Genomic DNA, 57,671 nt, shown 5'->3' on the forward strand with positions numbered 1-57,671 from the left:
TTTTAATTTCTGCATCTTCTAATGTACGTGTTGGATGTTGCCATAAAAGTGCAAACGCTAAAGAACGTTTACCTTCTTCTACACCTTGTCCAGTGTACACATCAAATAGCCAAGTAGAATCTAGCAGCTCCCCACCCGTCTTCTTGATAAGCTGCTCAATTTCTCTAACACTAATATTATCATTAATTAAAAGCGCAATATCACGTCTAACCGATGGAAAACGTGATAATTCTGTAAAATTAGATACATAATTTTGCAAAAGTGTCAGCTGATCGACTTCTACAACCCAAGTTGTGCCCAAATCCAAGTCATTTTCCAGTGATGGATGTAAACGACCTAAATAACCAACTGACTTTCCTTTGATTAAAATTTCAGCAGATTGCCCTGGGTGTAACCAAGAACGCTCAGAACGTACATACTCAACCTTAACACGACCTGCTGCTAAAATCTCTTCAACTTCACCTTTTAAATCAAAGAAATCCATAGCTTGTGGCTTACCATGCCAAGATTCAGCAGTCTTAGGACCAACAGCAATCATTGCCAAAGTAGGAATTTGTTTCAAATCTTTTATAGATTCTGCATTTTGATAATCAAAACGTAAACCTAATTCAAAGAAACGTACACGACCTTGTTGACGATTAATATTATATTGAACGCATGGGATCAAGCTTGACAATAATGTAGAACGCATTACAGCCAAATCACTTGAAATTGGATTTGCTAAAGCTAATGGTTGTACATTTGCATTCAACTGTTTCTCTAGTTTAGCATCAGCAAAACTAAAGCTAATTGCTTCTTGGTAACCTAAAGTCACTAATGTTTGACGTAGTTCTGCAAGCTCAAACTGGTCTTGATATTTTGCTAATTGCACATCAATAACAGGCAGACTCATTTGAATATTATCATAGCCATGAATACGAGCAACTTCTTCAATAAGATCTTGATAAATTGCCATATCATAACGATGTGATGGTGGTACTACACTCCACTCACCTTCTGCTTGAACCGTTACATCACAACCTAAACGTGTTAATGCATCTGTAATAAATGCAGACTCCACTTTATAGCCAAGTAACTGATCTACCTGTGCTTGTTTTAGTGCAATCGCTTCACGTTTTGGTAAAAACTCAGTTTTTTCCGCAACAGTGATTGGACCAAACTCACCACCAGCAAGTTCGCTAATTAATTGTGATGCACGATTCATTGCAACTAATGGTAATTCAAAATCTACACCACGTTCATAACGTTGTGATGCATCTGTATGTAAACCAAAACGACGAGCACGTCCAGCAATATGCAATGGAGCAAAGAATGCAGATTCTAAGAAGATTTCAGTTGTTTCATCTGTTACAGATGAAGATAATCCACCCATAATACCTGCAATTGCCAATGCTTTTTCATCATCAGCAATGACCATTACATCTTCTGAAAGTTCAACTTCTTGTTCATTTAACAATGTTAATTTTTCAGCCGCTGTCGCTTGACGTACATGAACAGCACCTTGAACTTTTCCACCATCAAAAGCATGAAGTGGTTGACCAAGTTCAATAAGAACATAATTCGTAATATCAACTAAAATGCTATGCTGACGAATACCTGAACGAGCTAAAGCGCGCTCCATCCACTCAGGTGTAGGTGCTTTAGTATTTACATTCTTAATTACACGACCTAAGTAACGTGGGCAACCTTCTGTATCTACAATTACTTTTTTCTCATCAGCAATTGTTGCAGCAACTTCTTTAATTTCAGGTGCTGTTACAGGAAGTTGATTGATCACACCAATTTCACGTGCTACACCACGAATACTGAAACAATCACCACGGTTTGGTGTAATACTAATATCAATAACGTGATCATCAAGTTCTAAATATTCACGAATATTTACACCAATAGGAGCATCAGCAGGAAGTTCTAAAAGACCATCAATTTTATCTTCTAAATCAATTTCTGATGCACCACAAAGCATACCTTGTGATTCAACACCACGAAGCTTGCCTTTCTTTATTTTAAAATCGCCTGGTAATACAGCACCAATTGTTGCAACTGGGGCTTTCATACCTACACGCACATTCGGTGCACCACAAACAATCTGTAATGGTTCACCTGAACCAATGTTGATTGTTGTTACACGTAAACGGTCTGCATCTGGATGTTGCTCAACAGTCAACACTTCACCAATAACAACACCTGTAAATGGCTTTGCAGCAGGTTCCATGTCATCGACTTCTAAACCAAGCATCGTCAGTTGGTCTGACAATGTATCGCTATCAATGGCTGGGTTGACCCAAGTGCGCAACCAATTTTCGCTAATTTTCATTTATATAAAACCTGTAATTCAAATCTCTAGAATCCTCTCAGACTCTACTTTTTGGAGTCCATCTTTTTAAGATGATGAGAAGCACTGCTTCATAAGAGAGGATTAAATAAAAAGTTTTAAGCAAACTGGCGTAAGAAACGCACGTCATTTTGATAGAACATACGTAAATCATTAATGCCATAACGAAGCATTGCAAAACGCTCTACACCTAAACCAAATGCAAAGCCTTTATATTTTTCAGGATCAATACCAGCAGCTTGCAATACATTTGGGTGCACCATACCGCAACCTAATACTTCTAACCATTTACCACGCTCATCCATGATGTCCACTTCTGCGCTTGGTTCTGTAAATGGAAAATAAGAAGGACGGAAACGTACTTTTAAATCTTTTTCAAAAAATTCATTTAATAGATTTACAAGTAAGCCTTTCAACTCAGCAAAACTTGTATTCTCTGCTACATACAAACCTTCAATTTGATGGAACATAGGAGAATGCGTTTGATCTGAGTCACAACGATATACACGACCAGGACACACAATACGAATTGGCGGCTGATTTGTTTCCATCGTACGAATTTGCACACCAGACGTATGCGTACGAAGTAAATGATTTGCATCAAAATAGAACGTGTCATGCATTGCGCGTGCAGGATGATGACCCGGAATATTTAAAGCTTCAAAGTTATGATAATCATCTTCAACTTCAGGACCAGTAGCAACCGTAAAACCAGCTTTAGTAAAAAATTGGCAAATACGTTCTTGAACTTGAGTAACAGGATGAATACTTCCGATCGTTTGTCCACGACCAGGCAAAGTAATATCAATCGTTTCACTTGCAAGCTTTTGTTCTAATGCAGCTTTTTGTAATTCTGATTGGCGTTCAGTCAATGCAGTATTGATGGCTTCACGTACAGCATGGATAGCAGCACCTTGAATTTTACGTTCTTCAGGGTCCATTTTACCAAGTGCCTTCGATTGTTCAGCTAGCTGGCTTTTTTTCCCCGTAAATTGCACACGAACTTGATCGAGTGCGGCAAGGTCTTGAGCTGCTGCAATTGCAGCAAGCGCTTCAGTGGTCAGGGCTTCCAGTGACATAGTAACTCTCAAAGCGACAAAGTTAGAAATATAATTAAAACCAGTTATTCTAACAGTTTTTAGGCAAAATTTTGAAGTTTAGCTGTACGGAAAATTAGATTAGTATATTAAAAGTAAAAAAGTATAAGATACCGTTAAATTTAAAGAGATCATAAATCATGGCGCTTGATCAAATTTGGAAGCAGCAACTCACTCTCATTACTTATGGCAATGAATATCTGAACCATGAAATCGGTTTCCAAAGTTGGGTTAATCATTCCATTTTTAATCAGCATCATTTTCAATTTCGCGATTTAAATTCACAACATTTACTTGCGCAACATTTTCAAATTTGGCTAGAAGGCTTAAAAAAACAAGGTTGTTATCGCATTAGCTTGCATAGTTCAAGCATTATTACAGATGAACAAAATCCAAATGCAAATGTAGAATTACTTCCCTTTCCACACTTTATTGTGAGCCATCATCCTAAAGCTAAATTTGCATGGATTTTAGGTAAAGAACTCGCTGAATGGTATGATGCTGAAAATGATTATAAAGCACCAACTGATCAACAAATTCATTTACGCCAAGAAACATTTTGGCGCTACGAATTAAATACAAAATTATTTAAAAAAGTTGAAGCAGATTTATTACAACAACCTCAATGGGATGATATTTACGAATATACAGAAAGTGAATTATTTAAAAATTCTAATGCCCAAGGTTTTATTGAACCTATAACTGAAGGTATTTCTTATTTTGGTGTAGATTTCAATAATGATTCAGAAAACCCAAATAGACTTCCTATTTTCCCTAAAGATTATGCTGCTGAATATGCACATCAAACCCTAATTCGCTTAGATGCTCTTTCAACTTATATTCAAAATAAAATTCAACAGCCTTATCATGAAGATGGAACAGTATTAAAACCTGAAGAGCAATTAATGCTTCGCCATTTTTCACAAAAACTAGATGACCTATCTGCTAAATTTATTGTAAAAGTTGCGAACCACTATCAAACAGCAAAACTAACACCTACTACACCCGCAAATCCATTTGATAGTGAAATATCCGAATCAAAAGTTACAAGTAAAAAGAAATTTCAAGATCCTCAAATTTCAAATAAATCTGGGGTAATCACTTTAATTATTGTGACTATTATTATTTGTTTAGTTGCTTATTATTTTGGCTTATAAAATTTAAGTCTTTTTGAATATCACGTTAAATTATAGTCATTGAGTATCAGTGCTCAGTGACTTTTTATATATATATTTTAAATTTTCCATTCATAAATTAAATCTTTTAATCCTTCTCCCATATCTTCAGCAGAAACTTCGCCAATACATTTTGCTCCCAATTTTTCATAAAAAAATCGAGATAAATTTTTATTTAACACTTCCAAAGTAATTGACTGATAACCTTTTTGTTTCAAATACTTAAAACCCTGCTGAATAAACAGCTGTCCCACTCCCTTTCCTTGATAGGCTTTTAATATATAAATAGCCTTAAGTTCTCCATTTTGACAATTAGGTTTCATATAAAAGTCTGCAAACCCAATAATTTCATTATCTTTCTCATAAACCAATATCAATTGATTAGGATCATCTAATATGATTTTCCATAATTGCTCTTTTTCATCAACAGATAAAGAATCTAAAATAGTTTGATTAATTATTCTCGTATAGGTTTCATGCCAGCTTTTTACATGAAGTTTAGCAATTAATCTAGCATCTAATGTTGTAGCAATACGCAACATTTCTTAGCCCTATATACATCCTTGTATATAAAGCTAACACTCAAAGATTTATTCGTATATTTCTTTTATGTTTAAACTGATTTTCTGCTCGCCATCATGTTGATTAATATAATGATTAACAGATACAACCGAACCCATAATTTCTGCATCTGGTCCATAAAGTACTTTAACTGTTTCACCAACACGAGGAATAATCTGTAAATTAACTTCTATTGAACCCTGACTCAAACCATTAATCTCTACAAGCATTTGATTTTTCCTATTTTATTTAACTACCATTTGACTTTAATCGTTCTTCATTTTCTTTTCATGTACATATATGTAATTATGTTTAGAACATAAAATGATATTACATTTAAATCAAATAAATAACACGATTAAATAGTTTAAATTTCCAATAAAATACGATATCCCAAACACGAAAGAAAAGCCTCACAAAAATGTTTCCAAACATATTTTAGGACATAAAAAAAGACCGCTAAAAAGCGGTCTTTTCAAATCATCAAAGATGATTATGCAGCCAATGCGCCTTTAGCTTTTTCAGCTAAAGCAGCAAATGCAACTGCGTCATGCATAGCGATGTCTGCAAGTACACGACGGTCGATAATCACTTGAGCTTTTTTCAAGCCAGCGATCATACGGCTGTACGATAAACCATTTAAACGAGCACCAGCATTGATACGTGCAATCCACAAAGCGCGGAATTGACGTTTCTTTTGACGACGGTCACGGTAAGCGTATTGACCAGCTTTGATTACCGCTTGGAACGCTACGCGGTAAACGCGTGAACGAGCACCATAGTAACCTTTAGCGCGAGCAAGAATTTTTTTGTGACGGCGATGAGCCTGTACACCACGTTTTACACGAGCCATTTATAATCTCCTTAGATGTACGGGCACATACGGCGAACTGAAGCAACGTCACTTACGTGAACCATTACACAGCCGCGTAATTGACGAATACGCTTAGCAGATTTTTTGGTCAAAATGTGGCGTTTGAACGCTTGTTTACGCTTAAAACCGTTAGCAGTCGCTTTAAAGCGTTTAGCTGCACCACGGCGAGTTTTCATCTTAGGCATAACAACCTCTTTTGAACACCTGTTCGGAACGTTCGCACCATTGCAAAACGACCTGCAGGTAAGGGAGCGAGTATTCTAAAGCATCTCTGTACAAAACGAAAGCAGTTCTTCTCATTTATTCTTTGCAAACATATGAGTTTTTTTGATAATAAAAGTCGATCAAATGATCACTTCATATTTATATTTCGTCTTATAATTCTTTATCTTTTCAAAAACATCATAAAATGAAATCAGCACAGGACGCTTTTGCAGCACTTAGATATAGAGACTTTTCAATTATTACAATCAATCAATTTTGCTTAACTTTAGCAATTTTAATTCAAGAAATTATTGTGGCTTACTCTCTTTATCAAATTACTAAAGATCCTCTCACCTTAGGTTTTATTGGACTAGCTGAAGCTATTCCTTTTATTACGTTATCTTTATGGGGTGGATACTTCGCAGATCGTTTTAATAAACAAACTATTATGAAGATTTGCTTATTTTTCGCCCTCCCCATGCCACTTATTTTATGGTGGTTATTTCATGCTTATGGACAACATCATATTAATGTTTCCTCACTATCTTGGGGAATCTATGCTGTTATCTTTGGTTTAGGAACCATCCGAGGCTTTTATAATCCATCAGCAACATCCTTAAAACCTTTTTTGATTCCGCGTGAACTGTATGCCAATGGTGCAACATGGACAACGATTGGCTGGCAAAGTGGCGTCATTATTGGCCCTATGCTAGGCGGTTTTATGTTGGCTTTTTTAGGGAAAGAAACCAGTTTATTCGCTGTCGCTATTTTACTTGCGATTTGTTTTATTTTAATTAATTTATTACAAAAACGAAGCTTTCCTAAAATTGAAACAACAAATGTCATTCAAAGCTTAGGTGATGGTTTTAGATTTATTTGGGACACTAAAATTGTACTGTGGGCAATTTCTTTAGACTTAGTCTCTGTATTATTTGGTGGTGTAATTGCCCTACTTCCTATTTTTGCAGAAGATATCTTAAAAGTTGGACCTGAAGGTTTAGGTTATTTACGTGCTGCTCCTTCAATTGGTGCCCTCATTACAATGATTGCTCTAACCAAGTTTCCACCCACCCAACATGCATGGAGAAATATGTTACTCGCTGTAGCTGGTTTTGGAGTCTTTACCATTATCTTTGCATTTTCAAATTACTTATGGCTTTCACTGCTTGCTCTTGCTATGACAGGTGCATGTGACAGCATTTCAGTGGTTATACGTCAGACTATTTTACAAATTTATCCTCCTGAAAATATGCGTGGACGTGTTGCAGCAGTGAATGGAATGTTTGTTTCTAGTAGTAATGAACTTGGTGCATTTGAATCTGGTGTTGCTGCAAAATATATGGGCACTATTTTTGCTACCCTTTTTGGTGGTGGTATGACATTAATCGTTGTCACCTTGAGTTGGATAAAAACGAAAGATTTGTTTGCTGTTGATATTACTAAAGAACATCATCAATAATTTTTTCTAGAAAATTAAATTTGGGCTTGCCAGCATGAATAATTCAATAAATACTAAAGCAGCCTGAATTTTATTTCGACAACGCTCGATTAAGACCAATTATTATGAAAAAAATCATTTGTTTATCTATTTTGCTAAGTATGGGGTTTACAGCCGCACATAGTGAAACAAAAAAGATTCATCAACTACCTGTTTTAGAGACGAGTGCTTTAGTGCCACATTTAACAACTCGCATCTCATGGAGTCAATTTCCTCAACCCAAATATAATATTGAAGATTTAAAGTCACGTGATCGTTCAGCTGTTATTCGAGTAGAAGCAGATGAAACTGGCACAGTGACTAAAACATCTGTACAAGAAAGTACTGGCTTAACCCATTTAGATAACATTTTATTAAGTGCTATACGCAATGCAAAAGTTAAGCCTTATATTCAAGATGAAATACCTGTCGCAGTTATTGGTTATCAAACATTTAATTTACGACTCAGCCATAATGATCAAGAATCATGTGATTTTACTTTTCAGTCTGAAAATTGGATAAAACAAAATTCAGATAAAAAAACTGCTTTCAAATATAAAATTCAACCACACATTGAAATAAGTACAGATGACTTAAAAGGACATGATCGTACTATTAACTTTAGTCTCAAAGTTGATAAACACGGAAATGTAAATAAAGTCGATATTCGAAAAGGTTCTGGTTCATATGACTTAGATCAAAACCTTGTTCAAGCAGTCATGCATACACCATTAGAAATTAAGCGTACGGCGAGTACGCTATGGATGTATAAAAAATCAAAATTTAAAGACAGCATTCAGTTCAAATTGGATAAGTGCCAATAATAAGTATCCGTCACATCAACAGTGAAAAAATATTTTCACTGTTGATGTTTTTATTCTGCATCAAATATATATTTATCTTATTTGAGTAGCCAACAACCCTACTCCCAAAGCACATAAAACACTTCCAATTATTGTTTTAAATTGGCTTAAAGATGAAATGCAAGCAAGTCAAAATCAATTTGCCGCTAAAAATGCGAGATAAATAAAAATATATCGCCCTATTTTAGCAAGGCTCACAATGAATAAAAAACGCATAAAATTTTCTTTTAATAATCCAGCAATTAATGTAATTGGATCACCAATAATAGGAACCCAACTTAATAACAAAGACCAAAAACCATACTTTTGATAAATTTTCTGTGCTTTTAACATTTTATCTTCAGAGATAGGAAACCATTTTTTATTTGTATAATGTTCTATTTTTAAACCTAGCCACCAATTCACACAAGAACCCAATATACTTCCAATACTTGCAATAACAATCAATATAAAAGGCGTGTAATTCCCATCCCATAAAAGACCAAACAAAATGGCTTCAGATTGTAATGGCAGTAATGTTGCTGCCCCAAAAGCAGCAACAAACAATAAGAAAAGTGCCATAAAATGGAGTTATAAACCTAATTTCTTTTTTGTCTTTAAGTATTCAAAGTTTGCCCAAAATACAGTCAAAATAATAATAACAATACGAAACCATTTAAACTTTTGTGTAATTGGATAAATTGCTTCTTTTAAAATAGTTTGGTCTTTTGTTGCTAAGCTTTCTGCTAAGTTTTGAATATATACCGCTTCACCAATAAACGAGATAAGACACACTGCAATCCCAATAATAATGCTCCAATAGATTCTAGGATTCGATTCAATAATACGGGTCGAATTTAAAAAGAAATCTTTCATAGCACCTACTCAAAAAAAACCACCAAATTTGTGGTGGCTTATCTTAGCATAAAGTTATTTTTAAACCTGAATTGCTAATGCTTTTTGTACCGCAGGTCGCTCTTCTATTCGTTCCATGTATGCTTTTACATTTGGATAATCTTCTAAATTAATTTGTTGCCATTCATATCTTTTAACCCAAGGGAAAATTGCCATATCAGCAATAGAGTATTCTCCAGCAACATAATCCTGACCAATTAATTGTTGATCTAAAACTTTATATAATCTTTTCGTTTCATTTACATAGCGGTCAGTTGCATAAGCAATTCGCTCAGGGGCAAAACGACTAAAATGATGATTCTGTCCTAACATTGGACCAAATCCACCCATTTGCCACATGAGCCACTGCTCCACTTCGACACGTGATTGTTCATCTTTAGGATAGAATAACTCGGTCTTTCTACCTAAATACTGTAAAATAGCACCTGATTCGAAAATAGAAATAGACTGATGATTCGGCCCATCCTGATCTACAATTGCTGGAATTTTATTATTTGGAGAAATTCTTAAAAAATCAGGTTGAAACTGATCATTTTCAAGAATATTAATAGGAAAAACCTGATAATCCAATTCCATTTCTTCTAATGCAATTGTTATTTTAAGACCATTTGGGGTACCCCAATAATATAAATCTATCATTCTTGTTCTATACTCCTACATCATTTCACTTGTATTTATCTGTCCACCATAATTGATTTTATATTAAACAACAAGACCATAGAAATAAAAGATTATTCACGGAATTTTACATTTGTTAAAAAAATCCTCGAAATGTTTCCAATAAAATACATATTACTTTTACGTAAAAAAATTCATCATCTTACAAGCTATATATCTTTAACATAATAGATAAATCCTTCTTATTTTTACAACTTTACTGATATTTAGAATGTTCTAAGTAAAAAAATTTTCAATATCTAAATGCATTATTTCTATTATCAGAAATGATTTTACGTTTAGGCTTATTTTTTAATTTTGAATACTCTATTTACGTATAAAAAAAGCACTGCAAATGCAGTGCTTTTTTAAGTGAGGTTATCTTACTTTTTCTTTTTAGGTCCAAGTAACATACCCATTTGACGACCTTCCATTTTCGGTGATTGTTCAACAATACCTACTTCAGCTACGTCAGCTTCAATTTTTTGTAATTGTGCAAGACCCAATTGTTGGTGAGCCATTTCACGACCACGGAAACGAAGTGTAATTTTAACCTTGTTGCCGTCTTCAAGAAACTTGATGATGGCACGCAATTTAACGTTATAGTCACCAACATCCGTTGCAGGACGGAGTTTGATTTCTTTCACCTGCACTTGATGTTGCTTTTTCTTCGCTTCTTTTTGCTTTTGCTTAAGATCAAACAAATGCTTATTGAAGTCCATAATTTTACAAACAGGTGGCTCAGCATTCGCTACAATCTCTACAAGATCTAGCTCAACGCTTTCTGCTGCACGCAAGGCATCTACCAAGCTCACAATCCCTTTTTGCTCACCATTCTCGTCTACAAGACGAACTTCTTTCGCACGAATTTCATCATTCAAGGCAGGACGGTTTGATTTGTTACCGCCCTGTTGATTACGGTCAGGCTGTTTAATCGCTGTTACTCCACAATGTACCGGCCGCGTTCGGCTACGGCTGTTTTCACTAAATCAACGAACGCATCAATTGACATAGTACCCAAATTTTTTCCTGAGCGAGTTCGTACATTTACAGTACCTTCCTCTACCTCACGGTCCCCAAGTACCAACAAGTAAGGAATACGCTCTAGTGTACGTTCACGAATCTTAAAGCCGATTTTCTCATTTCTCAAGTCAGAAATGGCACGAATACCGTTTTCTTTTAGTTTCGCAACGACTGATTCACATGCTTCAGCTTGTGAATCAGTAATATTCATAACACATGCTTGAATTGGTGCCAACCATGGTGGCATAAATCCAGCATAATGTTCAATAAGTATACCAATAAAACGTTCAAAACTGCCAAGAATTGCACGATGTAACATTACTGGCTGATCACGATCGTTATCTTCAGTGACATACGATGCATCTAAACGTTCAGGTAAATTGAAGTCACACTGAATAGTACCACATTGCCAGATACGACCTAAGCAATCTTTTAAAGAGAATTCAATTTTAGGACCATAGAATGCACCTTCACCAGGCTGTTCTTGCCATTCTAAACCTGCTTGATCTAAAGCATCTGCTAAAGATTTTTCAGCGACATCCCAAAGTTCATCTGCACCCACACGCTTTTCTGGACGCGTAGATAACTTCATTTGAACTTCTTCAAAGCCAAAATCTTTATACACATCTAGAGTTAACTTAATAAAATCAGCAACTTCTTTGCCAATTTGTTCAGTTGTACAGAAAATATGTGCATCATCTTGTGTGAAGCCACGAACACGCATAATACCGTGTAAAGAACCTGATGGCTCATTACGGTGACAAGAACCAAATTCAGCTAAACGAATTGGTAAATCACGGTAAGATTTTAAGCCTTGATTAAATACTTGTACGTGACATGGGCAGTTCATTGGTTTTACAGCATAGTTACGGCTTTCAGAATGTGTCGTAAACATGTTTTCAGCATAGTTTGCTGCATGACCAGATTTTTCCCAAAGTGAAAAGTCTACAATTTGTGGTGTTTTTATTTCTAAATAACCATTCTCTTGTTGAACTTTACGCATATATTGTTCAAGAACTTGATAAATTGTCCAACCATTTGGATGCCAGAACACCATACCTGGTGCTTCTTCTTGCATATGGAATAAATCAAGCGCTTTACCAATTTTACGGTGATCGCGTTTTTCAGCTTCTTCAATACGTTTAATATAAGCAGCTAATTGTTTCTTATCAGCCCAAGCTGTACCGTAAATACGTTGTAATTGTTCATTCTTCGCATCACCACGCCAGTAAGCACCTGACATTTTTGTAAGTTTGAATGACTTTAAGAATTTGGTATTTGGTACGTGTGGACCACGACACATATCCACATATTCTTGATGATAGTACAAGCCCATTTGGGTCTCTTCTGGCATATCATCAATTAAACGTAATTTATAATCTTCACCTCGCTCAGTGAAAACTTTAATTACATCAGCACGTGGTGTCATTTTTTTAATAACATCATAGTCTTGATCGATGAGCTTTTTCATACGCTCTTCAATCGCTGCCATATCTTCTGGTGTAAATGGTTTTGGACTGAATACGTCATAGTAGAAACCGTCTTCAATGACAGGTCCGATTACCATTTTCACTTCAGGGAATAACTGTTTTACAGCATGACCGACTAAATGCGCACATGAATGACGAATAATTTCTAAGCCTTCATCATCTTTTGGCGTAATAATTTGTAAAGTCGCATCTTCAGTAATCAAATCACAAGCATCGACTAGCTGTCCATTTACTCGACCAGCAACAGTGTTTTTCGCTAAACCGGGACCGATACTAGCAGCAACTTCCATTACTGATACAGCTTGATCAAATTGCTTTTGATCACCATTTGGCAACGTAATAATTGGCATATTAAAATCCTTAAGGAGTGATGCCCCGTACCATGGAGCATATCACCGCGAGATTATGATCGAGGAAAACCTCAAAAGATAAAAACGGTGGATAAATATAGAATCACTTAGAATTTTACACGCCATCGCCATTTTAATAAACCATTTATCTTTCATTTAAAAAGATTTATACAACCAAGCGGGCTAAATCTATGATTCTTTTTTTCTAAAAATTTAAAATTATCTGTTTTTTCAGACTTTTATAAATTTCTCCAATGTTGTGCCTGACAATTGTTTTGATCCCATAATTGTTTAAAATCATCACTTAATAACCACTGATATTCCACATGCCGTGCAGCATAAATTTCATCATCCAAACTCAGTCCATCTTGTGAGGGATGGCACATAATCACACTATTATTTGGTGCTTGTGCCAACCATGTTTTCCAAAGTTTTTTTAATTCAGCCACATCTGCATCAAAACTATAAATACCACCAAATGAAGCATTATGTGGCCATTCTGACTGTTGTAGTTTTTGTTGTAATGACCATCCACCTAGTGCAAAAATAATTTTTGCTTTTAATTCTTTTTGAAATGTTGATGTATTACGTAGCGGAATCTTTTGCTGATAACGCTGTTCAATACAATCTAATAAAATCTGACGAACTTGGGGAAATTGATGTACATGCTGATGGCCATCAATAAAATCTGGAATTGCACCAATTTTTTGCTCAAATTGATCTAATTGATGTTCAATTAAATTTTTTAATTCTTTTTTAGAAAACCGACCTAAATAAGCTTTAAATAATACTTGCTTCAAATTACCTTGGTGAGCAAGCCCAGTTAAATCAAAATGCAATCCAATATCAATATTCAGTTGTCTAAGTATATTCACTTCATCTGGATGAATATCACCTAAACTCATAAAACTAGTCGCTTGGATACGTTTTTGTTTCGCAAGTTCGATAACTGCTGCATTAATAGCTGGCGAAAGTCCTAAATCATCTACATTAATAATGATATTTTTCATTACCTTCAACTGCCCCTAAATGCCCAAAAACGTGCCAACACAAACGTAAAAACTGTAACCAATCCTGTTGCGACAATCCAAATGAGAACATAATATTTTGCTCCCCATAAGTGAATTCCGAACATAAAAAATATCTGATTTAAAAGAAATCCGATTACTGAACTAATCAACCATTTTGCACAACTTTTTCGCCAATGCTCTTTATTTTCTAAAGTACGAAAAGTAATTTTTAAGTGACCAGTAAAACCCACTATAAAAGCAATAAAAAATGCAAAAACATTGGCAAATATAGGCTTAACACTCATTATTTGCACAAAAAAGAGAAGTGATAAAAAATGTACTAAGGCATTAAAACCACCAACAAGTAAAAAAAATAAACCTTGTTGATGAATTGGCTTTAATCCTGTTTTTTGCTGTCCCATTTCTTATCCACAATGTAAAGCGGTCTTTGCTTCACTTCATCATAAATTCGACCAATATACTCCCCAATTACACCTAAACAAATAAGCTGTAATCCTGCGGAAAACATAATTCCAACAGCTAAAGTTGGCCATCCTTCCAAGTCACGTCCAAAAAATATTGTGTCGGCAATAATAAATAATCCGTACAAAATAGCCATGATTGAGACTAAAAAACCCATACGGGAAATCCAACGCAAAGGCTTTACAGAAAAAGAAGTAATTGCAATTAACGCTAGCTCAAACAAATGACTAAAATTAAAAGAACTCTTACCTTCTATACGCTGTTCTGCTTGAAATGGAACATATAATGCTTTAAATCCAACCCATGAATATAAGCCTTTCATAAACCTTTGGCGTTCTGGTAAATTCAGTAATGCATCCACAACTTTTCGCTTCATTACACGAAAATCACCTGCATGAGGCTCTAACTGATAGCGCTGTGAATCTTGCATGAAACGATAAAAGATATTTTTATATAATTTTAAAAAAATACTTTCATAAGCACGTGTTTCTTGGACAGCTGCCACCATATCAACAGGCGAATGCTCAATTACATTTAACATTTCATCAAGAACAGAAATTGGATGCTGTCCATCAGAATCCATCATTGCAACTAATTGCCCACTTGCCTCTTCAAGACCTGCACTTAAGGCAGCCTCTTTGCCAAAATTTCTGGAAAGTTGAACCAAGTTCAAAGTTACATTTTTAGGCGTAAGTTGACTTTGCTTAGCAAAGACATCATATAAATTATCTTTACTGCCATCATCGACCAAAATTACTTCAGAACAATCTGCTCTAGATTCAAGGAATGAATAAAGTTTCGGTAAAATTACATCTACATTTTTTGCATCATTGTATGCAGGCAAAATAATAGACAACTGTATTACTTCATCTATCTCAATATTCATTTCATCTAATGTCTTCGTCATCTTGATCTATCTTCATGATTTAACACATTGTTTAGGGACAAACATCTGCCATTGAATAATCAATGGCTCTTTATGAGGAACTTTATCCCAATAAATTGTCCACTCACCTTGCTGAATCTGCATGTCTTTATTACTTTGTATCTCTGTTAAATAGGGAATAAATGGCTTTTTCCCTTTCTCCCAAAGCACAAATGTACCCTTCTGCTCTAAACGCGCTAAACTCATCCATGGTGAATATGCTTCTGATGTAGACATCATCACAGATGGAAGATTTTGCATTTTGGTTGCTGCAAGTATAGCAAGCCAATTGTCTCCTGTAAGGTTATCCATCTGACAATCACTTAATGCATCCCATTGTTTTTGCACATTCAAACTGATTTCTTGTTGAGGCCAGTCCATTCGCGATGGTTTATTTCGTAGTTGTCCACCAAATTGAACATAACTCGCCATAACAATGGTGATGACACCTAACCAAATCATTAAGCCCTTCAGTAACCCTCTTTTACGTTGCTGAAAGACTTGATCTGGAATCATTGCGATAAAGATTAATGCAACCAAACTCCACATTGGAGAAGCCCACATATCTTTAATATTCACACCAGTTAAAAGACTGATAATAAATAACATTACCCCAGGAAATAGTCCGATAAATAATATGAAAAACTTATCATTCTGATTAATATTTAATTTATGAATAGATAAACTTTTATTACATAATAAAATAATAATTAAAGGTAAAAAGTTTGTGAATTGTGCCAATAAATATTTAAAGGCAACAAATGGGTTATAACTATTATCTACCTCATTAGAACGTGCTTGAATATACGTAAATGTTAACCAATCATGTTGATATAACCACCAAACATGTGGACTAAATATTATTAATGCTATAAAAATAGAAACCCATGGCTTCACTGTTAGCCACATTAATCGATATGATGTAATAAAGGAAAATAAAACAATCGTAAATATTAAAAATGCTACAGAGTACTTCGTCAGCATTCCTATTCCAGACAGCACTCCAAATATAATCCAGTCTTTCCATTTATTATATTTTGTTGCTAAATAAAAATAATATATCAGTGCAGCCCAAACAGGCATTTGAGCAACATTATGATTAAACTCTAAAGATGGCCATGTATAATAAAATATAGCTAAAACAAATACAGCTGAATAAAATGCCTTTTCTTTAGAAAAAAATTTTTACCAAGCAAATAGACAAATAAAATTGTTATAAATATACAAATTTGACTTAATATATAAGGTGCAATATATCCAAAAATGGAATAAAAACCATATAAAACCCAAGAAGAAAATGGTGGATGTTTATAATAACCAAGTTGCCATTCATTTCCCCAATATATACCTTCCGGGACATCTAAAGGATAACTAGAGGATAATATACTAGGAAGGATCATCCATAAAATAAAATATCCTCCAAGAAAAAGTATAGTTTTCTTATCAATATTTAATTTTTCTATCATAAATAAATCACTACTACACTTTTTGCAAAATTATACGAAAACCATGAATAAAAAAAAACAACTATATCGAAAAAAGTCCACCGTACATATCAAATACAATTAAATTTTATAATATCTTAGATTGTTATTTTTTAGGATAAGACCAAGAAAACCATATAAAATACTGACCTACATTTTCTTATAATGAGAAAAAACTAGTATCCATTATAAATATTTCATTTCATCCATCACACCCATTGAACAAATATCCGACTAAAGCATAAAGGATTTTTTTTCTAAAACCTCATATCTTCAAGAGCATACTGGAACAAAAATGACAAGGATGGGGAACAATAAAATGAATGCATATGATGAATTACCAAGAAATCCAGCAAATTTTGTCGCTTTATCGCCATTACGTTATCTCGAACGTGCAGCTCATATCTACCCCCACCAAGATGCTATTATTCATGGTCATCGCCATATTTCATGGCAAGAAACCTATAAACGTTGCCGTCAATTCGCTCATCAACTCCAACAACTTGGTATCCAACGCAACGATACCGTATCTGTATTACTACCAAACATTCCAGCAATGATTGAAGCCCACTTTGCTGTTCCCATGGCTGGTGCTGTCCTAAATACACTAAATACACGTTTAGATGCTAAAACTTTAGCATTTATGCTAGAACATGCAGAAACAAAAGTTTTACTCGTTGATCCAGAGTTTTCCTTATTAGCAAAAGAAGCACTTGCTCTCGTTTCGCAAAATATATTTATTATTGATGTTGCTGATGATCAATATGAAACATCTACACAAAATCATATTGGTCAAATTGAATATGAACTGTGGCTGGCTCAAGGTAATGAAAATTTTGAATGGCATTTACCGAAAGATGAATGGGATGCAATTAGTTTAAGCTATACATCAGGTACAACAGGGAATCCTAAAGGCGTGGTTTATCATCATCGTGGTGCTTATTTAAATGCTGCGAGTAATATCATTGCTTGTGGTATGACGCCTCGTGCCACATACCTTTGGACACTCCCTCTCTTTCACTGCAACGGTTGGTGCTTTGCTTGGACAATGGCTGCAAATGGCGGCACAAATATCTGCTTAAGAAAAGTTGATCCTGAACTTATATTTAAACTCATTCATCAACATAAAGTTGACTATTTCTGTGGTGCGCCAATTGTTCTATCTATGCTAATCAATACACCTGAAGATAAAAAAATTCCAATTCAACATCGTGTAGAAGTCATGGTCGCAGGTGCTGCTCCTCCTGCTGCTATTATTGAGGGAATGCGCAATATTGGAATTAATGTAACACATGTCTATGGATTAACTGAAACTTATGGTCCATCTGCACTTTGTGCATCACAAGCAGGCTGGTCTGATCTTTCTATTCAAGAACAAGCACAACTTCATTCTCGCCAAGGTGTTCCTTATCCACTACAAGATGGAATGAAAGTCATTGACCCTAAAACCATGCTTCCAGTTCCACATGATGGTCATACCATGGGTGAAATTATGTTCCGTGGCAATATTGTCATGAAAGGTTATCTAAAAAATCCAGAAGCAACAGCAGAGACTTTTGCTGGAGGGTGGTTCCACACAGGCGACTTAGCTGTCTGCCAAGCTGATGGTTATGCAAAAATTACAGATCGGTCAAAAGATGTGATTATTTCTGGTGGTGAAAATATATCATCTATTGAAGTTGAAGAAATTCTCTACAAGCATCCTGCCGTCATGACAGCAGCTGTTGTTGCCAAACCAGATCCTCGTTGGCAAGAAGTTCCTTGTGCATTTATTGAATTAAAAGAAGGTATAACTGTTAGTTCAGATGAGATTATGACTTTCTGTCAACAACATTTAGCACGCTTCAAAGTACCTAAAGACATTGTCATCACTGAAATACCAAAGACATCAACAGGTAAATTACAAAAATTTATTTTAAGAGAATGGGCTAAAGAAAGATCTGTTGGAGAGTTTAAAATATAGCATTATATTTTAAATCATATAATAAAAAGCGACTCAATTTGAGTCGCTCTCACATTACTAAAACTCACATTAATTATCTGAAATTAATGCTACTTGTTGTACATAGTTAAATAATTTCAACTTAGACTCTGCCAATTCAGTTTCACCAACTTGTTTACTCATATCACGATGAATACGTAAGACATGTTGACGTATTGTATGGCGTTCAGCAGCATTATAAGTTTTTACAAACTCGTTAATTACTGGATCACCATCTTTAATAATACGTTCTACCCAACGCTGTAATTGTGCTGTTTTTTTAGCACCTTGTTGTGGTGTTAAATAAGATAAAATAACACTCTCATCTTCATTACGTAATAACTTACCTACACGCTGAAATTGACGACGACGAGCTTCATGTGAAGTAATCGTCTGCGCATCCAATAATGCATCAATTAAGCGCTCTTCAACAGGAAGATTTTGAATCTGTTTTGGACTTAGCTCTGCGAGTTGCTCACCTAAAGCAGCCATGCGTTGCACAGCTTTCTTTTGTTCGGTTTTACTTGCACGCCCTTCTAAAGCATTAAAGTCATCTTCAGTAAAACGGTGCGGTTGACGTGCCACGATTAATCTGCCTCGTAAAATTTTGCTACGAATAATGCTTGAATTTCAGACAAAGCTTTTTCTTCATCTACACCTTCAATCACTAAGCGTAAAGTTGTACCTTTGCCAGCACCAAGCATAAGCAAAGACATAATATTTTTTGCATCCACTAATTTTTCACCTTTTCCAATACGAATGGAAGAGCGAAATTTAGTTGTCACTTCAATAAGTTTTCCAGATGCACGTGCATGTAAACCTAGTTTATTAATTACGTCAACAGTTGTGTCAATCATGACCAGTGCTTCATTTCTCTATGTAAGACCTGAATAGACCAATTTTTTTGCAAAGCCTTTTGCAATCTATCCACGATAAAAACTGAACGATGCTGCCCACCTGTACACCCAATCGAAATTGTAATGTAATGTCGATGACCCTCTTCAAAAGCAGGCAACCATTTCTCTAAAAAATTATAAATATCTTGGAACATTTCATTTGTTTGTTGATTACTTCCCAAGAATTTTTGTACAGGCCCATCTAAACCTGAATATTTACGTAATTCTATATCCCAATGGGGATTTGGTAAATGGCGTACATCAAAAACATAATCAGCATCCAAAGGAATACCATGTTTATAACCGAATGATTGCAAAATAACAATGAGTTGATCTGCCTGACCTAAACGGTTCCACAATGTATGCTTTAAATCGTGTACGCTAAAATCTGTCGTATCAATTGTAATAGTCGCTCTGATATGTACAGGTAATAATAAATTTTTTTCTTCTTGAATACACTCATTTAAACTTTTAAAACGATTCGCCAAAGGATGAGGGCGTCTTGCCGCACTAAAGCGTGCAATTAATTCCTGATCTTTTGTTGTTAAATAAATTACATCAACTTGACCATATTGCCGTAACAGTTCAAAAACATGGTCAAATTCTTGTAAATCTTCGTTCGTACTACGAACATCAACACCTAATGCTAAAAGTTCTAAATTATTTTCCTTATCAAGCTTTAAAACAATTTCAGGGAGCAAAGCTACAGGCAAATTATCAATACAGTAATAACCTAAATCTTCAAGTATCTCTAAAGCTGATGACTTTCCAGAACCAGATTGACCTGTAACAATTAAAATGCGTTTCATAGCAGTGCCACCCCTTAGCAATTTAGCTGATGTATTTTACTTGCAAATTATCAATAAGACGTGTCGCACCAATTTTCGCTGCCACAAAAAGTACAACATCTTGATTAAATGTCTCAACTTTTTGTAATTCTAGTGAACGTGCTTCCACATAGTCCACAATAAAGCCAGCGCCTGTCAATGCTACTTTAATACTTTCTAAAACCTCATCCAAAGGCTTGGCTTGTAAAAGTTCCTGCTCAGCATTTTTTAAAGTCTTGTATATCATTGGTGCAATTTGACGATTCTCTTCACTTAAGTATCCATTACGAGAACTTAATGCCAAACCATCTTCTGCACGTGCAATTGGTACACCAACAACATCTATTGGCATATTTAAATCACGAACAAATTGGCGAATAACTGCTAATTGTTGATAATCTTTTTCACCAAAAAAAGCATAATCTGGACGAACAATATTAAATAATTTAGTTACAACAACAGCCACACCATCAAAATGCCCTGGACGCTGTAAACCACACAAATCGGCTGTAATATTACTTACACTAATATTTGTTAACCGTGGTTTATTTCCATACATTTGCTCAACAGATGGTGCAAAAATATAGTCACATCCGACCGTTTCTAATAATTGACTATCTTGCTCCAACGTACGTGGATAGCTATCGTAATCTTCATTTGGTCCAAATTGAATTGGATTTACAAAAATACTGACCACCACAACATCGCACTTTTTACGAGCTTCTCGCACTAAGTTTAGATGACCTTGATGAAGATTACCCATTGTCGGGACAAAACCAATGATTTTCTGCTCCGCACGTGCGGATTTTAAAGATGCACAAAGTCCTTGGATCGTCGTTTCTAATTTCATGGTCTTACAGCTCGACTTGGAAAGTTTGTTCTTTAGCAGGGAATGAACCATCTTGAACTGCTTGATGATATGCCTTAAAAGCATCCAAAATTGCGGTTTCACCTGCTTGTTCTTTCATGAAGTTACGAACAAATTTAGCAACTCGACCAAAGGTTAAACCTAACATGTCTTGTACAACTAAAACTTGTCCATCCGTATCATTACCAGCCCCAATACCAATCACTGGAGTCTGTGGAAATAATTCAGTAATCTCTTTACCCAACTGAGCTGGAACACATTCTAATAAAAGAATAGCTGCGCCCGCATCAACAACAGCTTTACAATCTGCGATCAACTTGTCAGCAGCTTCACGTGTACGTGCTTGTAATTTATAGCCACCCAAGACATGAACTGACTGAGGTGTAAGCCCTAAATGGACACAAACTGGAATTCCATTACGTGTAAGCACTTCTACAGTTTCACTTAACCACGCACCACCTTCCATTTTGACCATTTGTGCACCAGCTTGCATAACAGTCTTCGAATTGACTAAAGCATCATTTAATGTGGCATAGCTCATAAAAGGCAGGTCAGTCATGATAAATGCATGCTGATTACCACGACGTACAGCAGCAGTATGATAAGCCATATCTGCAACTGTAACTGGCAATGTAGAATCTCGACCTTGAATTGACATTCCTAAAGAATCGCCAATCAAAATGCTGTCAATTTCTGCGATTTCCATTGCTTTTGCCATACTTGCATCATAACAAGTTAAACAAGAAAATTTACGTCCATCTGCTTTAAATTGTCTTAAGTTGCTTAAACTTATCATGAAGATGTTCCTCTAAAAATGCATAGAACATGCTTTTTAAATCAATTAATATTCGCCCAATTTTGATCTTCCAACATTGTTAAAGTCGGATTCTGAAGTAAAGGAGAATGTTTCAATATTTGCCCATTAAGCTGCAAATCTGCATCTAAATCGAGTAATGGAATAACAACAAAATCTCGTTCTAAAATTCCAACATGCGGTACTGTCAAGCGTTCATTTTTTATTGATTCATTACCATAAATCAATAAATCTAAATCTAAGGTCCGCTCACCCCAACGGCGCAAACGAACACGACCCGATTCATTTTCAATTTTTTGTAATTCATCTAATAAATCTAATGGCTCTAAATTTGTTTCTAAGCATGCAACAGCATTTAAATAATGTGGTTGATCTTGCGGCCCCATAGGTGGGCTTTGATATAACTTAGACACTGAAACCACACCCAATTCACTTAACTTTTGTATAGCATCAACTAAGATTTGTCGTGAATCTCCTAAATTACTTCCCAATCCAATGTATGTTTTTACGCTCATTGTGTTGGTCCAAAAGTAACTTGGCTTAAATCACGTTTTACACGCTTACGCTTTAAAATTGGATGATCTGCACCAATACCATCAGGATTATTTACTGATGCAATCACAGCACGCTCTTCAGCTTCATATTTCGCCTTTCTAACGCGACGGCTTTTATGTTCAGGCTCATTCACTAAAGGTTCAATTTCAACTTGTTGATGTGTCTGTTTTAAATTTGGTTCATCTTGAGAAGCTTTACGACGTGAGCGAGCTCTTTGTCGATTATATTGGCTAATCGCACGCTCTCTCTCATCATTCGACATGACTTGATAAGCATCCCACCACGCTCCCATTCCTTGTGTACCAGCATCGCCAGACTTTTCACGTAATAATAAAAAGTCAAAACCGGCCCTAAAACGAGCATGAGCTGAAAGGGCTTGTATCTGCTGTGGCTTTGGGTTCAACAAACGTGTTTGCATTTCCCAAACTTCTCGAATAAATGTTTCAGCAAAACGAGGAATAATTGTCCTTGTTCCTTGTTTCTTTAAAACATCTAAACCAGCTTGCGCTCTTGCTTCGGCAGGCACAATACCTCTAGATAAATAATACTCACAACGCTCTAAAAAGGTTTCCCACAATAAAACCGCATAGAAAAATGCAGGATTAATTGTTTTACCAATAGAAATGCGTTGATCTGTATTCCTTGCAGCTCGCTCAATAAATGATGTGATATTCGGAGGTACCTCAGCAAATAACTGCTTCCAAATATTAAACTCATTGAGCATAGGTAGCACGCGATTTAAATGACCGCATGTAAATAGTTTTTGAGATTCATCATATAAACGATGTGGAGAGACATCTCTTAATAATGTTGTTAATTCAGGTGTAAATATATCAAGAATACGCTGATCGATATTAAAATTTAATTTTGCAGAAAAGCGTAACGCTCTCAACATACGAACAGGATCTTCCTCAAAACGTGTCTGTGGATCACCTAATAAACGTAATGTTTTTGAATAAACATCATCAACAGCATTACAAAAATCGAGCACAATTCCTTTACGTGGTTGGTAATACAACGTATTAATTGAGAAATCACGTCTAACAAAGTCTTGCTCTATCGTACCCCAATTATTGTCTCTAAGAATCATTCCTGCTGATGAAGTGACTTCTTTTTTAGGTGGTGCACGAAACGTCGCAACTTCTACTAACTCTCGTCCGGAATAGACATGAGCAAGCTCGAAACGTCGTCCAATAATTCGACAACGTCGTCCAAATACTTCTTTAACCTGTGCTGGTGTTGCATTAGTGACGGCATCAAAATCTTTTGGATTTTGACCCAACATCAAATCTCGTACACCGCCACCCACGATATACGCTTCGTAACCCGCTTTAGTTAAAGCATCAATAACATCTAGAATATAAGCAGGCAATTGTGCAGTGGATAAGCCACATTTTGACGCGCGCAAAGTTTGCAAAAGACGTTGTCTCCTACGTCTGAACGTAAAAAATATAAGATGGCGCTAATCATATCGCTAACACAATCAAAGGGCAATTTTAATCTCTCAATTGCCTATTGAAACCGCATTAAAATATATTTTTATTTCGTAACTAAAGTGCAAGTTTTAGCTTATTCTTTTCAAATAAAGATAGACCGATCCCTTTTACTTGCTGAATATCTTCAATAGATTTAAATTTTCCATTTTTATTTCGATATTCAATAATTGCTTCAGCTTTTTTTAAACCAATACCGGTTAGCTGTTGTAATTCATTTACTGTTGCTGAATTCAGTTTTATTTTATTTGTCGTCGCATATTGTCCCGATGTTCCTAATGTATCATTTACAGTACTTTCTTTTCCCTTGAAGGTACGATCATGTGTTTCTTGTTTTAACTTCCATTCTAGATATTTTTGATCATAGGATTGAGCTAAAACCTGCTGATTAAAGCTCAAAAATATCATCATAACCAAAAAAAAATTATACGATATTACTTTTTTCATTGTGACCCTATATTTACTCTTTTTGTTGTTTTAACTCCCGCTTTGCCTTATCCCATAGCTGATCCATTTCTTCTAATGACATATTTTCAATATTTTTATTTTGTAAAAATGCTTGATCTTCTATATAGGCAAATCGTGCTCTAAACTTATGAATGGTTTGTAATAATGCCATTTCACTAGATACACCTAGTTTACGCCCAATATTAATCAATGAAAACAAACAATCACCAAATTCATCACAAATTTCATCATTTTCTTGTTTTATTACAGCTTCTTTTAACTCTTGTATTTCTTCATCCAACTTAGCATATGCACTTTGCATATCTGGAAAATCAAACCCAAAATCTGCAGCTTTTTCCTGAATTTCATGAGCTTGCTTAAGCGCAGGGCCATGTTTGATATCACTCAATCTTCGATGAGCTTTATTTTTTTTCTCTTTTTGCTTAATTTGCTGCCACAAAGTAGCCACATCATCTTTGTTAAGTTGAGGAAAGCTTTCTTTTTCAAATACATGAGGATGTCGTCTGATGAGTTTTTGAGTAATAACTTCAACAACATCATTAAAATCAAATGTATCTTGTTCACTATACATCTGTGATTGGAATACAACTTGCAATAATAAATCACCAAGTTCTTCTTTCACTTCATGGATATTTCCAGACTGAACAGCAGCTTCAACTTCGTAAGCCTCTTCAATAGCATAACGCGTCAAAGTCTGTGGGGTTTGTGCTTGATCCCATGGGCATTCTTGACGCAATTTACGCATGATCTGTAAAAGTTGATCCATAGTAACTCTCTTAACTACATCCATCAGATGATTATTCAAACGACAAAACGTGTAATAGTAATACACTTTCTCTATCACTTATTATTAATCAAGATGACTTATCATTCCATTCGCTTATTTTTATTAATTCATCAAAAAAGACTATAGATAATTTTATTTAATTTATTTAATTACAATAAGAATTTCTTATTACTAAAAAAAATATTATACTTGCCAAACAGAAAAGTAAAAAACAAATAAATATGTCACAAAATTAAATAAAAGTATAAATTATTTGACATTTATATTACAAAAATCTAACATTAGCCGACTCAAATTTTTGAGCCATTTCTTAATTTTTTTTAATAATATTTGCGATATATATCATGAAAAAATCAATCGTTTGTATAACAGCTCTTCTAATTACTTCATCTACTTTTGCTTACGACAAATTAAAATCTTCTGAATTAAAAGCAATGGACTGCGCAACTCTTTCTGTAGAAAAAGCAGATGCTAAACGCGCTCTTGAAAGCTCAGAACGTAATCTAGCAAACATCAATGCAAATGCACCAACAAAAACATTAGGTAAATTTGCAAGCGCAGCATTAGGTGCATTTGCAGGAAAATCTGAAACTATGGCAACTGCAAGCTCAGTTGCTGCAGGTTTAGGTGAAGATGATGGTACAGATGCAAGTAACCCAGCTATACAACAAAAAATTAAAGAAAATGCTCAAGCTAACTTTGATAACATTGCAGTTTTCCAAAAAACTAAAAAATGTAAAGTTTAAGTTCTAATAAAAATACAAGTAAAAAAGCCCAAAGATAACTTTGGGCTTTTTATTTAAATTAGAAATTAACGCTTAAATTTCTTCTCTGCTTTCTTAAATTTTTGAACATAGCGACGACGACGAGCAGCTGTTCTTTCATCAATTTGAGATTTACGACCTTCAAATGGATTTTCTGAAGTTTTAAATTCAATTTTTACAGGTGTACCTTCTAACTTATAAACTTTACGAAATACGTTTTCTAAGTAGCGACGATAATCAGCTGGTGTTTTATCAACCTTATTACCATGAATAACGATCGTTGGTGGATTTTGCCCACCCATATGCGCATAACGCATTTTAATACGACGACCTTGTACCATTGGCGGTTGATGTGCATCAGTAGCATCATTTAAAATTTGTGTGATTTTAGCAGGTGAAACTTTTAGATGTGAAGAATCGTATGCACGATGGATTGATGGATATAAATCACCCACCCCTGTACCATGCAAAGCAGAAATTAAATGAATTTTTGCCCATGGAATAAAGTCAAAACGACGGTCAACATCGAGTTTACATTGTTTACGATCATATTCGGACATATTGTCCCATTTATTAATCGCAATCACCATGGCACGACCAGCTTCTAAAGCATAGCCTATCAAATGCAAATCTTGCTCAACAATACCATCACGCGCATCAACTACAATTACAACAACATGTGCATCTTTCATCGCTTGTAAAGTTTTTACAATTGAGAATTTCTCAATCATTTCATCTACTTTACCTTTACGACGAACACCTGCTGTATCAATCAATGTATATTGACGACCATCACGCTCAAAAGGAATATAAATTGAGTCACGTGTTGTACCTGGTTGGTCAAATGCAACAACACGATCTTCACCAAGCAACCGGTTTACTAATGTTGATTTACCCACATTTGGACGACCAATAATAGCAAGACGTAGTCCTGTATTTTTGTCGTGTTCCTCAGGATTTTCATCTTCAGGTACATCAGCCAATACATCTTCAAGCATTTGCTGAACGCCACGACCATGGCTTGCAGCAACTTGAAGCGGCTCACCCATTCCTAGCTTAAAGAATTCAACAAGTGCAGCTTCTGCATGAACACCATCGACTTTATTGGCAACTAAAAATACTTTTTTACCTAATGTACGTAATTCACGTGCAATTTGTTCATCAGATGCAAGTAATCCTGCACGAGCATCTACTACAAATACAATAATATCTGCTTCATTGATGGCTGTTTTAGACTGCTCAGCCATATATGAATCAATACCACCTTCAGACTCACCGATACCCCCTGTATCGACTACGATGAAGGATTTATTTTGATACACAGCATCGCCATATTTACGGTCACGTGTAAGACCTGCAAAATCTGCAACGAGAGCATCACGGCTTTTGGTAATCTGGTTAAACAGCGTCGATTTTCCGACGTTCGGACGACCAATGAGCGCAATTACGGGTTTCATAGATTAACCTTTATTCAAGATCAGCCAGTTGGTCTGGTCTGAACATCAGAAACAAATGGAAGAAATTAGATTTGTCAGAGACTTAAATAAAAACACGGGGTATTGAATAGTCAATTCCCCCGCGTTTTAGAATACGGATGGCTTAGTTTAACATAAGCCGCAGAAAAGTTAACGATTCTGCCAAACGCTAACAGCACCCTTTTGAGTTGCAACGTAAAGTTGATTATCAATCACACGTAATGAACGTACTTCACCACTTGTTTTTGAACGCCCAACCAACATACCTGAACTTGGATCAACAATATGTAAGTAACCATCTAAATCACCTACTATTAAATTTGTCCCCAACATTACAGGATTACTCAACTTACGATTTAACAATTGATCATTTTCCCACAACTTTTGACCAGATGTAATTTCGTATGCTGTTAACTTACCATCAGTAGATGCAACAAACACGCCATTACCAACAACTTCAGGGCGCTTAGTACTACTTGAGTTTTCACTCCAAACAACTTGTTGATCGGCAAGATTAAGTACTGTCACTTGTCCTTGATAACTTGTTGTTACCAAGAATTGACCAACAACAACCGGATCGCCATCAATATCATTCAAACGTTGAATTTCTGAACGACCATCACTTAATGCAACACGACGTTGCATAAGAGGCGTACCTGTTAAAGAATCTATTACATAAACATATGCATTTGATGACGCAACAACAATTGCCCGATCATCAATTGCTACAGGTGATGCATTACCACGTAAACTAAATTGAACTTGCGGTAATGCATATGCCCATACTTGTTGACCATCTGCAACACTATTCGCTGTTACAGTACCGTCATTACTTACTGTAATAACAAGGTTATTAATCACGAGCGATGGAGATAAAATTGCACCCGGTAATTGGGCTGTCCACATTTGCTCACCAGTTGACTGGTCTAAAGCAAATAGTTCACCTTTGGTATTTCCAACAATAACCAAATTATTGGCAGCTTCTACACCAGCACTTAAGCCTAATTTAGAAACTTTTTTCTCCCAAAGACGTTGTTTGCCCTGATAAGCAATCACTTTTCCTTTAGGATCTGCAACAAATACCGTGCCATTATTTGCATCTAACTGTAAACGTAAAGGGTCTTTTTCAGAAGATGAAGACACGCTTTGACTAAATACAGGTGCAATTCCAGTAATTTCTGTAATTTTCGGAACTGGATTTGGTTTTACTTTTTCGACTTTAACTTTATTACTTGAACAACCTACTAAAGCTAAGGTTAAAATTGTGAGTGCGAAAGGTATTTTAAATTTTCTATTCATTCATTCTCATCCATCTGAGTATTTAATACAGGACGTTCGATCTCTGGATCATCAACCAAAACACCTAAACTTTGTAGTTTAATTTGTAAAATTGGACGCTCTTGTTTATTTTTAACTAGATCATTCCATGCATTTAAATATGCTTTTTTAGCATTTTCATGATCATTTTTAGCAAAATAAACATCACCTTTTGCTTCTTCAGCCACCGCCTTAAATGCAGGCTCAGTCACACTAGACAATGATTTTAAAGCATCATCATATTTTTTTTGTGCTAATTGAGCATACCCCAAACGTAATTTTACAATTTGAACAAGACCAGCATCATCAACTTTTGAGTCTTCTACTTTTTTCAATGCTTTTTCTGCACCTGCATAATCTTCTTTATCATAAGCAAGTTTTGCTAAAAGCATTTGTGTTTGAATTGCTTGAGCTGAATCTGGTGCTTCTTTAACAATTTTATCAGCAGTTGCAATTAATTGTTGATACGCCTGATCACTACCTTCTGCAGCATTCACTTCATCCATGATTTGCTGCACTCTAGCTGTATTTGTTTGTGATTCAGCTAGAGCTTTATTGTCCCACCATTTCCAACCGAAAAAGGCAATCAACGCAATTAAAATCCCACTTACTATGGCAGAACCATATTTTTTAGTAAAAGATTTTAAACCTTCAAGTTGCTCTTCTTCACTCAATGCGCTCATTTGATTACCCTTTTCCTTATTTTCTATGGCTTATTTTGAAGTAAGTTTATTCACAATAAAAGAGACTGCATCAGCAAATGTAACTTCTGTTTGCTCTGCCGTTGCGAGTTCTTTAACTGAAAATGCCTCAGATTCTAATTCACGTTCACCCAAGATTAAAGCCAAAAACGCACCTGACTGATCCGCTTTTTTCATTTGGCTTTTCATTGAACCCTGAGAACCAACTTTTAAACGAATAGAACTATTCGCCTGTTCAAGCTGATCACGTAATTGCTCTGCCAAAACTAAAGCTTTCCCTTGAGAAGCTGGATCTGAAACCAAGAATACTTCACAATCACGTACAGGTATATTATCTTCAACTTGTTCAAGAAGTAGAAGTAAGCGCTCCATACCCATTGCAAAACCAACTGCAGGAATAGACTGATCAGCCTTACCTTTTAATTGACCAACTAAACCATCATAGCGACCACCGGCACATACCGTACCTTGTGAGCCTAAATGAGTTGTTGTCCATTCAAAAACCGTTTTATTGTAATAATCTAAACCACGTACCAACTTCTGATTAATTACAAAACTAATCCCTGCATCTGTTAAATACTGTTTTAACTGATTGAAATGAGCTAAAGTTTCTTCGCCCATAAAGTCATGAAGTTTTGGTGCATTTTCTAAAATTACTTGAGTTTTTGCATCTTTAGAATCAAGAATTCGTAATGGGTTTGTTGTTAAACGACGCTGAGAATCTTCATCCAAATCTGCTTTATGCGCTTCTAAGAACTCAACCAATGCAGCGCGATATGCAGCGCGTTCATCCGATTCACCTAAAGTATTCAACTCAAGTTGAACTTTATCTGACACACCCATACGTTTCCATAAACGTGCTGTCATTAAAATAAGTTCAGCATCTTGATCTGGTGTTGCAACACCAAAAGTTTCTACACCAAATTGGTGAAACTGACGATAACGACCTTTTTGTGGTTTTTCATATCGAAACATTGGTCCGACATACCACACTTTAGGCGTTGCACCGCGAAGTAAATTATGTTCGAGCATTGCACGCACACAACCTGCGGTACCTTCAGGACGTAAAGTCAAAGATTCAGGTGGATTACCCTTATCTAGGAAGGTATACATTTCTTTTTCAACGATATCTGTTGCATCGCCAATTGAACGTTTGAACAAATGAGTTTGTTCAACGATTGGCAAACGGATTTGTTGATAGCCGTAAGCATCCATCAAAGAAGATAGATGCTGTTCTAGACGTCTCCACGCTGGAGTTTGCGTTGGAAGAATGTCATTAAAACCTTTGATTGCAACAATTGAACTCATGATGAACTACGAATGATCTCTTTAGATTTAGCTTCTTCAAGCTCTTTAACACGTTGACGAACCATTGTTTCGATTTCATCAACTAACTGATTGGTGTCGATTAGGTGACTTTTTTCACCATTACGATACACCAGTGATCGAGGACTAGCGCCTACCACACCAATATCTGACTCTTTTGCTTCGCCTGGTCCATTCACTTTACAACCAATAACAGATACATCCATTGGTGTACGAATATCTTCTAGACGTTCTTCAAGTGATTGCATCACTTTAATTACGTTAAATTCTTGACGAGAACAACTTGGGCAAGCAATAAAGTTAATACCATTAGAACGTAATCCTAATGATTTTAAAATATCGAAACCAATTTTAATTTCTTCTTCAGGCTCTGCAGCAAGTGAAATACGCATCGTATCGCCAATACCATCCATCAATAAACCGCCAAGGGCAATTGCAGATTTTACTGAACCTGTACGATAAATTCCTGCCTCAGTTACACCCAAATGAAGAGGATTATCAATTTGTTCCGATAATAAACGATAAGCATCCATCGTTAAAAATACATTAGATGCTTTTACCGAAATTTTAAATTCATGGAAATTTAAACGATCCAAGATATCAATATGACGTAATGCAGATTCTAAAAGTGCAGCGCCTGTCGGCTCACCATATTTCTTTTGTAAATCTTTTTCTAATGAACCCGCATTGACGCCAATACGCATAGAAATATCGTTATGCTTTGCAGCAGCAACAACTTCGCGAATTTTAGCTTCAGACCCAATGTTACCCGGATTAATACGTAAGCAATCTACGCCTAAATCGGCTACACGAAGCGCAATTTTATAATCGAAGTGAATATCTGCAACCAATGGCACTTGAACACGTTTACGAATTTCACCAAAAGCCTCAGCAGCTTCCATACTTGGTACGGAAACACGCATGATGTCTGCCCCAGCATCAACACAACGCTGAATCTGAGCAACCGTTGCTTCAACATCACAAGTTTCAGTATTGGTCATACTTTGGATGCTAATTGGCGCATCGCCACCCACATAAACTGAACCGACACGAATTTTACGAGTTGGACGACGTTTAATTGGATTCTCAATCATTATTTCGCTCTACTTTCCAACGATTAACGAGACAAACGGAAGTCCGCTTTGCCATTCACTGTGTATGGTGCCAATGGAATCTTTTCATTATTTAAATTCAATGTCACAGCAGTTGCATCATCTAAGCGAATTTGAAATGGTGTTTCACCACTTAAATTAATCGTTGAAGATTGACGACCTGTCGCTAAAACCTTACCTGTAGAATCTACAATATGAATTGATGTTGGTCGACTAAAATCTAATTGAAGTTGATCACCAGAAATATTGCCCTCTGAATCTAAAGCAATCACCTGCACATCACTTTGCGTTGCTGAAGCTTCGACATCACTTGAATCATTTTTAGTCCAATTTTGAATCGTAGAAACCAACACAACCAAAATAATAACAATAACTGCAGCAATACCAATACGCTTTAACCACTTACGATTACGATCACGGTTCGAACCAGGTAGTTTACCCATAATTTTAATTGGTGAGTTATTAAGAGCATGATTCGGTAACAAACCTGTATCACTTTCACATGCTTCTTCAAACCGTTGAATAATTTCAGTTGGATCAACATTTAAAAATTTAGCATAAGTGCGATAGTAACCTTTAATAAAGGTTGCCTCGGGTAAAGCCGCATAATCATCTTGCTCTAAAGCAATCAATGTTTTTGTCGGTATTTTTATTTCGTTTGCAATCTGGTCAAGCTCAAGTTTTTTATTCAATCGAACCTGACGTAAGTACTCACCTGAACGTTGAACATTTCCTAATGCGTTTGTTACGGTATTTCCACCTGTTGATTGCTTTGAATTAGGATTTACTTCCATACGACCTCAGTATTGTACTGTAATTGCAAATAACGTTGATATTCTTGGCTATCAGGGTACAAAGCTCGCAACTGATTTACAAGCACCTGCATTTCCAATGGATTTCCATTTGCACGTGCTAATCGAATACCAACCCATAATGCACGAGCATTTAAATTTTTTTCCCCTACTAAGGCTACCGCTTGTTGGTAAAACTTAGTCGCAGATGGGAGATCATCACGTAGATAATTTAATTCTGCTAACTCTATCATTGAAACATAAGAATTACGATTCACATGCAATGCTTGATTAAATGATTTTTCGGCATTCACTATATCATTCAATTTCACATAAATTCTGCCTTTATTTTCAAAGGCAGTATAACGCTGTTCGTAACCCAATGTAGAGCCTGCAATTTCAAATTGCTGTAAAGCCTCATTATAACGTTCTATTTGAGACAAATACGTACCATAGTTGTTACGTATTTGAGCATTTTTTGGCTCAGCAGCAATCGCTGTTTTTAAATAACGCTCTGCTTTTTCAATATTGATCTGACTTCCTTCTTGTTGAAGAAGAATACCCATCATCATATTTGCACTAGCATCACGTGAATTCAACTGTAATGCAATATCTAGCTCACGTTTTGCAGCATCATAACGATGCTGCTTAATATATTCGGCAGCCATTTGAGTACGCACTTGTACAGCTGTTTTTGGATCAGTTTTAGAACCATTTACGGTTTGACATCCAACCATTAAAAAAGCAACAGTTAATATCGCAAAAACACATACACCTTTTAATTTGGGCTTACTCAATGGCCTTCCCCTTTTTATCGTTATCCTCTTGAGCGTATTATTTCGCCTTGTGCAGCAATTTTCTTCTTCCACTGTTCTGCACGACGTGTTCTATCCGCTACCTGCCCCACTAATTGTCCACATGCTGCATCAATATCATCACCACGTGTCTGACGAATCGTACACACAAAACCTGCATCAGACAAAGTTTTTTGGAAAGAAATTATTCTATTACGACTTGAACGCCCATAAGGCGCATGTGGGAAAGGATTAAATGGAATTAAATTAATCTTACTTGGTAAGTTTTTCAATAATTTAATCATTTGTTGTGCGTGTTCTGGATGATCATTTACACCATCTAACATCACATATTCAATAGTGACATGCTTACGCGAACTTTCATTACCATCTTTAGTAATATAGCGCTGACATGCCGAAATAAGCTGTTCTAAAGGATATTTCTTATTTATTGGAACTAATTCATTACGTAATTCGTCATTTGGTGCATGAAGTGAAATTGCTAAAGCAACATCAATATCTTGTGCTAATTGATCAATTTTAGGTACAACACCTGAAGTAGATAATGTTACTCGACGCTTTGACATACCATATGCAAAATCATCAAGCATAATGCGCATTGAATTCAATACAGCATCATAGTTTAACAATGGTTCACCCATTCCCATCATTACAACATTTGTCACTGAACGCTCACGCTCTGCAACTGGCACTTCTTCCATATATGAGAAGTTTGCCATCCACAATTGACCAATAATTTCTGCTTGATTTAAATCACGTTGAAAACCTTGCTTACCTGTAGAACAGAATGAACAGTCCAAAGCACAGCCTACTTGTGAAGAAATACACAAGGTTTTACGTGCACCCGTTTTATCTTCCGCAGGAATAAGAACAGTTTCAACCAATGAACCTTCACCATCCCCCACACGGAAAACCCACTTACGTGTACCATCTTTTGAATAATTACGGTGAACAACTTCTGGTGCTTTAACTTCTGCAATTTTTTCTAATTTTTCACGTAACTTACCTGAAATGTTTGTCATTTCAGCAAAGTCTGTCACAAAAAACTGATGAATCCATTTCATCACTTGTCCAGCGCGAAATTTCTTTTCGCCTAAATCTTCAAAGAACTTTTCCATTTGCGGACGAGACATACCAAGTAAATTCACTTTCTCCACAACATTTTGCTGTGCAGGAGCGGATGGAGATTGTTGCTGTTCAACCGAAAAATCTGGTACAGCGACCACTTCAATACTCATGTGTAATTACCTAAACTATGTCTATAGATGAAAGGAGAAGCTCAATAAACGAGCGAAAGTTTCTTTAAGGAATAAAAAAACCAGATAAGTATAATATCACTTATCTGGTTTGAATACTTCGAATTAACGAGTACGTGGGCAGATCTCAGTTTGAGCGAAGAAGTAGTTAACTTCACGTTCAGCAGATGCAACTGAGTCAGAACCATGAGCAGCATTTTCGTCGATGCTTTCAGCGAAATCTGCACGGATAGTACCAGGAGCAGCTTCTTTAGGGTTAGTAGCACCAAGAATTTCACGGTGAGCAAGAACTGCGTTTTCGCCTTCAAGAACTGAAACAACAACTGGACCAGAAGTCATGAATGCAACTAAGTCAGCAAAGAAACCACGTTCTTTATGCTCAGCATAAAAACCTTCAGCTTCAGCTTTAGTCAAATGTTTCATTTTAGTTGCAACAATTTTAAGACCAGCTTTTTCAAAACGAGTGAAGATTTCACCAACATGGTTTTTAGCAACTGCGTCTGGTTTTACGATAGAAAATGTACGTTCAATAGCCATTGATAGGCTCCTTAAGTCAAGATAGACAAGAAAATTTGGCGCATTATACCGAATAATGTTCTAAATTCTGCTTTTAACATGTAAAAAAGTTAGTTTTTTTCGATGTCAAAATTAACTTGCTTCATCAATCCAAGCCATTTGAATCGCTTCCAAAAGCCCTTCAGTCGATTTTATCGGGTCATCATTAAAGTCTGGTAATGCACAAACCCATGCATGTAAGTCTGTGAAACGAATCCATTGTGGATCTACATCTGGATGTGCTTCATAAAGTTCAATAGCGATATCAATGGTATCCGTCCAACGTAACCCCATGAGTATTCCTTAACATCGATAAATATATTTCATTTTATCAAATTTAAATGTTTATGTACTCATCTTCTATTTTCTAATTATACTCTTAGATTAGCATTTAAATTAGCTACATCATTTTTAAGCAAGCGTTGACAAAAACTTTTTATCTACTAAAATAGCGCAAAATTCATTCAGACCTATTTTTGGTCACCAGTTTTATTAGGAGGTTTCACATGCCGTTACTTACAGAGAAAAATTTAACTTAATTTGCATGTGTCAACTCACGGACACATGAAAGCAATGTGTCCGAATGCCAAATCAACCTAGCATTCGCTAGGTTTTTTTATATCTCTTTATCGATATAGCGCTTTCTCGGATACAGATAAAAACTCAAAAAAGAGAAATATCATGGGCATTAAAATGCTTTTGAACGCTGAAGCACACTATGGCGTTCCCGTAAAAATTTATACAAATGACATTGATTCTGAGAGTATTGATCAACTCAAAAAAATGTCACAACTACAATTTATTCATTCACATATTGCCGCAATGCCCGATGTTCATTTAGGCAAAGGTGCAACTGTAGGAAGTGTTATTCCAACTAAAAATGCCATTATTCCTGCTGCTGTAGGTGTAGATATTGGTTGTGGAATGAATGCCTTAAGACTTAGTCTAAAAGCATCTCAACTTCCTGATAACTTAAGTACGCTTCGTAATGCAATAGAGCGTAAAGTTCCAATTGGTTTTGGGGTGCATAGGCAAATTAAGGCTAAAGCATCAACTTTATCTCCATTAGAAAAGCGCTTAAAAGTTATTACTGATAAACACCCTGCTCTGACTCGAATGTTACGCAATTTTGATAGCACATGGGCAAAGCAACTCGGAACTTTAGGTGGAGGTAATCATTTCATTGAACTCTGTTTAGATGAAAATGATGATGTTTGGATTATGCTTCATTCAGGTAGTCGTGGTTTAGGCAATGTGATTGGCACCTACTTTATTGAACGAGCAAAAAAAGAAGCTCAAAGTCGATTTGGTCATGTACCTGATAAAGACTTATCTTATTTTGCAGAAGGTTCAAATAGCTTTGATGATTATGTAGAAGCTGTTGAATGGGCTCAAGAATATGCTTATGAAAATAGACGTGAAATGATGCGTTTAATTTTAGAAGCCGTTCGCCCATTATTGCCTAGCTTTCAAATGACCAAAGAAGCTATTAACTGCCACCACAACTATGTACAAAAAGAGCATCATTTTGGTGAGGATGTTTTTGTGACTCGTAAAGGTGCTATTCGTGCTGGTCTAGATGAATATGGAATTATTCCGGGTTCTATGGGAGCAAAATCTTTTATTGTAAAAGGTAAAGGAAATCCAGAATCTTTTTGTTCTTGTTCACATGGTGCTGGTCGTAAAATGAGTCGTAGTAAAGCAAAAAGAATTTTTAATCAACAAGATCTTATTCAACAAACTCAAGGTATTGAGTGTCGTAAAGACAAAGGCGTTGTTGATGAAATTCCAAGTGCGTATAAAAATATTGATGAAGTCATGGAAAACCAATCAGACCTCATTGAAGTCGTGCATACACTAAAGCAGGTCCTTTGTATTAAAGGATAAAACAAAAAACCTGACAATTTGTCAGGTTTTTTTACTAAAAGAACAAATATCTTATTGGGTTCGAAACTTTAACCAAAATCAAACTCACAATAGATACCGCCAAACAAAGCACAATAAACAAATATATATGATCTAATTGTATCTTCATAACGACCCCATCATTAATATTAAAAATCATAAATTTATTTTTTATATATACATTATGTGATATTTCAATAAAAAAGACAAATAATATCAATCAAATATATTTTATATAAATATATATTGTTTATTAAATACTTGAGTGTTTTAATAAAGAATAAATATAAACCATTGTTTAAATTAAATTAAATAAAAAATTATCAATCCATGGCATTATACTGTGTTTTATTATTTTTAAATTACGGTATGATGTAAAAAAAAATAAAGAACATATAAAAGCCTAATGGGGAACATAAAATAATACTGGATCATCCAGGGGGAATATAATAAAAACAAACATTATATAATCACAAAAAAGCCCGATATTTATCGGGCTTTTTTTTATTATTATATTTAAATTACGCTTCCTAATTTTTTATTCTATAAAATTGACCATCTTGAATAATATAAAGCTGCCCATCTCCAAAACTTACTTGATGCTTTTCAATATTCACAATTGGTGTCCCTCCCAAAGTCTCTAATTGTGGAGATCTCTGAAATTTTTTAGTTTCAGGATTATACATCCAATAAATTGAACGATCACCCTCACCCAAAATAGAGGAGGTATCTTTTAAAACCAAATCAAAATACCCATCAAAATTTAAGTCGACATACTGAACTTGACTAGAATATGCACTAAAGCCTGCTAATGATTGATAAGGTTGTTTTGTTTTACGATCAATCACCTCTATTTTTTGAATAATTTTGTCGCCAGATTCTTTATTTTCATTACCATAAAACTTCAACAAAAATGTGGGTCGATTCGAAACCTTAACAAGCGGTGAAAAAATTAACTCTTGCTTAAAACCTTGCAAGCGATCCATTAATGTCGCACGATAGATACCTGTTTCAACATCTAAAGCTCCTTGTAGCTGAATAGCATCTGCAACAGATTCACGATCAGTGGTTGATCCCCCTGTCATTGTAATCTGATCACCTTTTTGCAAACCCATTAAGCTGGTAATTTGATGATGCTTAACATCATATAAAGTTCCTTTAGGATTCCAATATCCAGAACCAAGTTGTAGCAAATAAGCTCCACTTTGTGTCATCAATGCACGCTGCACTTGCACATTTACAGATGAAAGAGGCACTAAAGATGGGGATTCCATTAATGAATTTTGAGCAAAAGTATGGTTTATATTAAATACCACACTTAAAACACCCGTAAAAATAAACTTATTCAAAGCATTACCTTTTATTTTTTTAAATTTTGAATTGTGACAAAGTTATCACAAAAAAATGCTCACGACAAAATATTGGCTTTCCAAACAAAGAGCTAAAACTGTTTTTTTCTTTGTTATGATTTAATTAACTCGAATCCAAATTATAAATAAATTCAAAGTATTGCTTTAAATAAAACTCAAGTAGCAAAATACATTTGCTTGTAAAAACATAAGGAAAACAATCCTTTACTTTTTTAAAATACATTATTGTAAATATAAAAAACCCACTCTATGAGTGGGTTTTCGCATTAAAAACCAATTGATTCAAGAAATTAGTTTTCCTCTTTATCAACGATTTTTTTGCTTGAATCCAAGGCACGAAGGAAAAGCAAAGCACTGCTTTACTTTTCTTGAGGCACGTAACTTAGTTCTTTTCTTTGTCTACGATTTTGTTTGCTTGAATCCAAGGCATCATCGCACGTAACTTATTACCAGTTACTTCGATACCATGAGCCGCGTTTTGACGACGACGAGCAGTCATAGATGGGTAGTTCAACGCACCTTCTTGAATGAACATCTTCGCGTATTCGCCAGATTGAATACGTTTAAGTGCATTACGCATCGCTTCACGAGACTGTTCGTTGATAACTTCAACGCCAGTTACGTATTCGCCATATTCAGCATTGTTAGATACTGAGTAGTTCATGTCCGCGATACCGCCTTCGAACATTAAGTCAACGATCAATTTAAGTTCGTGTAGACATTCGAAGTACGCCATTTCTGGAGCATAACCAGCTTCAACAAGAGTTTCGAAGCCCATTTTAACCAATTCAACAGCACCACCACAAAGAACTGCTTGCTCACCGAATAAGTCAGTTTCAGTTTCTTCACGGAATGAAGTTTCGATAATACCAGTACGACCGCCACCTACGCCTGAAGCATAAGAAAGCGCTACGTTACGAGCGTTACCAGAAGCATCTTGGTGAATCGCGATTAAGTCAGGAACACCTGAACCACGTTGGAATTCTGAACGTACAGTATGACCAGGTGCTTTTGGAGCAACCATGATTACATCAAGATCTTTACGTGGAACAACTTGGTTATAAAGAACAGAGAAACCATGAGCAAATGCTAAAGTTGCGCCTTCTTTGATATTTGGTTCAATTACGTCGCGGTAAAGTTGAGCTTGAAACTCATCTGGAGTCAAGATCATTACTAAGTCAGCTTGAGCAACAGCAGCAGGAACTTCTGACACTTTAAGACCAGCATTTTCAGCTTTCTTCCAAGAAGTAGAACCAGCACGTAAGCCTACAGTTACGTCAACACCAGAATCTTTAAGGTTAAGCGCATGTGCGTGACCTTGTGAACCGTAACCAATGATTGCTACTTTTTTGCTTTGGATGATAGATAGGTCTGTGTCTTTATCATAAAAAATTTGCATTGCTGTCTCCGCTAAAATGCTTGTTACCCTCTTAGTCCCATGATGTTTTTTAGATGTCATTTGACTAAGGTCTCTCTAATTCATTAGAGAGAAAATGTATAAAAAATTAAATTGTTAAAACTTTTTCGCCACGTGCAATACCTGATACACCTGAACGTACAACTTCTAAAATTGTATTTTCAGCTAATGCATCGATAAAGCCATCTAGCTTTTCAGTCGTACCTGCCAATTGAATGGTGTACGTTGTAGGTGTTACATCTACAACTTGTCCACGAAAAATATCAGCTGTACGTTTGATTTCATCACGAGCAGAACCCAATGCTTTTACTTTAATCAGCATAAGTTCACGTTCAATATGTGCACCCTCAGACAAATCTACAACTTTCACAACTTCAACAAGCTTGTTTAATTGTTTTGTGATTTGTTCGATTTTATGGTCATCACCATAAGTTGTTAATGTTAAACGAGATAGTGTTGGGTCTTCTGTTGGTGCTACGTTTAAACTCTCAATGTTATAACCACGTTGAGAAAACAAACCCACCAAACGTGAAAGTGCACCTGCTTCGTTTTCCATGAGAACTGAAATTATATGTCTCATTTCGTGCGCTCCCCTTTAGCCAACCACATATCTTGCATAGATTGACCAGCAATTTGCATTGGGTATACATGCTCAGAACGGTCTACCATGACATTAATAAATACGCATTTATCGTTAATCGCCATTGCTTCAGCAAGTTTCGATTCAAGCTCATCTGCATGATCAATTTGAATACCTACATGACCATAAGCTTCCATCAACTTCGCAAAATCAGGTAATGACTCTACATAAGAACTTGAATGACGACCTTCATAATTCATATCTTGCCACTGTTTAACCATACCTAAAGCACGGTTATTTAGGCAAAGAATTTTCACATTTAAGCCATATTGCTTACATGTTGAAAGCTCTTGGATACACATCTGAATTGATGCTTCACCTGTGATACATACAACTTGTTGATCGGGGAATGCAAGCTTAGCAGCCATAGCATATGGCAAACCAACACCCATTGTGCCAAGACCACCAGAGTTGATCCATTGACGTGGACGTTTGTACGTATAGTAAAGTGCGCCAAACATTTGGTGTTGACCAACGTCAGACGTAATAATTGCTTCACTATTTGTCACTTTATCCAATGCTTCAACTACTTGCTGTGGCTTCATTCCACCATTAGTAGCAGGTTGATATCTCAAACCATGAACTTTACGCCATTCATTAATTTGATCCCACCATGCAGCAATTTCTTCAGAATTTGGCTTAGAAACATTCATTTGTTTCAATTGCGCCAACATTTCTGTCAATACAGGCTCAACAGCTCCCACAATTGGGATATGCGCCATAATTGTTTTTGAAATCGTTGCAGGGTCAATATCAATATGAATAACTTTTGCATTTGGACAGAATTTTGCAGGGTTATTCGTTACACGGTCATCGAAGCGCGCACCTATACACAAAATCACATCTGCATTGTGCATGGTCATATTGGCTTCATAAGTACCATGCATTCCCAACATACCAATAAATTGAGAATCATCACCAGGGAATGCACCCAAGCCCATCAATGTATTTGTTACTGGGAAGCCAAGAATATGCGCAAGTTCTGTTAATTGTTCAGAAGCATTACCTTGAACTACACCGCCACCTGAATAAATCACTGGGCGTTTAGCATTCAAAAGCTCATCAATTGCTTTACGAATTTGACCTGAATGACCACGATGCGGTGGTTGATAAGAACGCATCTTCACTTTTTCTGGATATTCGTAAGCAAATTTCTCAGCAGGATTAGTTACATCTTTTGGAATATCAACAACAACAGGACCTGGACGACCACTTGATGCGATATAGAATGCTTTTTTAATTATTGAGGGAATTTCACTTGCATGACGCACTTGGAAACTATGTTTTACGATTGGGCGAGAAATACCCACCATGTCTGTTTCTTGAAATGCATCTTCACCAATTAAATGCGAAGCAACCTGTCCCGACAAAATTACCATCGGGATGGAGTCCATATAGGCTGTTGCAATTGGAGTTACTGTATTCGTTGCACCCGGACCAGATGTTACAAGTACAACACCTGTCTTACCTGTCACACGCGAATAGGCATCTGCCATATGTCCAGCAGCTTGCTCATGACGTACGAGGTAATGGTTAATTTTGTCTTGTCGAAAAAACGCGTCGTAAATATGTAATACAGCGCCGCCTGGATACCCAAAAACATGTTCTACGCCTTCGTCCGCTAATGCGCGAACTAGCATGTCACCACCAGATAAAAGTTCCAACGTGATTCACCCTGATCTTATCACTGCAAACAAAGTGGAAGGCACTTGTGCAGCATTTTCATTAATTCATTGTATGCACTGTTATAGCACACATATTTCCTAGTTTTCATTGCAAAAGGTAAAATTTACGATCTTACTACTGGATTAAGTAATACTAGATCTCAAACATATTGGGATAAATATGTTAATAAGCTTTGTACAATTTCTCGGCTAGAGAAGTTGCCCATTGCAAGAGATGACACTTTATCGAAGGGTGATCGATGAAAGGCATATAAAACTAAAGACTGCATTTTTGTTGTTTCGACAATCAAAGTCAAGTTCAAAAATTAGCTTTTTACTTATTATTTATCCATCACTTAAATTTTAGCCAATGTTTAGTTTCATTTCTCTATTTATAAAATTAAAAATATCGACTTAATACTTGTTTTTAATAAATAAAATAAAAATAAGGTATAAAAATTTAATTTCCAACATATAAAAAAAAAGAATAATAAATCTTTAATTTAAAGAAAGTTTTTTATGCAATATTTCCTAAAAAGCCATTTATCTCCATTTCAGTTTGATTTTATACTATGCAAATCACGATCAAAAATACAAAGCAAGTCCACTCAAAAACTTATAATTCTTTAATATAAAACAGAAAAAAACAAATCATAAATTTGTGTTTTATTTAAACCAAAAATAGGAAACAACACCATGAAAATATGCCTTAAAAGACTATGCTGTTTGTCTGTATTTTACTCACAAGTCCTTTTCAGCACTACACTTTATGCACAAAGTTTCTACAAGTGGATCGATAAAAATGGTTCAACTCACTACACAAAAACACCACCACCTAAAAATTCTAAAAATTTAGGACAAGTTGAAACTTATGGATATCGAACATCAACGACGACTCCAACAGATGCTTCATCTGAGTCGGTAACACAAATCACTACACCTGAGATATTACCCATACATTCAACAGCCAAAGAGACGCCTACTGTACAAAAAGATATGAAATCACAAGAAACTCATCAAAAACAATCTAGTTTATTGTAATTTCTAAAAACAATTCATTTTTCCGTTATAAATGCATCGTCAAAATTCACATTTAGATGCATTTTGCGCTATGCTGTGCAACAAACTTTTTTAACCTTTATTCCTAATTTACGTTTATGACTACTCACATTGATCCTGAATATCAAGCAAGTGCGATTGAACCAACAGTCCAACAAGACTGGGAAGCTCGCAAAGCCTTTAAAGTTGCCGATACTGTAGAAGGTCCACGTCGTTACATCCTCTCGATGTTCCCTTACCCAAGTGGTAAACTTCACATGGGTCATGTGCGTAACTATACGATTGGTGACGTTATTAGCCGTTTCCACCGTTTAAAAGGTGAAACTGTACTTCAACCTATGGGTTGGGATGCTTTTGGCTTACCTGCTGAAAATGCTGCAATTGCACATCAAGTTGCTCCTGCAAAATGGACATTTGAAAATATTGATTACATGCGTAATCAGTTAAAAAAATTAGGGCTTTCAATTGATTGGGACCGTGAATTTGCAACCTGTACGCCTGAATATTACCGTTGGGAACAATGGTTATTCGTTCAGCTTTATAAAAAAGGTTTAATTTATCGTAAGCTTTCAACTGTAAACTGGGATCCAGTTGATCAAACAGTTTTAGCAAATGAACAAGTTGAAAATGGGCGTGGTTGGCGTTCAGGTGCATTGGTAGAAAAACGTGATATTCCAATGTACTACTTCCGCATTACTGATTATGCACAAGAATTACTTGACGATTTAGATACACTAAAAGATGGTTGGCCACAACAAGTTCTTACCATGCAACGTAACTGGATTGGTCGCTCACAAGGGATGGAAATTACTTTCCCTTCGGCAAATCCTACAGTTTATGCAGATGGTTTAACTGTATTTACCACACGTGCCGACACATTAATGGGTGTAACTTATGTTGCTGTTGCAGCAGAACATCCAATGGCGCTTAAAGCGGCGGAAAACAATCCAGAGCTTGCTGCATTTATTGAAGAATGCCGTATGGGTTCTGTAGCAGAAGCTGACCTTGCAACTGCTGAGAAGAAAGGCATGGCAACAGGTCTTTCTGTAAAACATCCTGTAACAGGTGAAGAAGTTCCTGTTTGGATCGCAAACTACGTACTCATGTCTTACGGTTCAGGTGCAGTGATGGCAGTTCCATCACACGATGAACGTGACTTTGAATTTGCCAACAAATATGGTCTAACTATCAAGCAAGTCATTGATGCGAAAGGCGCTGATGATGCTGAGTTCTCTGCTACCGAATGGCAAGAATGGTACGGCTCTAAAGAAGGTAAACTTGTTAACTCTGGTGAGTTTGATGGTCTAGATTTCCAAGGTGCTTTTGACGCATTCCTTGCTAAATTAGAGCCACAAAGCTTAGCAAATGTAAAAGTACAATTCCGTTTACGTGACTGGGGTGTATCTCGTCAGCGTTACTGGGGTTGTCCAATTCCAATGATTAACTGTAATACCTGTGGGCAAGTGCCAGTGCCTGAAGAACAACTTCCTGTTGTACTTCCGACTGATGTTGTTCCAGATGGTTCAGGTAACCCATTGAACAAGATGCCTGAATTCTATGAAACTACTTGCCCATGCTGTGGTGGCGATGCACGTCGTGAAACAGATACGCTAGATACATTCGTAGAATCTTCTTGGTATTACGCACGTTATGCATCTCCAGACTTTACAGATGGCATGGTTAAACCTGAAGCAGGTCAAACTTGGTTACCTGTAAACCAATACATTGGTGGTGTTGAACACGCAATCCTTCACTTATTATATGCTCGCTTCTTCCATAAATTGATGCGTGATGAAGGCGTAGTTCAAGGCAATGAACCATTCACTAACTTGTTAACTCAAGGTATGGTACTTGCAGATACTTACTACCGTGAATCTGAATCTGGTAAGAAAACTTGGTTCAACCCTGCCGATATCGAACTTGAACGCGACGAAAAAGGTCGTATCACTTCTGCAAAATACAATGGTGATGGTCAAGACGTTATTGTTGGCGGTCAAGAAAAAATGTCGAAATCGAAAAATAACGGTATCGATCCGCAAGCAATTATTGACCAATACGGCGCAGATACAGCACGTGTATTCATGATGTTCGCTGCTCCACCAGATCAATCTCTTGAATGGTCTGATGCAGGTGTTGAAGGTTCAAATCGTTTCTTAAAACGTGTTTGGCGTTTAACGACTAGTTTCCTTGAAAAAGGTAACAATGCAACAAACATTGACAAAGCTGCTCTTTCTACTGCTGCACAAGACTTACGTCGTAAAACGCATGAAACTATCCAAAAAGTGGGTGATGATATTGAACGTCGTCATGCATTCAACACTGCAATTGCAGCGATGATGGAATTATTAAATGCGAACAATAAGTTTGAAGCAAAAGATGATAATGACGTTGCTGTTTCACGTGAATCCATCACTACACTTCTTACTTTATTAGCGCCATTTGCACCACATTTAAGCCAAACTCTATTAGCACAGTTTGGTATCGAATTAACTGCAACTCAATTCCCTCAAGTGGATGAATCTGCACTTACTCGTAATACACAAACAATTGTAGTTCAAGTGAATGGTAAACTTCGTGGCAAACTTGAAGTGTCTGTAGATGCATCTAAAGATGACATCTTAGCGCAAGCAAAAGCATTGCCTGAAGTTCAACAATTCTTGACTGGTCCAACCAAGAAAGAAATTGTTGTTCCAAATAAATTAGTGAATTTGGTGGTTTAATCCCCTATAGCTCCTTCTCTTGCGCCATATATGGCTCAGGGAGAAGGTTAGGATGAGGGTGAGAATGAATAACCCTCTCCTAAAAGGCGAGAGAGTCTAAGGATTTCACAATTCACAAACAATGCCCGTTGCCAGCCAACGGGCTTTGACTTTACAATCGACATTATTTTTAAAAAATACACTCAACAACTTGAGACTGTTTATCTTTAGAGGACACCGCATGCATTTAGTTCAACGTGTTGCCGCAGTTATATTGACTTTGGGGCTAAGTGCTAGCTTAGTAGGATGTGGTTTTCATCTAAAAGGCAAAAGCGTAACTTCTGCTCCTGTACAATATTCAAGAATGTCTATTACTGTTCCAAGTAATGCAGAAAATCTAGAAGAAAAATTAGCCCTTTACCTCAGCTCTGCGGGTGTTCAACTCAGTGATGCTCAAGATGCCTATAACTTACGTGTTCTTGAATATACGCCTCACCTTCTACAGCTGTCTGGTACACTGCGTCAAAATGTTTTACGTGTAACTGTAACATTTAGAATTGAAGATGCTGCAGGTAATCCTTTAACAGATGAACGTACAATTATGGCAACACGTAGTTATCAATATGATGCTGCAACTGTCAACACAGACAATCTCGAAGAAAAACACTTAAAACAAGTGCTTATTGATGATGTTGCACAACAAATTGCACGCCAAATTTCATCAAATCGTTTAGAAACTATTTCTCAACCTACTCAGACTAATCCACAGCAATAACGGTTAATTATTTATGAAACTTGACTATCTTCAAGCACTTAAACGTGTAAATGATGCCCGTGGTGCTTGGGTGTTGCATGGTCAAGAACCGTTGTTAGAACAAAACTTGCTTGATGCATTTCGAGCAAGTTGGACAAATCAAGAAATTGAACGCCAACGCTATGAAATTAATAATGTTGGTGATTGGAAAAATGTATTCAATGCATTAAATAGCTTGTCTCTTTTTTCCAATCAATTGGCTATAGAAGCGCATGGTAATATTAAACCCGATGCAAGTGGTTTAAAAGAACTGAATAACTATTTGCAGCATAATGAACAAAATTTGCTTTTGATTATTATGCCCAAGCAAGATAGTAACAGCTTAAAATCTAATTTTTTCAAAACTATCGATGCTAATGGCGTTAATGTCGCATTAACTGCAAACTACCCTAAAGATCGGCAACAAATTCTAGCAGTTGAAGCAGAAAAATTAGGAATTAAACTCGCCAATGATGCATGGAAATGGTTAGAACAACATCATGAGCATAATTTACTTGCCGCAAAAAATAGTCTCATGCGTGTGAGTGATACATTCCCTGATATTGAATTAATCCAAATTGAACACCTATATTCATGCCTACAAGATCAGTCTCGTTATACAACTTATGATTTAAATGATGCAGTGTTGCAAGGTAATTTATCTCAATCTATTAAAATTTATCAATATTTAATTGCATCTGGCGAACCAATGACACTTGTGTTGTGGAGCATTAGTAAAGAAATGCGCTTGCTCATGCAATTATTTGAGCAACCACATCACGCAGATAAACTTGGAATATGGAAAACCAAAATTAGTCTGTATCAGCAAGCTTTAAGACGTTTAAATCCAAATAGTTTTTTAACTTGGCCTGATCTGCTTTTACGTATTGATGCTTCTATTAAAGGTCTTGGACATGAAAATCCAGAACACTTATTACAGCAAGCAATCGCAAGCTTATGTGGTAAACCATTATTCATAAATTAATGATCGAAATTTATCTCAAATAAAGAAATGTTAATCATTCTTATTTATCAAAAAATATTCACACTTTATCCGTAATTCGATTTTATAATTACATTCAATTTCTTCTACTATTAGCAATGCCCTGCCCATGCCAAAAATAAAATCGACTAAATTCATCGTGGCCACTCTCTGTGCATTAGCAATTGCCGCTGCTGCATGGTACTTTTTTAAACCAAAAGAGGAACAACCCCAATACATCACAGCAGATGTTACTTATGGTGATATCGAAAACTCTGTACTGGCAACTGGTGTACTCGAAGCAACAAAAATGGTCAGCGTTGGTGCTCAGGTTTCAGGTCAAGTCAAAAAAATGTATGTACAACTTGGCGACCAAGTTAAAGCTGGACAACTTATTGCACAAATTGACTCTGTACGACAAGAGAATGACTTAAAAACAGCTGAAGCAAGTATTAAAAATCAACAAGCTCAACTTGCTGTTAGACAAGCAAATCTTGCAAAAGTTGAAGCAGAATATAATCGACAAAAAGCAATGTATGCGAAAGATGCTACATCTCGTGCAGACTTAGAATCAGCATTAGCAAGCTATAAAACAGCGCAAGCTGAAATTGCTGCAATTAATGCACAAATTGAACAATCTCGGTTAACACTTTCTACAGCAAAAGAAGATTTAAGCTATACCCGTATTGTTGCCCCAATGGATGGCACAATTGTGGCGATTGTGACTGAAGAAGGTCAAACGGTTAACGCAAATCAAAGTGCACCAACAATTGTTAAACTTGCTCAGCTTGACACAATGTCTGTAAAAGCAGAAGTTTCTGAAGCAGATGTCATGAAAGTTGAAAAAGGACAAACTGTATATTTCACGACTCTAGGAAATAACGAGAAAAAACACTACGCTAAATTACGCCAAGTTGAACCTGCACCAAGTTCAATCAATACAGAGTCCAACAATACATCTTCTTCGTCTTCAAACTCTGCTGTGTATTACAACGCTCTGTTTGATATTCCAAATGAAGATGGCAAATTACGTATTGATATGACAGCACAAGTTTATATTATTTTAAGCGAAGCAAGAAATGTCTTAACTATTCCAGCTTCAGCAGTACAAAGTTCGAATCGCCCTCAACGTAAACGTGATCCAAATGCTACTGGAGATGCTCCGCGTGATGATCGCCCTACTGGTGATCGAGCTGCATCAGACCGTCCTGAAGGTGATCGTCCTAAGCGTCTTGAATTAACTGATGTTGAAAAAACTCTAATCGATCAAGGTAAAGCCTCTATGGGCATGGTTCGTGTACTACAAGCAGATGGTACTGTAAAACCAACACCTGTATTACTTGGACTAAATAACCGTGTCACTGTACAAGTATTGCGTGGCTTAAAAGAAGGTCAAAAAGTAGTGATTGCTGATGGTTCTGATTCAAGCAATGACGCCTCAAAACGTAATCGTGCTGGTGCCGGTGGCCCATCAATGAGAATGTAATCATGACTCAGACTCAAAAACCTTTATTAGAGGTAAAGAATCTGACACGTGAATTTCCCGCTGGTGAAAGTACGGTTCAGATTCTAAAAGGCATCAACCTTGAAATTTATCCTGGAGAATTGGTTGCGATTGTCGGTCAATCAGGCTCTGGTAAATCGACCTTAATGAACATCTTAGGCTGCTTAGATCAGCCTACCAATGGTAGCTACAAAGTAAGCGGGCGTGAAACTCGTGAACTTGAACCTGATGATTTAGCCCAACTTCGTCGTGAATATTTTGGTTTTATTTTCCAGCGTTATCACTTACTGGGTGACTTAAATGCAGCAGGTAATGTTGAAGTTCCTGCCATTTATGCCGGTGCTGATTCAACAGAACGCCATGACCGAGCTGTTAAATTACTGACTGACTTAGGCTTGTCAGATAAAACACAAAATAAACCAAGCCAACTTTCTGGTGGTCAGCAACAACGTGTATCCATTGCACGTGCATTAATGAATGGTGGTGATGTCATTCTTGCCGATGAACCAACAGGTGCATTGGACAAAAATAGTGGTATTGAAGTCATGCGTATTTTACGTGAACTCAATGCCAAAGGTCATACTATTATTTTAGTTACACATGATCATAATGTTGCAAAAAATGCGACACGTATTATTGAGATCAGTGATGGTAATATTATTTCTGACCTACCTAACACTCCAGAAAATAATGATAATCCTTTAGAAAAACAGGAATTAGTCCGTCCATTACAGAAGAAAACTTCTGCTTGGCGCTCTGCATTTGACCGTTTAGGTGAAGCTTTCCGTATGGCTTTACTGGCAATGAATGCTCATCGCATGCGTACCTTCCTAACAATGTTAGGTATTATTATTGGTATTGCTTCAGTGGTGTCGGTAGTCGCCCTAGGTAATGGCTCACAAAAGCAAATTTTAGAAAACATTAGTAGCCTCGGCACCAACACAATTACAGTGTATCAAGGGCGTGGCTTTGGTGATAATTCCCGAGCCTCACAAGTTAAAACACTTATTCCAGCAGATTCAGATGCGCTAACTGAGCAACCTTATGTAGATGGTGCATCCCCTGTGGTGACAACGAATTTAACAGTTCGTTATAAAGATACTGAAGCATCTGCAACAATTAATGGCGTTGGTGAAGACTTTTTCTATGTCCGTGGTTTAACTTTTAAATCGGGTCAACCTTTTGATCGCACAAGTGTTATTGAACAGGCTCAAGATGCAGTCATCGATACCAATACACAAAAGACATTCTTTGCAGATGGTACTGATCCTGTGGGACAAGTGATTCTCTTAGGTAGTGTACCTACACGTATTATTGGGGTTATTGATGCACAAAAAGGCATGATGGGAAATTCAGATAGTTTAAATATTTATCTCCCCTATTCAACCGTCATGAGTCGTATGTTAGGGCAATCGAATGTACGTAGCATTATTGTTCGTGTAAAAGATGAGTACTCCAGTACTGTAGCTGAAAATGCCATTTTAAGTTTACTGGAACAACGTCATGGTGCTCAGGATGTCTTTACCCAAAACTCAGACAGTATTCGTGAAACGATTCAACAAACTACAGCAACTATGACCTTATTAGTCTCTGCGATTGCAGTGATTTCATTAGTTGTCGGTGGTATTGGTGTAATGAATATTATGCTCGTGTCTGTAACTGAACGAACCCAAGAAATTGGTGTACGTATGGCTGTAGGTGCTAGACAAAGTGACATCTTACAACAATTCCTCATTGAAGCTGTTTTGGTCTGCATTTTGGGTGGTATTTTAGGTGTTCTCCTTTCTCTTGGAATTGGACAATTATTTAGTAAATTTGCAAGTGGAACATTCCAGATGGATTATTCAACAACCTCAATTGTTGCAGCCTTTGTATGTTCAAGCTTAATTGGTATTGTCTTTGGCTTTATTCCTGCACGTAATGCAGCACGTTTAAATCCAGTCGATGCACTGTCTAGAGAATAGGAAAATCTTATGCAATTTAAATTAAATCGTCTTGCAGGTGCCCTGATTCTAAGCAGTTCTTTGATTGGATGTGCAGCTATTGTCAAAACACCATATGAAGCGCCAGCGGTCAATGTACCGACTAATTTTGAATATGCTCAAAAAAAGAATCAGCAAATTTATGCCGATGCTTATGCAGATCAATGGTGGACATTGTTTAATGATGCCGAGCTGAATCAATTGGTTAATCAAGTGATTAATGCCAATGCAGATTTAGCTGTGGCAGGATTAAATATTCGTCAAGCCATGTTACAAGCTGGTTTAGCCAAAGACCGCCAAGGTTTACGTGTAAACTCAAGTGCTTCTACAGGTCATAACTTCGATTTACACTCAGGAGATTCAAGTGACCGAGGTATGTCAGTCAGTGCGGGTGTAAGTTATGAGCTAGACTTATTTGGTCGCTTAGCGAGCCAAACTGAAGCTGCAAAATGGGAAGCCTTAGCAACCGAGCAAGATTTACAAGCAACGGCACAAAGTTTAATTGGAACCACTGCCAATGTATATTGGCAATTGGGCTACTTAAATGAACGTTATGCTGTAGCAGAACAAAATCTTGCGAGTACACAACAAACTTATAATTTGGTACAAGCACAATATAAATTAGGTGCTGTTTCAGGTTTAGATTTAACGCAAGCAGAGCAATCTGTTCAAAGTCAAAAAGCAACATTAAGCCAAATTGACCAGCAAAAAGTAGAAACCCGTACAGCACTTGCTGTATTGCTCAATCAGCCTATACAACAACTTAATGTTGCTGAGCCTCAACGTTTACCACAGATTGCCCTACCAGAAATTGCGGCAGGTTTACCTGCTGAATTATTGTCACGTCGCCCTGATTTAAAAGCCAATGAATTACGTTTACGTCGTGCACTTGCCAATAAAGATGCAACAAAGGCGAGTTACTACCCATCTATCAGTTTAACGGGTAATTTAGGTGCTTCGAGTGTGTCACTCACCGACTTACTTAAAAATCCTGCTTTAACTTTAGGGGCAAATTTAAGTCTTCCTTTTTTACAATATAATGATATGAAAAAGGATATTGCGATTAGCAATATAGATTATGAAAAAGCCATTATTCAGTATCGTCAAACCTTATATCAAGCCTTTGCAGATGTTGAAAATGCACTATCAAATCGGATAGAGTTAAATAAGCAAGTACGCTTACAAGAACGTAATGCACAGTTAGCTGAAAAAACAGAAAGTTTGACTCGTGTGCGTTATCAATACGGTGCAATTGCATTAAAGAATTTGTTAGATGCGCAAGAAACCACACGTAATGCACGTATGTCTTTATTACAAACCAAGCAAAATCAATACAATGCTTATGTCACGTTAATGCAAGCTTTGGGTGGTAGTCCAATTCAAAGTATGTCTGAACAATAAAAGAAGCCCGAAAGGGCTTTTTTAATATCTACTCAAATGTATTCAGTTTTAATTATTTATCCTTCATTTCAAAGATTGTAAATTCAAAATTTTCTTTATAAATAATTTTTTCAGGGCGTTATTTATCCATTTTATTTTTTCGAATCACATCTTCATACCATTTAGGTAAAGGCTTAAGATTTAGTAAAATTCGTCTCGCAATAAAGTTCATAAGATCAAATGAATATACAAAAAAGTAAGTACCCAATTATTATGATAAATAATGAGATACGGTCTCCATGTTTCTTTAAAAATATCATAGCCAAATAAATGCTTTTTTATTTTAGACTTAATCATTTTTTAAATATTCTTTTCTAACTGCCATTCTAGATGGAAACAACCTAATTTCAAAATATTTATTTATTGAAGAATCAACAACATAATGATCATTTTCTTCAACTTTACACGCTTCATTCACTTCTGCTGACCAATATGGAATTTTCGCCTGATATTTCATTAAATAACGTCTCACCCATAACCATGGATAAAAAATAGGTGCAACTAATGTTAATTCTGCAATACCCAACGGTTTATAGTTATAAAAAAGTCTAAGCTTACTCATTTCATAGCTTTCAAGTTTTTGGTCAATGTCATTACAAAAACATAGCTGTATTTCATTAAAACTTTCTAAACTATTGGCATCAATATAAAAATCTTGCGGTCCATCTTCCATATAATGGCGTATAAATTCCCAGTAAGATAAGCATTGCTTGGTATCTTCTGCAAAAGGTGTTGGACTATTTAAACTAAAACTAAATTCTATATTATCATCAGCATCTACTTTCGCTGCACGTAATTCAACTTTCTTAATTCCATATAACCAATCTACAGTGGCAATATAGAAAAAAAGTTCATCCCAGTCATAAATTTTTTCCTCTCCATCTTTTGTAAAAACATAAACTTTTTTATTTTTTCGATTAAAACGTATAGGTAAATAATAAAAACTTTTATATTCATATTTCTTAAACTCTTTAAATACAAATTTATTATAAAAAACAATAGTAACAAAAAAATATAAAATAAAAATGAAAATAAAAAAAAAGTCAAACTCATAACCATCATTTATAAATTTACAAATAACTTCATAAATAAAATATAAATAAACACTTAAGCAAAATAATAAAAACATACAGATCATTAAAAAAGAATATAGTCCATAAAAATTATAATTCCTATTTACTATTTCCAAATAAGTAGAATTCATTTTTATAGCAGATAAATAATGAAAGGGCTCTATATTAACTTTCTGATGAATATTAAGCCTAAGCTTTTTATCATCTTCATCTATTTTTTTAATCTTTGAATAATCTGAATAAATCCAATTACCAGTACTTTTATCTTGGCTCAATATTTATACCTATACTTTTACATATTTAAGCCAAGACAAAAATCTCAAATATATTTCTATATTGACTTAATCATTTTTTAAATATTCTTTTCTAACTGCCATTCTAGATGGAAATAACCTAATTTCAAAATATTTATTTATTGAAGAATCAACAATATAAGGATCATTTTCTTCAACTTTACACGCTTCATTCACTTCTGCTGACCAATATGGAATTTTTGCCTGATATTTCATGAAATAACGTCTCACCCATAACCATGGATAAAAAATAGGTGCGACTAGTATCAAATCGACAACACCTAGCGGCTTATAGTTGTAAAAAAGTCTAAGCTTACTCATTTCATAGCTTTCAAGTTTTTGGTCAATATCATTACAAAAACAAAGCTTAGACTCATTAAAACTTTCTAAACTTTTGGCATCAATATAAAAATATTGTGGTCCATCTTCCATATAATGGCGTATAAATTCCCAGTAAGATAAGCATTGCTTGGTATCTTCTGCAAAAGGTGTTGGACTATTTAAACTAAAACTAAATTCTATATTATCATCAGCATCTACTTTCGCTGCACGTAATTCAACTTTCTTAATTCCATATAACCAATCTACAGTGGCAATATAGAAAAAAAGTTCATCCCAATCATAAATTTTTTCCTCTCCCTCTCTTGTAAAAACATAAACTTTTTTATTTTTTCGATTAAAACGTATAGGTAAATAATAAAAACTTTTATATTCAAATTTTTTAAAATACTTATATCCAACTTTATAATTAGCTAAAAAAAATACACCAAAAAAAATCAATATAACAAAATACATTATCAAACTAAACCCATTCTCAATTTGATAAATAATTGTATCAACTAATGCATATATTGGTAAAATAATACAAAATAAAATAAAGAAACCACCTGCTAATAATGAGTACAGCCCATAAAAATTATAATTTCTATTTGCTATTTCCAAATAAGTAGAATTCATTTTTATAGCAGATAAATAATGAAAGGGTTCTATATTAACTTTTTGATGAATATTAAGCCTAAGCTTTTTATCATCTACATCTATTTTTTTAATATTTGAATAATCTGAATAAATCCAATTACCTGTGCTTTTATCTTGGCTCAATATTTATACCTATACTTTTACATATTTAAGCCAAGACAAAAATCTCGAATATATTTCTATATTGACTTAATTATTACCTTAATATTACTCTAAAAAATCTTTAGGAATATTTGGAATTTTTGAAGTTTTTACACATAAGCGTCGAGCTAAAAATTGAGGAATACCAAAAAATATTAAGTTTAAATTAAAGTTTGACGGTAACATAATTTCATTTGTTAAATAATTAATCGTTGAAAATTTTAATAATTTTATTCTTTTCCAACTTTCACTTGCTGTCTCTTTTCTAGATCGATTTGGAGCAAATGTTAATATAAATGGTGTTAGTTTTTCTAGACTTTCTCCCGCCATATACCGTCTAAAAAATTCCCAATGACCAACAACTAAATCCATATTATTTAAGCGAAATGGGAAAATAATACCTTTTTGTACAACACGATTATAATCTAGTATCGAAGCATTCACTATGTAATCTCTATCTTCATTCATCGTAATTGAAAAGTTATAATCTTTCCAAGGTGCAGAAATCCACTCTTTTCTATAAGGTTCAAAATAATGTAATTCTTGTTTTTTACGATTAAAAATAAGAGGATAATGGGTATAACCAAAAATTTCACGTTTAAATGATATTGTAAAAATCTTATATAAAAAATATCCTCCCCCTACAATACCCAAAGAACTAATAATAAACGTAAGAAATGTCATTCGATCACCCAATATAGCGAGAGGAAAGACTATCAACATGCTACCAACCATTATAAATAAAAGAGTTGAAAACAGTAGCGAAAATATCGTGGGTAAACCTCGAATTTCATCCCATGCATCAGTACAAATGATATAATCCTCATTTATCTCTTGAATATTAAGTGATGAAATTAATATTAGATTAAGCTTCTGATTTAAATCTAAATTAAAGTTTATCATCCCTCTTTCGTTTAAATAACTCAACTTCATTGGTGCTGTTTGCTCTATTATCAAACCTTCTAGCAGATTTTTATTTTCATAACCATAATTACCGCTCACCACTATTCTCCCATTGCTTCTTTTACAGCCATATCATAATTTTTTTCAAGCTTATCTAAGGTAAATTCTTTATTATTTACCCCCCAGTAACTCTCTTTTAACCAATATCTTAACTGTTGACGCCGTACATAATCTGCATAATAGTCAAGACCAAAACCAATAATAATTAATAATATACCCCAACCTGTTGCACCAAGACCAAGTAATCTTACAGATGTAGCTGCTGTTCCTTTTCTTAAAAGATAGGTAGAAAGACCTAATGAAACTCCATATGTTGTATCTAACAAAAAACTTGTTGTATTATTATTCCGTAAGGAGTTATAAGCATTTCTGAATTCTAATGCAGCAAATATAGCAGCACCTCCATATAAACCAATCCTTGCTAAGTTACGAATAGATGTAAATCTAGAAGCTAGATGAGTAGTATAAATATTTTTTACATCGGGGAATCCTTGATACAGCATAATTTGCCTTTGTGCAAAATCCATAATACTACCAATGAGTATTAATGGTTGTGCAGCAATCACTAATTGTGCATCTAATGTTTCTTTTTCACTTAAAGACTCATGTCGAACTTTTTGATATGCCGTCAGTATTGCAAAACTTTGTAAAGCACTAGCAAGCACACCCAATGCTAGTGCCTTATTATTATTTGGATGTAATTCTTTCAATTTATTATTCATAAATTGTGGATCTAGCTTAAAATCTGAAATTGATTTATAAACATTATTCTGTGTTTTATTATGTCTATTTGATAAATATAATTTTTTATCTAAAATAAATTCAAATTCTACAATTTTATTAGGGTTTTTAATATTCGATTCTAAAATCATACGATCTAATTTACTTTGTAATGCACGTGCTCGTTCTCTTTTATTATCACTTCTTTGTATTCCTGAATCTTGAATCGCTCTATATACCTCAGATGGAACTTTACCTAAAGTTCCTGTATATCTAACTAAAATCAATTCTTGTTCATAAAACATTTGTACACCAAATGCTACGGGTAAATTTTTAAGATCAGCA

56 protein-coding genes (2 of these 56 cut by a window edge) are annotated in these 57,671 nt (G+C 35.6%); 13 read left to right on the forward strand and 43 right to left on the reverse strand.

Annotated elements, in window-relative coordinates; genetic code table 11:
* Together pheT and pheS are read right to left on the reverse strand one after the other, a co-directional pair.
* Window positions 1–2,317: the 5' portion of a phenylalanine--tRNA ligase subunit beta gene (gene pheT / locus AOY20_RS01315; protein ID WP_054580201.1), read on the reverse strand. It extends 65 nt beyond the left edge of the window; only the first 2,317 of its 2,382 coding nucleotides appear in the window; its start codon is at window positions 2,315–2,317; the stop codon falls past the left edge of the window.
* Between the two features lie 116 nt (window positions 2,318–2,433).
* Window positions 2,434–3,414 carry a phenylalanine--tRNA ligase subunit alpha gene (gene pheS, locus AOY20_RS01320; protein ID WP_054580202.1) on the reverse strand — a complete coding sequence of 327 codons (981 nt, stop codon included), beginning with the start codon at window positions 3,412–3,414 and terminating at the stop codon, window positions 2,434–2,436.
* Window positions 3,415–3,572: 158 nt separating this feature from the next.
* Between pheS and AOY20_RS01325 the strand changes: the two genes are divergently transcribed.
* Entirely contained in the window at window positions 3,573–4,589 is a 1,017-nt protein-coding gene (locus AOY20_RS01325) for a hypothetical protein (protein ID WP_054580203.1), read from the forward strand.
* Window positions 4,590–4,666: 77 nt separating this feature from the next.
* Here AOY20_RS01325 and AOY20_RS01330 read toward each other — a convergent pair whose 3' ends face one another.
* The 4 genes from AOY20_RS01330 to rpmI form a co-directional block, all read right to left on the reverse strand.
* A complete protein-coding gene (locus AOY20_RS01330) occupies window positions 4,667–5,149 on the reverse strand; it encodes a GNAT family N-acetyltransferase (protein WP_054580204.1) in 483 nt (160 codons plus the stop codon).
* A gap of 48 nt (window positions 5,150–5,197) precedes the next feature.
* Window positions 5,198–5,398, reverse strand: coding sequence for a hypothetical protein (locus AOY20_RS01335; protein WP_054580205.1), 201 nt, complete (start codon window positions 5,396–5,398; stop codon window positions 5,198–5,200).
* Window positions 5,399–5,661: 263 nt separating this feature from the next.
* Entirely contained in the window at window positions 5,662–6,021 is a 360-nt protein-coding gene (gene rplT / locus AOY20_RS01340; RefSeq protein ID WP_054580206.1) for a 50S ribosomal protein L20, read from the reverse strand.
* Between the two features lie 11 nt (window positions 6,022–6,032).
* On the reverse strand, window positions 6,033–6,227 hold the full coding sequence (rpmI, locus tag AOY20_RS01345; protein WP_004278281.1) for a 50S ribosomal protein L35: 195 nt from the start codon (window positions 6,225–6,227) through the stop codon (window positions 6,033–6,035).
* 224 nt (window positions 6,228–6,451) lie between these two features.
* On the opposite strand from rpmI, the gene AOY20_RS01350 reads away from it, so the two are divergent.
* Entirely contained in the window at window positions 6,452–7,705 is a 1,254-nt protein-coding gene (locus tag AOY20_RS01350) for an MFS transporter (RefSeq protein ID WP_054580207.1), read from the forward strand.
* Window positions 7,706–7,809: 104 nt separating this feature from the next.
* Window positions 7,810–8,547 carry a TonB family protein gene (locus AOY20_RS01355; protein WP_054580208.1) on the forward strand — a complete coding sequence of 246 codons (738 nt, stop codon included), beginning with the start codon at window positions 7,810–7,812 and terminating at the stop codon, window positions 8,545–8,547.
* Window positions 8,548–8,721: 174 nt separating this feature from the next.
* Here the strand turns inward: AOY20_RS01355 and AOY20_RS01360 are convergent, their stop codons facing one another.
* The 10 genes from AOY20_RS01360 to AOY20_RS15015 form a co-directional block, all read right to left on the reverse strand.
* Window positions 8,722–9,147 (reverse strand): YqaA family protein, encoded by a 426-nt coding sequence (locus AOY20_RS01360; protein ID WP_054580209.1) that lies wholly within the window; start codon window positions 9,145–9,147, stop codon window positions 8,722–8,724.
* A gap of 9 nt (window positions 9,148–9,156) precedes the next feature.
* Window positions 9,157–9,441, reverse strand: a complete 285-nt coding sequence (locus AOY20_RS01365) for a hypothetical protein (RefSeq protein WP_054580210.1) — start codon at window positions 9,439–9,441, stop codon at window positions 9,157–9,159.
* Window positions 9,442–9,501: 60 nt separating this feature from the next.
* On the reverse strand, window positions 9,502–10,119 hold the full coding sequence (locus AOY20_RS01370; RefSeq protein WP_054580211.1) for a glutathione S-transferase family protein: 618 nt from the start codon (window positions 10,117–10,119) through the stop codon (window positions 9,502–9,504).
* Between the two features lie 401 nt (window positions 10,120–10,520).
* Window positions 10,521–11,072 (reverse strand): translation initiation factor IF-3, encoded by a 552-nt coding sequence (gene infC / locus AOY20_RS01375; protein ID WP_081403329.1) that lies wholly within the window; start codon window positions 11,070–11,072, stop codon window positions 10,521–10,523.
* A 5-nt stretch (window positions 11,073–11,077) separates the two neighbouring features.
* Window positions 11,078–13,000, reverse strand: a complete 1,923-nt coding sequence (gene thrS, locus AOY20_RS01380) for a threonine--tRNA ligase (RefSeq protein WP_054580212.1) — start codon at window positions 12,998–13,000, stop codon at window positions 11,078–11,080.
* Window positions 13,001–13,239: 239 nt separating this feature from the next.
* The gene (locus tag AOY20_RS01385) at window positions 13,240–14,010 is read right to left on the reverse strand and encodes a ChbG/HpnK family deacetylase (protein ID WP_054580213.1); all 771 of its coding nucleotides are present in this window, start codon (window positions 14,008–14,010) and stop codon (window positions 13,240–13,242) included.
* 5 nt (window positions 14,011–14,015) lie between these two features.
* Window positions 14,016–14,432, reverse strand: coding sequence for a GtrA family protein (locus tag AOY20_RS01390; RefSeq protein ID WP_054580214.1), 417 nt, complete (start codon window positions 14,430–14,432; stop codon window positions 14,016–14,018).
* On the reverse strand, window positions 14,408–15,400 hold the full coding sequence (locus tag AOY20_RS01395) for a glycosyltransferase family 2 protein (RefSeq protein WP_227510355.1): 993 nt from the start codon (window positions 15,398–15,400) through the stop codon (window positions 14,408–14,410). Before AOY20_RS01395 ends, AOY20_RS01390 begins: the two co-directional genes overlap by 25 nt.
* A gap of 12 nt (window positions 15,401–15,412) precedes the next feature.
* A complete protein-coding gene (locus tag AOY20_RS01400) occupies window positions 15,413–16,552 on the reverse strand; it encodes a glycosyltransferase family 39 protein (protein WP_081403330.1) in 1,140 nt (379 codons plus the stop codon).
* Window positions 16,553–16,554: 2 nt separating this feature from the next.
* Window positions 16,555–16,884: a glycosyltransferase family protein gene (locus tag AOY20_RS15015; protein WP_054580216.1), complete on the reverse strand. Its 330-nt coding sequence runs from the start codon at window positions 16,882–16,884 to the stop codon at window positions 16,555–16,557.
* Between the two features lie 337 nt (window positions 16,885–17,221).
* Here AOY20_RS15015 and AOY20_RS01410 point away from each other — a divergent pair, with 337 nt between their 5' ends.
* Window positions 17,222–18,865: an acyl-CoA synthetase gene (locus AOY20_RS01410; RefSeq protein WP_054580217.1), complete on the forward strand. Its 1,644-nt coding sequence runs from the start codon at window positions 17,222–17,224 to the stop codon at window positions 18,863–18,865.
* A 69-nt stretch (window positions 18,866–18,934) separates the two neighbouring features.
* Here the strand turns inward: AOY20_RS01410 and yjgA are convergent, their stop codons facing one another.
* From yjgA to mazG, 9 genes are all read right to left on the reverse strand, one after another.
* Complete coding sequence (gene yjgA, locus AOY20_RS01415; RefSeq protein WP_054580218.1) at window positions 18,935–19,468, reverse strand: ribosome biogenesis factor YjgA; 534 nt, start codon at window positions 19,466–19,468, stop codon at window positions 18,935–18,937.
* Between the two features lie 2 nt (window positions 19,469–19,470).
* Window positions 19,471–19,740: an HPr family phosphocarrier protein gene (locus AOY20_RS01420; protein WP_054580219.1), complete on the reverse strand. Its 270-nt coding sequence runs from the start codon at window positions 19,738–19,740 to the stop codon at window positions 19,471–19,473.
* A complete protein-coding gene (gene rapZ, locus AOY20_RS01425; protein ID WP_054580220.1) occupies window positions 19,737–20,588 on the reverse strand; it encodes an RNase adapter RapZ in 852 nt (283 codons plus the stop codon). Before rapZ ends, AOY20_RS01420 begins: the two co-directional genes overlap by 4 nt.
* Before the next feature lie 22 nt (window positions 20,589–20,610).
* Entirely contained in the window at window positions 20,611–21,456 is an 846-nt protein-coding gene (gene panC, locus AOY20_RS01430; RefSeq protein ID WP_054580221.1) for a pantoate--beta-alanine ligase, read from the reverse strand.
* A gap of 4 nt (window positions 21,457–21,460) precedes the next feature.
* Window positions 21,461–22,270, reverse strand: a complete 810-nt coding sequence (gene panB, locus AOY20_RS01435; protein WP_054580222.1) for a 3-methyl-2-oxobutanoate hydroxymethyltransferase — start codon at window positions 22,268–22,270, stop codon at window positions 21,461–21,463.
* A 41-nt stretch (window positions 22,271–22,311) separates the two neighbouring features.
* Window positions 22,312–22,803, reverse strand: a complete 492-nt coding sequence (folK, locus tag AOY20_RS01440) for a 2-amino-4-hydroxy-6-hydroxymethyldihydropteridine diphosphokinase (protein ID WP_054580223.1) — start codon at window positions 22,801–22,803, stop codon at window positions 22,312–22,314.
* Window positions 22,800–24,260: a polynucleotide adenylyltransferase PcnB gene (pcnB, locus tag AOY20_RS01445; protein ID WP_054580224.1), complete on the reverse strand. Its 1,461-nt coding sequence runs from the start codon at window positions 24,258–24,260 to the stop codon at window positions 22,800–22,802. Before pcnB ends, folK begins: the two co-directional genes overlap by 4 nt.
* 133 nt (window positions 24,261–24,393) lie before the next feature.
* A complete protein-coding gene (locus tag AOY20_RS01450) occupies window positions 24,394–24,735 on the reverse strand; it encodes a ComEA family DNA-binding protein (protein ID WP_227510356.1) in 342 nt (113 codons plus the stop codon).
* 61 nt (window positions 24,736–24,796) lie between these two features.
* The gene (gene mazG / locus AOY20_RS01455) at window positions 24,797–25,570 is read right to left on the reverse strand and encodes a nucleoside triphosphate pyrophosphohydrolase (protein WP_054580225.1); all 774 of its coding nucleotides are present in this window, start codon (window positions 25,568–25,570) and stop codon (window positions 24,797–24,799) included.
* 365 nt (window positions 25,571–25,935) lie between these two features.
* Between mazG and AOY20_RS01460 the strand changes: the two genes are divergently transcribed.
* Window positions 25,936–26,337 (forward strand): hypothetical protein, encoded by a 402-nt coding sequence (locus tag AOY20_RS01460; RefSeq protein WP_054580226.1) that lies wholly within the window; start codon window positions 25,936–25,938, stop codon window positions 26,335–26,337.
* 65 nt (window positions 26,338–26,402) lie between these two features.
* On the opposite strand, the gene der is transcribed toward AOY20_RS01460, so the two are convergent.
* The 10 genes from der to iscX form a co-directional block, all read right to left on the reverse strand.
* Window positions 26,403–27,812 carry a ribosome biogenesis GTPase Der gene (gene der / locus AOY20_RS01465; protein WP_054580227.1) on the reverse strand — a complete coding sequence of 470 codons (1,410 nt, stop codon included), beginning with the start codon at window positions 27,810–27,812 and terminating at the stop codon, window positions 26,403–26,405.
* 168 nt (window positions 27,813–27,980) lie between these two features.
* Entirely contained in the window at window positions 27,981–29,129 is a 1,149-nt protein-coding gene (gene bamB, locus AOY20_RS01470) for an outer membrane protein assembly factor BamB (RefSeq protein WP_054580228.1), read from the reverse strand.
* The gene (locus tag AOY20_RS01475) at window positions 29,126–29,830 is read right to left on the reverse strand and encodes a YfgM family protein (protein ID WP_054580229.1); all 705 of its coding nucleotides are present in this window, start codon (window positions 29,828–29,830) and stop codon (window positions 29,126–29,128) included. Before AOY20_RS01475 ends, bamB begins: the two co-directional genes overlap by 4 nt.
* 30 nt (window positions 29,831–29,860) lie before the next feature.
* Window positions 29,861–31,156, reverse strand: a complete 1,296-nt coding sequence (hisS, locus tag AOY20_RS01480) for a histidine--tRNA ligase (protein WP_054580230.1) — start codon at window positions 31,154–31,156, stop codon at window positions 29,861–29,863.
* The gene (ispG, locus tag AOY20_RS01485) at window positions 31,153–32,268 is read right to left on the reverse strand and encodes a flavodoxin-dependent (E)-4-hydroxy-3-methylbut-2-enyl-diphosphate synthase (protein WP_054580231.1); all 1,116 of its coding nucleotides are present in this window, start codon (window positions 32,266–32,268) and stop codon (window positions 31,153–31,155) included. The genes hisS and ispG overlap by 4 nt, the downstream gene beginning before the upstream one ends.
* 23 nt (window positions 32,269–32,291) lie before the next feature.
* Window positions 32,292–33,080: a helix-turn-helix domain-containing protein gene (locus AOY20_RS01490; protein ID WP_054580232.1), complete on the reverse strand. Its 789-nt coding sequence runs from the start codon at window positions 33,078–33,080 to the stop codon at window positions 32,292–32,294.
* Window positions 33,071–33,874 (reverse strand): type IV pilus biogenesis/stability protein PilW, encoded by an 804-nt coding sequence (gene pilW, locus AOY20_RS01495; protein ID WP_081403332.1) that lies wholly within the window; start codon window positions 33,872–33,874, stop codon window positions 33,071–33,073. Before pilW ends, AOY20_RS01490 begins: the two co-directional genes overlap by 10 nt.
* 20 nt (window positions 33,875–33,894) lie before the next feature.
* Window positions 33,895–35,130 carry a dual-specificity RNA methyltransferase RlmN gene (gene rlmN, locus AOY20_RS01500; RefSeq protein WP_054580233.1) on the reverse strand — a complete coding sequence of 412 codons (1,236 nt, stop codon included), beginning with the start codon at window positions 35,128–35,130 and terminating at the stop codon, window positions 33,895–33,897.
* A gap of 123 nt (window positions 35,131–35,253) precedes the next feature.
* Window positions 35,254–35,685: a nucleoside-diphosphate kinase gene (ndk, locus tag AOY20_RS01505; protein ID WP_054580234.1), complete on the reverse strand. Its 432-nt coding sequence runs from the start codon at window positions 35,683–35,685 to the stop codon at window positions 35,254–35,256.
* A 111-nt stretch (window positions 35,686–35,796) separates the two neighbouring features.
* Window positions 35,797–35,997 (reverse strand): Fe-S cluster assembly protein IscX, encoded by a 201-nt coding sequence (gene iscX / locus AOY20_RS01510; RefSeq protein WP_054580235.1) that lies wholly within the window; start codon window positions 35,995–35,997, stop codon window positions 35,797–35,799.
* Between the two features lie 387 nt (window positions 35,998–36,384).
* On the opposite strand from iscX, the gene AOY20_RS01515 reads away from it, so the two are divergent.
* A complete protein-coding gene (locus AOY20_RS01515; RefSeq protein WP_054580236.1) occupies window positions 36,385–37,590 on the forward strand; it encodes an RtcB family protein in 1,206 nt (401 codons plus the stop codon).
* Window positions 37,591–38,138: 548 nt separating this feature from the next.
* On the opposite strand, the gene AOY20_RS01520 is transcribed toward AOY20_RS01515, so the two are convergent.
* The 4 genes from AOY20_RS01520 to AOY20_RS01535 all read right to left on the reverse strand — a co-directional run bounded on the left by AOY20_RS01520 (window position 38,139) and on the right by AOY20_RS01535 (window position 42,699).
* Entirely contained in the window at window positions 38,139–38,957 is an 819-nt protein-coding gene (locus tag AOY20_RS01520) for an XAC2610-related protein (RefSeq protein ID WP_054580237.1), read from the reverse strand.
* 403 nt (window positions 38,958–39,360) lie between these two features.
* Window positions 39,361–40,377 carry a ketol-acid reductoisomerase gene (gene ilvC, locus AOY20_RS01525; RefSeq protein ID WP_054580238.1) on the reverse strand — a complete coding sequence of 339 codons (1,017 nt, stop codon included), beginning with the start codon at window positions 40,375–40,377 and terminating at the stop codon, window positions 39,361–39,363.
* 106 nt (window positions 40,378–40,483) lie between these two features.
* The gene (gene ilvN, locus AOY20_RS01530; RefSeq protein WP_054580239.1) at window positions 40,484–40,975 is read right to left on the reverse strand and encodes an acetolactate synthase small subunit; all 492 of its coding nucleotides are present in this window, start codon (window positions 40,973–40,975) and stop codon (window positions 40,484–40,486) included.
* Complete coding sequence (locus tag AOY20_RS01535; RefSeq protein ID WP_054580240.1) at window positions 40,972–42,699, reverse strand: acetolactate synthase 3 large subunit; 1,728 nt, start codon at window positions 42,697–42,699, stop codon at window positions 40,972–40,974. The genes ilvN and AOY20_RS01535 overlap by 4 nt, the downstream gene beginning before the upstream one ends.
* Window positions 42,700–43,395: 696 nt before the next feature.
* On the opposite strand from AOY20_RS01535, the gene AOY20_RS01540 reads away from it, so the two are divergent.
* From AOY20_RS01540 to AOY20_RS01570, 7 genes are all read left to right on the forward strand, one after another.
* Window positions 43,396–43,740, forward strand: coding sequence for a DUF4124 domain-containing protein (locus AOY20_RS01540; protein ID WP_081403333.1), 345 nt, complete (start codon window positions 43,396–43,398; stop codon window positions 43,738–43,740).
* A gap of 116 nt (window positions 43,741–43,856) precedes the next feature.
* The gene (leuS, locus tag AOY20_RS01545) at window positions 43,857–46,478 is read left to right on the forward strand and encodes a leucine--tRNA ligase (RefSeq protein ID WP_054580242.1); all 2,622 of its coding nucleotides are present in this window, start codon (window positions 43,857–43,859) and stop codon (window positions 46,476–46,478) included.
* Window positions 46,479–46,698: 220 nt separating this feature from the next.
* Complete coding sequence (locus AOY20_RS01550) at window positions 46,699–47,232, forward strand: LPS-assembly lipoprotein LptE (RefSeq protein ID WP_054580243.1); 534 nt, start codon at window positions 46,699–46,701, stop codon at window positions 47,230–47,232.
* 13 nt (window positions 47,233–47,245) lie between these two features.
* Window positions 47,246–48,235, forward strand: coding sequence for a DNA polymerase III subunit delta (gene holA, locus AOY20_RS01555; protein ID WP_054580244.1), 990 nt, complete (start codon window positions 47,246–47,248; stop codon window positions 48,233–48,235).
* 127 nt (window positions 48,236–48,362) lie between these two features.
* Window positions 48,363–49,718 carry a MacA family efflux pump subunit gene (locus AOY20_RS01560; RefSeq protein ID WP_054580245.1) on the forward strand — a complete coding sequence of 452 codons (1,356 nt, stop codon included), beginning with the start codon at window positions 48,363–48,365 and terminating at the stop codon, window positions 49,716–49,718.
* Window positions 49,719–49,720: 2 nt separating this feature from the next.
* The gene (locus AOY20_RS01565) at window positions 49,721–51,700 is read left to right on the forward strand and encodes a MacB family efflux pump subunit (protein WP_054580246.1); all 1,980 of its coding nucleotides are present in this window, start codon (window positions 49,721–49,723) and stop codon (window positions 51,698–51,700) included.
* 9 nt (window positions 51,701–51,709) lie between these two features.
* The gene (locus tag AOY20_RS01570) at window positions 51,710–53,119 is read left to right on the forward strand and encodes an efflux transporter outer membrane subunit (protein ID WP_054580247.1); all 1,410 of its coding nucleotides are present in this window, start codon (window positions 51,710–51,712) and stop codon (window positions 53,117–53,119) included.
* Window positions 53,120–53,447: 328 nt separating this feature from the next.
* Here AOY20_RS01570 and AOY20_RS01575 read toward each other — a convergent pair whose 3' ends face one another.
* From AOY20_RS01575 to AOY20_RS01590, 4 genes are all read right to left on the reverse strand, one after another.
* A complete protein-coding gene (locus tag AOY20_RS01575) occupies window positions 53,448–54,506 on the reverse strand; it encodes a DUF6708 domain-containing protein (RefSeq protein ID WP_144424749.1) in 1,059 nt (352 codons plus the stop codon).
* Between the two features lie 66 nt (window positions 54,507–54,572).
* Window positions 54,573–55,625: a DUF6708 domain-containing protein gene (locus tag AOY20_RS01580; RefSeq protein ID WP_054580249.1), complete on the reverse strand. Its 1,053-nt coding sequence runs from the start codon at window positions 55,623–55,625 to the stop codon at window positions 54,573–54,575.
* Window positions 55,626–55,709: 84 nt separating this feature from the next.
* Complete coding sequence (locus AOY20_RS01585) at window positions 55,710–56,645, reverse strand: hypothetical protein (protein WP_054580250.1); 936 nt, start codon at window positions 56,643–56,645, stop codon at window positions 55,710–55,712.
* A gap of 2 nt (window positions 56,646–56,647) precedes the next feature.
* A protein-coding gene (locus AOY20_RS01590; protein WP_054580251.1) for a hypothetical protein crosses the window boundary here: on the reverse strand, window positions 56,648–57,671 show its 3' portion. Its footprint extends 1,022 nt past the window's final position; the window shows 1,024 of its 2,046 coding nt (coding positions 1,023–2,046); its start codon lies beyond the right edge, outside the window; its stop codon occupies window positions 56,648–56,650.

The organism is Acinetobacter equi, assembly GCF_001307195.1.
Classification (GTDB): Bacteria; Pseudomonadota; Gammaproteobacteria; order Pseudomonadales; family Moraxellaceae; genus Acinetobacter; species Acinetobacter equi.

Coding starts and splice junctions, on each gene's coding strand:
- pheS (WP_054580202.1), bottom strand. CDS start 3,414: ATGTCACTGGAAGCCCTGACCACTGAAGCGCTTGCTGCAATTGCAGCA.
- AOY20_RS01325 (WP_054580203.1), top strand. CDS start 3,573: ATGGCGCTTGATCAAATTTGGAAGCAGCAACTCACTCTCATTACTTAT.
- AOY20_RS01330 (WP_054580204.1), bottom strand. CDS start 5,149: ATGTTGCGTATTGCTACAACATTAGATGCTAGATTAATTGCTAAACTT.
- AOY20_RS01335 (WP_054580205.1), bottom strand. CDS start 5,398: ATGCTTGTAGAGATTAATGGTTTGAGTCAGGGTTCAATAGAAGTTAAT.
- rplT (WP_054580206.1), bottom strand. CDS start 6,021: ATGGCTCGTGTAAAACGTGGTGTACAGGCTCATCGCCGTCACAAAAAA.
- rpmI (WP_004278281.1), bottom strand. CDS start 6,227: ATGCCTAAGATGAAAACTCGCCGTGGTGCAGCTAAACGCTTTAAAGCG.
- AOY20_RS01350 (WP_054580207.1), top strand. CDS start 6,452: ATGAAATCAGCACAGGACGCTTTTGCAGCACTTAGATATAGAGACTTT.
- AOY20_RS01355 (WP_054580208.1), top strand. CDS start 7,810: ATGAAAAAAATCATTTGTTTATCTATTTTGCTAAGTATGGGGTTTACA.
- AOY20_RS01360 (WP_054580209.1), bottom strand. CDS start 9,147: ATGGCACTTTTCTTATTGTTTGTTGCTGCTTTTGGGGCAGCAACATTA.
- AOY20_RS01365 (WP_054580210.1), bottom strand. CDS start 9,441: ATGAAAGATTTCTTTTTAAATTCGACCCGTATTATTGAATCGAATCCT.
- AOY20_RS01370 (WP_054580211.1), bottom strand. CDS start 10,119: ATGATAGATTTATATTATTGGGGTACCCCAAATGGTCTTAAAATAACA.
- thrS (WP_054580212.1), bottom strand. CDS start 13,000: ATGCCAATTATTACGTTGCCAAATGGTGATCAAAAGCAATTTGATCAA.
- AOY20_RS01385 (WP_054580213.1), bottom strand. CDS start 14,010: ATGAAAAATATCATTATTAATGTAGATGATTTAGGACTTTCGCCAGCT.
- AOY20_RS01390 (WP_054580214.1), bottom strand. CDS start 14,432: ATGGGACAGCAAAAAACAGGATTAAAGCCAATTCATCAACAAGGTTTA.
- AOY20_RS01395 (WP_227510355.1), bottom strand. CDS start 15,400: ATGACGAAGACATTAGATGAAATGAATATTGAGATAGATGAAGTAATA.
- AOY20_RS15015 (WP_054580216.1), bottom strand. CDS start 16,884: ATGATAGAAAAATTAAATATTGATAAGAAAACTATACTTTTTCTTGGA.
- AOY20_RS01410 (WP_054580217.1), top strand. CDS start 17,222: ATGAATGCATATGATGAATTACCAAGAAATCCAGCAAATTTTGTCGCT.
- AOY20_RS01420 (WP_054580219.1), bottom strand. CDS start 19,740: ATGATTGACACAACTGTTGACGTAATTAATAAACTAGGTTTACATGCA.
- rapZ (WP_054580220.1), bottom strand. CDS start 20,588: ATGAAACGCATTTTAATTGTTACAGGTCAATCTGGTTCTGGAAAGTCA.
- panC (WP_054580221.1), bottom strand. CDS start 21,456: ATGAAATTAGAAACGACGATCCAAGGACTTTGTGCATCTTTAAAATCC.
- panB (WP_054580222.1), bottom strand. CDS start 22,270: ATGATAAGTTTAAGCAACTTAAGACAATTTAAAGCAGATGGACGTAAA.
- folK (WP_054580223.1), bottom strand. CDS start 22,803: ATGAGCGTAAAAACATACATTGGATTGGGAAGTAATTTAGGAGATTCA.
- mazG (WP_054580225.1), bottom strand. CDS start 25,570: ATGGATCAACTTTTACAGATCATGCGTAAATTGCGTCAAGAATGCCCA.
- AOY20_RS01460 (WP_054580226.1), top strand. CDS start 25,936: ATGAAAAAATCAATCGTTTGTATAACAGCTCTTCTAATTACTTCATCT.
- der (WP_054580227.1), bottom strand. CDS start 27,812: ATGAAACCCGTAATTGCGCTCATTGGTCGTCCGAACGTCGGAAAATCG.
- bamB (WP_054580228.1), bottom strand. CDS start 29,129: ATGAATAGAAAATTTAAAATACCTTTCGCACTCACAATTTTAACCTTA.
- AOY20_RS01475 (WP_054580229.1), bottom strand. CDS start 29,830: ATGAGCGCATTGAGTGAAGAAGAGCAACTTGAAGGTTTAAAATCTTTT.
- hisS (WP_054580230.1), bottom strand. CDS start 31,156: ATGAGTTCAATTGTTGCAATCAAAGGTTTTAATGACATTCTTCCAACG.
- ispG (WP_054580231.1), bottom strand. CDS start 32,268: ATGATTGAGAATCCAATTAAACGTCGTCCAACTCGTAAAATTCGTGTC.
- AOY20_RS01490 (WP_054580232.1), bottom strand. CDS start 33,080: ATGGAAGTAAATCCTAATTCAAAGCAATCAACAGGTGGAAATACCGTA.
- rlmN (WP_054580233.1), bottom strand. CDS start 35,130: ATGAGTATTGAAGTGGTCGCTGTACCAGATTTTTCGGTTGAACAGCAA.
- ndk (WP_054580234.1), bottom strand. CDS start 35,685: ATGGCTATTGAACGTACATTTTCTATCGTAAAACCAGACGCAGTTGCT.
- iscX (WP_054580235.1), bottom strand. CDS start 35,997: ATGGGGTTACGTTGGACGGATACCATTGATATCGCTATTGAACTTTAT.
- AOY20_RS01515 (WP_054580236.1), top strand. CDS start 36,385: ATGGGCATTAAAATGCTTTTGAACGCTGAAGCACACTATGGCGTTCCC.
- ilvC (WP_054580238.1), bottom strand. CDS start 40,377: ATGCAAATTTTTTATGATAAAGACACAGACCTATCTATCATCCAAAGC.
- ilvN (WP_054580239.1), bottom strand. CDS start 40,975: ATGAGACATATAATTTCAGTTCTCATGGAAAACGAAGCAGGTGCACTT.
- AOY20_RS01540 (WP_081403333.1), top strand. CDS start 43,396: ATGAAAATATGCCTTAAAAGACTATGCTGTTTGTCTGTATTTTACTCA.
- leuS (WP_054580242.1), top strand. CDS start 43,857: ATGACTACTCACATTGATCCTGAATATCAAGCAAGTGCGATTGAACCA.
- AOY20_RS01550 (WP_054580243.1), top strand. CDS start 46,699: ATGCATTTAGTTCAACGTGTTGCCGCAGTTATATTGACTTTGGGGCTA.
- holA (WP_054580244.1), top strand. CDS start 47,246: ATGAAACTTGACTATCTTCAAGCACTTAAACGTGTAAATGATGCCCGT.
- AOY20_RS01560 (WP_054580245.1), top strand. CDS start 48,363: ATGCCAAAAATAAAATCGACTAAATTCATCGTGGCCACTCTCTGTGCA.
- AOY20_RS01565 (WP_054580246.1), top strand. CDS start 49,721: ATGACTCAGACTCAAAAACCTTTATTAGAGGTAAAGAATCTGACACGT.
- AOY20_RS01570 (WP_054580247.1), top strand. CDS start 51,710: ATGCAATTTAAATTAAATCGTCTTGCAGGTGCCCTGATTCTAAGCAGT.